Below are 56,417 nucleotides of genomic sequence, written 5' to 3' on the forward strand. Positions count from 1 at the left end.
GCAGCGCGATGAGCGGCAGGACGATCGCGATGGGGAAGGACGTGCCGACGGGCAGTGTCTGCTCCAGTTCGGAGACGCCGGGGACGTCGGCGGTGCGGGACTCGACCCAGCGCAGCAGGCGCGGCCCGAGGCCGAGGCTGACGCTGACCAGCATGAAGTACTGGAACACCATCATGACCTGGGAGAGGTCGACCGAATGCGGCTTGTCGTAGAGCGGTGCGGGGCCTGAAGAGTAGGAGTGGTGCACGGGCGGCTCCAAACACTGGGCTGCCTCCAGGGTACGTCCGCGAAGCCGCTGGTGGGGAACTAGTTTCCCCGGTCGCGGGCCCGCGGCCCGGCCCAGCGCCACACGGGGGGCGAGACGAGCGCACCGAGGCAGGCGAGGTCGAGGACGCCCGCGAGTTTTTCGAGCGGCGGCGCCGAGAGCCACGCCTCGGCGTCGGCCAGGAGGACCATCGCGGGGACGCCGGTGGTGACGACCGCGAGGAACCAGGCCCACGCGCGCCGGTGCCAGATCCCGAAGGCGTACAGCAGGAGCAGCGACGCGGCGACGACGAGCACGGTCAGGAACGCCGGGCTCGTGTACCCCATGCGCCCGCATTGCGCGTCGTGCGGGCCGCACGCGAAGTACTCGGGGACGAGCACGGCCATGAAGTCGATCCAGGAGAGCACGAGCAGCCCCATGAGCAGCCGCACGGTCAGCGGCCGCGGCTCGGTCGGAGTGCCCATGGGCTCATTGTGCGGCACGGGGCGCCGCCGCGCGCAGGGGGCGGAAGCATTCGCGCAGGTCCTGCACGAGGAGGTCGGGGGCCTCCATTGCCGCGAAGTGGCCGCCGCGGTCGAACTCGGACCAGTGGACGATGTGGTGCGCACGTTCGAGGAGGACGCGCACGGCCGGGTCGGTGGGGAAGACAGCGACGCCGGTGGGCACGCGAGAGTAGGGGGCCGGGGGCTCGTCGCGCACGGCCCGGTACTGGTGGGCGGAGCTCGCGCCGGTCCCGGTGAGCCAGTAGAGGGTCACGTTGGTGAGGAGCTGGTCCACGTCGACGGCGTGTTCGGGCAGGCGCGCGGCCGGGTCGGTCCAGTCGTGGAACTTGTCGGCGATCCACGCGAGTTGCCCGACCGGGGAGTCGTTGAGCGCGTATGCGATCGTCTGCGGCTTGGTGGACTGGAGGTCGGCGTAGCCGGTGCCGTGGCGCACCAGTTCCCGCACCGCGTCGAGGCGGGCGAGGTCGGCGGCGCCGAGGGACGTGAGGGCGGGGTCGCCGGGCGGCGGGAGTTCGAGGCCGCCGTTGATGTGGACGCCCGCGACGCGGTCGGGCGCGAGGCGCCCCAGCGCCGGGGCGACCTTCGAGCCGGTGTCCCCGCCGTGCGCGCCGAACCGGTCGTAGCCGAGCCGGTCCATCAGTTCGAGCCAGGCGGCGGCGATCCGGGCGTGGTCCCAGTCGGGGGCCGACAGCGGCGTGGAGAACCCGAATCCGGGCAGGGACGGGGCGACGACGTGGAACGCGTCGGCGGGGTCGCCGCCGTGAGCGCGCGGATCGGCGAGGGGCCCGAGGACCTTCATGAACTCGACTACCGAGCCGGGCCAGCCGTGCGTGACCACGAGCGGGAGCGCGTCGGGTTCGGGCGAGCGCACGTGCAGGAAGTGGATCCGCTGGCCGTGGATCTCGGTGAGGCCCTGCGGGAAGGCGTTCAGCACCGCTTCGTGGACGCGCCAGTCGTAGTCGTGGAGCCAGTGGTCGGTGAGGCGGCGAAGGTACAGCACCGGGACGCCGCTGGCCCAGCCCCGTTCAGGGCTCGCGGCGGGCCAGCGCGTCAGGCGCAGGCGTTCGTGCAGGTCGTCGAGCGCGGCCTGCGGGACGTCGATGCGGAACTCGGCGATCGGTGCTCCCATCGGGCCCATGGAATCACAGCGCGGGGCGGCCGTCCAGCCGGGCGGTCCCGGGACCGGGTCCGAGGACTTGACGCGTCCGCGGGGGTGAGGACACTGAGGTGGTGATGGATCGGGAGGTCGCGATGGGGTTCTCAGGGCTGGGAGCGGGGCTGCGGGTGGTCGTCACCGGCGGCGGGCGCGGGTTCGGGCGGGCGCTGGCGGTGTCGCTGGGGCGCGAGGGCGCGGAGGTGTTCGTGTCGGCGCGGCGGTTCGCGGCGGCGGAGGAGACGGCGCAGGCGGTGCGGCGCGTCGGCGGGCGGGCGCACGCGTTCGAGTGCGACCTCGCGGACCCGGTGTCGGTGCGGGAGTTCGCCGAAGCGCTCGGCGAGGCCGCGGACGCGGTGGACGTGCTCGTCAACAACGGCGCGCCGTACCTGGACGCGGGCGGGTTCCTGGAGGCGACGGACGAGCAGGTCACGGAGGTGATCGCGGCGGGCGCGGCCGGGACGGTGCTGGTGACGAAGGCGGTGCTGCCGCTGCTGCTGCGCAGCGCGAGGCCCGACATCGTGACGATGGTGTCGGGGTGCGGCGAGTACGGGAACCACCGGTCGGACGCGCACGAGGCGTTCTACGCGGCGAAGTCGGCGCAGGCCGGGTTCGCGGAGGTCCTGTCGAAGCGCCTGCGGCCCAGCGGGGTCCGGGTGATCTCGCTGTACCCGCCGGACTTCGAGGACGCGGACCCGCTGGGTCCGGGCTGGGACGAGGCGCGCGGGACGGGCGAGGCGCTGGGCGCCCGGTCGGTCGTGGACTGCGTCCGCTTCGCGATCGGGCAGCCCCGCGACTGCTTCATCAAGAGCTTCTACTTCGAGCAGGCTTAGCCCGACCCGCGAGGGGTCGGGCTCTCCTTCGGGCTCTCCTTCGCACAGGCCCGGTCCGCGAGGGGTCGGATTCGACTTCGAGAAGGCCCGGTCCGCAGGAGGTCAAGCCGGGGCGGGCGCGGGTTCGGGGACGATGTCGGTGATGAGGTCGGCGCACCACTGGAGGAGCGCCAAGCCCTCGACGGGCTTGCCGCCGACACGGGAGGTGGTGGGCCGCGGGACGCTGATGAGGCCCGCGGGGGCCTTGTAGTGGGCGTCCGGGTAGTGGCGGCCGAGGCGCAGCTGCTTCGAGTCCGGGAGGTCCACTGTGGAGAACCGGAGGTTCTTGCCCTGCAAGGCGATGTCGGTGAGCCCGTGGCGGCGGGCGAGGAGGCGGAAGCGCGCCAGGTGGAACAGGGTGAGCACCTGCTCCGGGGAGGGCCCGTACCGGTCCTCCATCTCCTCGCGGACCTCGTCGAGCTCGGCCTCGTCGCGGACCTCGGAGACCTTGCGGTACATCTCCAGGCGCAGCCGCTCGACCTCGATGTAGTCGAACGGGATGTTCGCGTCGAGCGGCAGCTCCACCTTCACCGGCGGCGGGGGCTCCTCGGTGCCGCCCTTGAAGGACGTCACGGCCTCGCCGACCATCCGCAGGTACAGGTCGAAGCCGACGTCGGCGATGTGCCCGGACTGCTCGGCGCCCAGGAGGTTCCCGGCCCCGCGGATCTCCAGGTCCTTCATGGCGACGTACATGCCCGCGCCGAGCTCGGAGTGCTGCGCGATCGTGGCGAGCCGCTCGTGCGCGGTCTCCGACAGCGGCTGCTCCGGCGGGTACAGGAAGTACGCGTACGCGCGCTCGCGCGAGCGCCCGACGCGGCCGCGGATCTGGTGGAGCTGCGAGAGGCCGAGGAGGTCGGCGCGCTCGACGATGAGGGTGTTCGCGTTCGGGATGTCGATGCCGGACTCGATGATCGTGGTCGAGACGAGCACGTCGTACTCGCCCTCCCAGAAGCCCTGCATGATCTGCTCAAGCTGCGTCTCGCTCATCTTCCCGTGGGCGACCGCCACGCGGGCCTCGGGGATGAGCTCGCGCAGGCGCGTCGCGGCCCGGTCGATCGACTCGACCCGGTTGTGCAGGTAGAACGCCTGCCCGTCGCGCAGCAGCTCGCGGCGGATCGCGGCGGCGACCTGCTTGCCCTCCCACGCGCCCACGTACGTGAGGACCGGGTGGCGCTCCTCGGGTGGCGTGGAGATCTGCGACATCTCGCGGATGCCGGTCACGGCCATCTCCAGGGTCCGCGGGATCGGCGTGGCGGACATGGTGAGCACGTCGACGGCGGTGCGCAGCGCCTTCAGCTTCTCCTTGTGCTCCACGCCGAACCGCTGCTCCTCGTCGACGATGATGAGCCCGAGGTCCTTGAAGCGGGTCTCGGCCTGGAGGAGCCGGTGCGTGCCGACGAGGATGTCCACCTCGCCCGCGGCGATGCCCCGCTGGATCTCGGCGGCCTCGCGCGCGGACTGGAACCGCGAGAGCTGCTTGATCCTCACCGGGAACTGACCCATGCGCTCCACGAACGTGCCGTAGTGCTGGCTCGCGAGGAGCGTGGTCGGGACGAGGACGGCGACCTGCTTGCCGTCCTGCACGGCCTTGAACGCGGCGCGCACGGCGACCTCGGTCTTGCCGTAGCCGACGTCGCCCATGACGAGGCGGTCCATGGGGACGCGGGCCTCCATGTCGGCCTTGGTGTCGATGATCGCCGAGAGCTGGTCGGGGGTCTCGATGTACGGGAACGCGTCTTCGAGCTCGCGCTGCCACGGCGTGTCGGGGCTGAACGCGTGGCCCGCCGCGGCCTGGCGGGCTGCGTAGAGCTGGATGAGCTCGGCCGCGATCTCGCGGACGGCCTTGCGGGCGCGGCGCTTGGTCTTCTGCCAGTCGGCGCCGCCGAGCTTGTGGACGGTGGGCTGCTCGCCGCCGACGTAGCGGGTGAGCTGGTCGAGCGCGTCGGTCGGCATGAACAGCACGTCGGCGCCCTGGCCGCGCTTGGACGGCGCGTACTCGATGACGAGGTACTCGCGCTCGGCCCCGGCGATGGTGCGGCGCACCATCTCCACGTACTTGCCGACGCCGTGCGCGTCGTGGACCACGAAGTCGCCGGGCGAGAGTTCGAGCGGGTTGACCACGCCTTTGCGCTTGGCGGCCTTGCCTTTGCGGGGCCGCTGGGCCGCGAGGGCCTTGCCGCCCGCGATGTCCGCGGCCGTGACGGCGACGACCTGGTCGCTGGCGAACCCGAGCGCGAGCGTGCCGACGCACGCGACGACCTCGCCGCGCGCGAAGCCCTCCGGCGCGGACTCCAGGTGCGCGCCGATCCCTTCGGCGCGAAGCTGCTCGGCGGCGCGCTCGGCGCCGCCGAGGGCCGGGTAGACGACCGCGACGGCGCGGCCCGCGCGCGTCCAGGTCCGCATGTCCTCCACGAGCTGGGCCGTGTTCCCGTGGTAGCGCGGGGATTCGGCGAAGCCGAGGTCCACGGTGAGGCCGTCGTCCGAGACGCCGGTCCCGTAGGTGAGGGGCTCGCCGGTGATCGCGGCGAGCTCCGCGGCGGACGCGGCGTCGGGAGCGTCGCCGAGGGCGTCCTCTTCGGGGGCGACGGCGAACGGCGAGATCGTCCACCACCGCTGGCCCTTCGCGAGCGCGGCGGTGCGGGCCTCGGCGAGGTCGTGAAACGTGCCGGACCCTACTAGATCTACGGCTCCCCAGGGGTCGCCGTGGCTGAGGTCCACGGGCGCTTCGGCTCCGGCCGCGGCGGCGGCCCAGGACGCTTCGAGGAACTCGTTCGAGGTGGCGACGAGGTCGAGCGCGCGGGTGCGGATGCGCTCGGGCTCGATGGCGACGACGAGCGCGTCGCGCGGGAGGACCTCCTGGAACAGCTCCAGGTTCCCGGGCCCGGCGAGGGAGGGCAGGAGGGACTCCATGCCTTCGACGGGGATGCCCTGGGCGAGCTTGGCGCACATCTCGCCGAGCCCCGGGTACGCCTCACCGAGCTGGGCGGCGCGTTCGCGGACCTCCTCGGTGAGGAGCAGTTCGCGGCAGGCGACGGCGCGCAGCTCGGCGGGCTCCTCGCCGGAGGCGGCGTCGAGGGAGCGCTGGTCGGCGACGGAGAACTCGCGGATGGTGTCGACCTCGTCGCCGAAGAACTCCAGGCGGAGCGGATGCTGGGCGGTCGGCGGGAACACGTCGAGGATGCCGCCGCGCACGGCGAACTCGCCGCGCTTCTCCACGAGGTCGACGCGCTCGTACGCGAGGTCCACGAGGTGCGCGGCGAGGTCGGTGAGGTCGGTCTCGTCGCCGCGGCGCAGGTGCACGGGTTCGCGGGTGCCGAGGCCCTTGAGCTGCGGCTGGAGGGCGCCGCGGACGGGCGTGACGATGACGCGCGGCACGTCCCCGGCGTGGATGCGGTGCAGCAGGTCGAGGCGGGCGCCGACGGTGTCGGAGCGGGGGGAGAGCCGCTCGTGCGGGAGGGTCTCCCAGGCCGGGTAGTAGGCGATGTCGGCTTCGGCGATGAACGAGGCGAGGGACTCGGCGAGCTCTTCGGCCTCGCGGGAGGTCGCGGTGATCGCGAGCACGGGCCCGGCGGCGTGGCGTGCGGCCTGGGCGAGCGCCAGGGGCCGAGCGCCGGGGACGGCGACGACGTCGACCGGGCGGTCGGACCCGGAGGCCAGTTCGGCGAGGCGCGCGAGCTTCGGATCACCCGCGGCCGCATCGAGCAGGCTCGCGAGCTTCGGCTGGCCTTCGGACATTCGCGGGCTCCCTGTGCGAGACGGCTGCCGCCCGGCGGATCGCGGGCACGACTGATGGCCGGAGACAGCCCTGACGGGGGGCTGTTCCGGCGACCGGTCGAGTCTACCTCGCGGGGTCCCGAGGGGCGCCCGCGATTGTCGGTGCGGGTCGGGGCGCTAGTTGGAGGCGCCGCGGCCGCCCTGGTCGAACAGGAGCGACTGGATCTCCGGCAGGTTGTAGAGCATGCCGATGACGACGAGGACGGTGAGGATCGGCAGGAGGATGCGGTTCTCCTCCTTGCCGCCGGCGCGCAGCGCGATGTTCTTGGGCAGGCCGATGTCCTTCCAGCGCCGCCCCTGGATCGGGAGCGGGAAGAACAGGGGCGAGCCCATCTTGGTGATCATGTCGCCGAGGATGTGGATGAAGCAGCCGATGCCCATGGCGAGGCCGAGGATCCAGTAGTCGCGGCCCTCGGGGAGGAGCCGGAACATGCCGTAGGCGGCGACGAGGGAGACGCCGGTGACGACGATCCACCCCTTCTTCTCGACGGTCTCGGCGAGCAGTCCCCGTACGGCGAGACCGGTGAGGACGAACAGGATCGCGACCACCGCGGGCTTGCCGAACCAGTACGCGAGGTAGCCGGTGCCGGTGCCGACGAGCGCGGCGTGGACGAAGGTGTGCGTGAACGTGCGGTGGCCGTTCTTGCGGGGCTTGTCCTTCTTGGACTTGGTGAGCAGGTAGAACCAGTAGCAGAGCCGCTCGACGACCTCGGCGACCATCAGGGAGGCGACGCCGAACGAGCGGGCCACAGTGGACCCGCCCTTGTTCTCGGTGACCTTGCCGGCGCAGTCGATGTCGGGGTAGAGGGCGGCGCCGGAGGCGACGATCGTGCCGACGACCAGTTCGGCGGAGGACTGGTCGATGCCGAACGCGAGGTCGGCGATCGCCGAGCCCGCGAGCCACAGGGCGGCGCCGGACATGGCGTGGGTCGGACCCATGACCATAGGGGGACTCCTTCAGGGCAAAAGGCTTTTGAAGCGGTTCGGTAGGGCGGTTCGGTGAAGCGGTTCGGTAGGGCGGTGTTCTCAGGGCGGCGGTGAGCAGTCGAGAAGCTGGCGACACTATCCCACACCGGCACCAAACCCGGTGTCCCAGGAGTATCCGGACGCCGCAACAGGATTCGCATACCGGTCCGATCACGACCGGCCCGGCCGGGGGCGGTTCGCGCTATGGTCGAGAGGTGTTCGACTCACGGATGCTGGCCGCGTACCTGGAGCGCGTGGGCATCACGGCCCCGCGGCGCCCGACCCTGCACGCGCTCAGGCGGGTCCACCGCGCGCACGTCGCCGCGATGCCCTATGAGAACCTCGACATCCAGTTGGGGCGGTCCATCAGCCTCGATCCGGACGCGCTCTTCGCGAAGCTCGTGGAGGGCGGCCGCGGCGGCTACTGCTACGAGCACAACGGGGTCCTGGCGCTGGCGCTGGAGGCCATGGGCTTCGACGTGCGCCGCGTCCTCGGCGGGGTCCGCCGCGAGATCGACGGCGAGAGCGCTTGGTGGAACCACATGCCGCTGGTGGTGCGGTTCGCGGACGGGCGGCAGTACCTTGCGGACGCGGGGATCGGGACGGGGTTCCGCGACCCGCTGCCGGTCCGCGACGGCAGCTACCGGGTCGGCGCGTTCAACTTCGGCGTGTGGAACCTCAGCGGCGACACCTGGCGCTGCTCGATCGACCCGCGCGTCGCGAACCTGACGTTCGACTTCCAGCTCGCCGCACGGCGTCCCGAGGAGTTCGCCGAGCGGTGCCTGGAGCTGTCCACCTCGCCCGAGTCGCCGTTCGTGAAGACCCTCGCGGTGCAGAACCCGCGCGAGAACGACATGTGGGTCCTGCGGGCCCGCACGCTGACCGTGTACGACCCGCGGCTGCCGGGCTTCAAGTCCGTGCGGGTCGTGGAGGACGCCGAAGCGTTCGCCTCGCTCCTGAGGGGACGGTTCAACCTGACGCTCACCGACGGCGAGACCGCCGAGCTGTGGGCGAAGGCGGCCGACCAGCACGAGCGCAAGCTCGCGGAGGACGCGCAAGCCGAGGCGCTTGAAGGCGCGGTTTAAAAGGCGCGGTCTGAGAGGCGCGGTCCAAAAGGCTCGGACTGAGAGTCCCGGTCGCAGGCTTGCCGTCTACTCCGCTTCGGCGCGCTGCCGGGCGGTCTCGTAGAGGGCGACCGTGCCCGCGTTGGCGGCGTTCAGCGACGAGGCGGCCTTGGCGGACATGGGGATGCGGGCGACCGCGTCGGCGAGTTCGTGCCAGGCCTTGGACATGCCCTCGGCCTCGTTGCCGACGACCAGGAGCACCGCTCCGGTGAGGTCGTGGGCGGACAGGGCCCGCTCGCCGCGCTCGTCGGTGCCGACGATCGACGGCTTGTGGTCCTGGCGCGAGGCCCATTCGACGACCTCGTGCGCGGACGCGGCGTTGACGACCGGGAGGGCGAACAGCGACCCGGTGGAGGCGCGGACGGCCTTGGGGTCGTAGGGGTCGGCGGCGTTGCGGCCGGTCACGATGACCGCGTCGGCGCCGAACGCGTCGGCGGAGCGGATGAGCGAGCCGACGTTCCCGGGCCCGGAGGGCCGGTCGATGACGAGCCCGAGCCAGCCGGGACGGGAGGAGAGCTGCGAGAGGCGGCGCTTGGGGATCGCGACCTGCGCGAGCAGCTCGGGCGCCTCGCCGTCCTTGTCCCCCAGTTCGGCCATGAGGTCCGCGGCGACGGCGGCGCGCTCGGTGTGCGGGGCGTCGAGGAGCCCTTCGGCCCACGCGGACAGGCGCGGCCGGTCGGCGTCGTAGAGCAGCTCCTGCACGGTCCAGCCGTGCTCGACGGCCATCGTGATGGGCCGGACGCCCTGGACCAGGAACGACCCGGCCCGGTGCCGCTTGGTCCGGTTGCGCAGCAGGGTCTCCCACTGCTGGAACTTCGCATTCCGGACGCTCACTCGCAAGCTTCTCGCCATGGTCTCCGCGCTTCGATCGGGTGGAAGCGCGAAACTAGCACGGCTCCGGGGCGGCGCCCCGGAGCCATGGTCGAAATGCGACGGATCAGCCGGTGTTGCGCAGGCCCGCGGCGATGCCGTTGACGGTGATGAGGAGCGCGCGCTTGAGCTGCGGGTCCACGTCGCCGTCGGCGCCGCCCTCGGAGCGGTAGCGCTTGAGGAGCGACACCTGGAGGTGGTGCAGCGGCGCCAGGTAGCGGTCGCGGACCTCCAGGGTGCGGGCGAGCTGCGGGCTGGAGGCGAGGAGGCGCTCCCCGCCGGTGAGCGCGAGGACCTCGCGCACGGTCGCGGCGTGCTCGTCCTTGATGGCGTCGAAGATCGGGCGCAGGCGCTCGGGCACGAGCGTCGAGACGTACTGGCCCGCGATCGACAGGTCGGTCTTGGCGAGCGTCATCTCCACGTTCGACACGAAGTTGCGGAAGAAGTGCCACTTCTCGTACATCTCGGCGATGTCGCCGCCGAGGCCCGCCTCGCGGGCGGCCGCGAGGCCCGAGCCCACGCCGTACCAGCCGGGGACGATCTGGCGCGACTGCGTCCAGCCGAACACCCACGGGATCGCGCGCAGGCCCGAGAGGCCCGCGTCGGTGTTCGGGCGCTTCGACGGGCGCGAGCCGATGTTCAACGCGCCCAGGAGTTCCGTGGGGCTCACGGCCCAGAAGTACTCGGCGAGCCCGTCGCGGCCGGTGAGGGCCCGGTAGGCGCCCTTGGAGGCCTCGGAGGTCTGGTCCATGACGTCGAACCAGCGGGCCAGGACCTCGGGCTGGTGGCGCGGCTCGGTGTGCAGCAGCGTCGCCTTCAGGGACGCGGCCACGGTCAGTTCGAGGTTCTCGCGGGCCAGCGCCGGGAGCGTGTACTTGTCGGAGAGGACCTCGCCCTGCTCGGTGATCTTGATGGCCCCGTCGAGGGTGCCCGAGGGCTGGGCGAGGATCGCCTCGTGGGTGGGGCCGCCGCCGCGGCCGATGGTGCCGCCGCGGCCGTGGAACAGGCGCAGGCGCACGCCGTGCTTGTGGGCGACGTCGCGGAGCTGGCGCTGGGCGGCCTGGATGTTCCACTGGGAGGCGGTGATCCCGGCGTCCTTGTTGGAGTCGGAGTAGCCGAGCATGACCTCCTGGACGTTGCCGCGGGCGGCGACGATCGCGCGGTAGGCGGGGAGGCTGAGGAGCCGGTCGAGGAGGACGTCGGCGCCGGCGAGCTCCTCGACCTCTTCGAGGAGGGGCACGAAGCCGACGTCGGCGCGGCCGCGGGCGACGTCGACGAGCCCGGCGTCGCGGGCGAGGACCACGGGGGCGAGGACGTCGCCGGCGTCGTGGGTCATCGAGATGATGTAGGACTCGACGATGGCCTTGCCGAACTGCTCCTGGGCGTCCCGTACGGCGTGGAAGACGTCGAAGGTCTTGCGGTTGAGGTCGGTGAGCTCGACGTTCGCGGGCGCGAGGGGGCGCTGGCCGGAGAGCTCGCGGGCGAGGAGGTCGCTGCGCTCCTCGGGGGTGAGCTCGGCGTAGGGCCGGTCGAGTTCGCCGGTGGCGTCGTAGAGCTCGGCGAGGACGGCGTGGTGGGCCTCGGAGTGCTCGCGGACGTCCATGGTGGCGAGCTGGAGGCCGAACGCGGCGACGGTGCGGATGACGCGGTCGAGGACGCCCTTGGCGGGGAGCTGGCCCCGCTGGCGGGCGAGGGAGTCGCGCATGACCTGGAGGTCGGCGAGGAGTTCGCGGCCGTCGGCGTAGTCGAACCCGGCGCGGTGGGGCAGGCCCTCGGCGTGGCGGGTGCGGGTGTTGGCGAGCTTCGCCTCGATGGCGCGGGCCTTGAGCCGGTAGGGCTCCTCTGCGTGGATGCGCTTGTAGCGGGCGGGGATCGCGGTGCCGAGGCGGTCGAGGTCGGCGCCCACGGAGTCGAGGAGCTCCTGGGACGCGGGCCGCACCGACTGGGAGACGGAGAGCTCGTTGATGAGCGCGGCGACGGCGCCTTCGGCGGCGGCGATGCCGTGCTCGTGCTGCATGAGCAGGACCTGCTTGGTGACCTCGGGGGTGACGAACGGGTTGCCGTCGCGGTCGCCGCCGATCCAGGTGCCGAAGCGCAGGGGCGCGGTGCCGGGGCGGGGGGAGCCGCCGAGGTCGGTGAGGGTGGCGTTGAGGTCGGTGAGGACGCGGGCGGCGGCGTCGCGGTAGAGGTCGGTGAGGTAGTAGATCGCGTTGCGGGCCTCGTCGGTGGGCTCGGGCTTCTCGACGCGCAGTTCGTCGGTCTGCCAGAGGAGGTCGATGATCTCGGCGAGGCGGGAGTTGACGGCGTCGACGTCGGCGGAGCCGAGGACGGCGCGCTCGGCGGCCTCGGCGTCGAGGAGGTCGGCGATGTTGCGGAGCTTGATGAGGATGGACCGGCGGGCGGCCTCGGTGGGGTGGGCGGTGAAGACGGGGCGGACTTCGAGGCGCTCGGCGGCGGCCGCGATCTGGTCGGCGGGGACGTCTTCGAGGGTGATCTCGGCGCGGGCCTGGGAGAGCCAGCCGCCGTTCTCGGCGCGGGAGCGGCGCATGTCGCGGGCGCGGTGGACCTGCTCGGTGATGTTCGCGAGGTGGAAGTAGGTGGCGAACGCGCGGGCGAGGTCCACTTCCTCGGTGACGTCGAGCTTCGCGAGGCGGGAGGCCACGTTCTCGGGCTGGTGGCGGACGAGGCCGCGCACCTCTTCGACGAGTTCGAGCAGCTGGGGCCCCTCCTGGCGGACGAGCGCCTGGCCGAGGAGGTTGCCGAGGCGCCGGATGTCGCGGCGGAGCTGCTTGTCGTCGGTTCCGCTGGAGGAGTCGTAGTAGTCCATGGAGGTCTCCACTGCTGGTCTGGGCAAACCCTGAGGGGCCGCTCGCGCCGACGTCCTTGTCCGCGGTGAACTGCTGTGCACTAGTGCTATAGAGCGATGTCAGCGTAACTTACCGGTAATGCCCGCGCCACTTTCTCAGTCCGGCATGCGGGACGGTCCGGTGCGTTCCCGGCCGCAGCGGGTGAGGGCTGTGACGGACCCGTGGCATACCCTGGTTCGACCGATACCGAAGCCGCCCCGATCGATCCGCTGCGAAGGGACCCCGACCGCCGATGTCTGACTGGGTACTGCCCGACGAGATCCTCGCCGAGGCGCCGAGCCACACCCCGCTCCCGCACGAGCTGGCCGACCTGGAGCTGCTGCTGTACGGCGCGTACGCGCCGCTGCGGGGGTTCATGGGCGAGGCCGAGGCGCGGTCGGTGACCAGGACGGGGACGCTCCCCGACGGGACGGCGTGGCCGGTGCCGGTGACCTTGGACGTGCCGGTCGCGATCGCGCGGCTCCTGGACAACCCCGACCCGAAGCGGCGTGTGCTTCGCATCACCGACCCGGAGGGGGCGCCGGTCGCGGCCGTGGAGTGCCACAGCCTGGACGCGCTCGGGCCGGACATGGTGCGGGTCGGCGGCCCGGTGCGGCGGATAGCGGACGCGGCGCACGGGGTGTTCACGGGCCTGCGGGCGACCCCGGAGCAGGCGCGCACGACGTACACGAAGCCGCGGGTGCTGGCGCTGGTCGCGGAGCGGCCGCTGCACCGGCCGCAGCTCGCGCAGCTGGCGCGCGCGGCCCACAACCTCGCGGCGCACGTGCTGGTCATGATCCCGACCGGGGACGAGACGAACGGCGGCCGGGAGCTGCGGCTGCCGACGGCGGCGCTGGTGCGGTCGGTGCTCGCGGCGAAGGACCGGCTGCCGACGGCCACGGTGCTGACGGTGCCGCTGTCCAAGCGCGGCGACCGCCTCCGCGACGGCCTGCTGACGGCGAAGGTGGCGGCGGCGTACGGGGCGACGCACCTGATGACCGGGCCCGACGGGCTCGGCGGGGGCGACGGCGTGCGGTCGATGGTGCCGCGCGAGCTGGCGTACGACACGCGCGACGGCCAGTGGCGGCCGATCGAGGACATCGAGCCGCCGTTCCGGCGCACCGCCTTGAGCGAGGCCGAGGTCGCGGACATGCTCGACCGGGGCTTCGGGCTCCCGGAGTGGCACACGCCGCCGAGCGTGGCCGCGGAGCTGCGCAAGGCCCGCCCGCCGCGGCGCCAGCGGGGACTGGTGCTGTTCTTCACGGGCCTGTCGGGCTCGGGGAAGTCCACGATCTCGCGGGGCGTCCACGAGGCGCTCCTGGAGGACGGGACGCGCACGGTGTCGCTGTTCGACGGCGACGTGGTGCGCCGGCTCCTGTCGTCGGGGCTGGGGTTCACGCGCGCGGACCGGTCGGTGAACGTGCGCCGGATCGGGTTCGTCGCGGCCGAGGTGGCGCGGCACGGCGGCATCGGCATGGCCGCCCCGATCGCGCCGTACGAGGCGGACCGGGCCGAGGCCCGGCGCATGGCCGAGGCCGCGGGCGCGGACTTCGTGCTCGTGCACGTCTCGACGCCGATCGAGGTGTGCGAGGCGCGCGACCGCAAGGGGCTGTACGCGAAGGCGCGCGCGGGCCAGATCCCGGAGTTCACGGGGGTCTCGGACCCGTACGAGGCGCCGCCGAACGCGGAGCTGGAGATCGACACGAGCGAGATCACCGTCGGCGAGGGCGTGGAGCAGGTGCTCGAATTCCTGTCCGAGGGCGGCTGGCTGGAGCCAATCGGGCTCAGGATCGCCTAGAGAGCTGAAGGGAAGGCCCGGACGGGAGCGTCCGGGCCTTTCGTCTCAGAGCAGCGTGGACCAGTAGTCCCAGAAGCCCGTGCCGACGACGGCGACGACCGCGGCGTACAGCAGGGCCAAGCCGATCCAGTGGAAGCGCAGGACGTCGTCCACGGCGTCGCGCCAGTCGGCCGCGACCGGGATAGCGCCGGTGCGGAGGTTGCGGATCGTGGTGAACCAGAAGATCGGCAGGACCACCGTCCACACGGCCATGCACCACGGGCACAGGACCCCGATCTTGTACACCGACTGGAAGATCAGCCAGGACACGAACGCGAGCCCGCCGAGCGTCCCGAGGTTGAACGCCAGCGCGATCCAGCGCGGCAGCACGGTCCCCGAGAGCCACAGGACGCCCGTGAAGACCACGAGCGGGAACGCCGCGAGCCCGATGATCGGGTTCGGGAACCCGAAGACCGACGCCTGCCACGTGTTCATGACGGTGCCGCACGAGAGCACCGGGTTGAAGTCGCAGGAGATCGCGTGGTTCGGGTCGATGAGCGAGGCGATCCGCTCGTAGGTGAGGTCGAACGCGGCCGCGAGGCCGACGAGTCCGCCGAGGAGCAGGACCAGGCCGGTGACAGTGCGCCCCCGGGCCTCTCTTCCGGTCTCGCCGAACGCCTCGTCCATGAGCGCCCCCTCGGTGCGGGTCGTGGTTGCCGTCGATGTGATCACGCAAGGCTAACGAGCGCGGCGCGATCGGAGTTGCGCGCAAAGCGGCGAATGTGGCGATCCGGACGCCGGGGAACCGGGCGGGGCCCGGCGGCGTCGAAGCGTCCGGCGGCCCGTCGGCGTCGGCTCAGACCCGCAGGGAGCGGCCCCCGTCGACCACGAGCGTCTGGCCGGTGACGTAGGAGGCCGAAGGTGCGCAGAAGAACACGGCGGCGGCCGCGACCTCCTCGGGGGTCCCGGGGCGGCCCATCGGGCCGTCGAGTCCCTGCTGGAGCTCGGGCACGGTGGAGGAGCCGGTGCGGATGAGGCCCGGGGCGATGGCGTTGACGGTGACGCCGTCGGCGACGACCTCCGTGGCGAGCGCCCGCGTCAGGCCCGTGACCCCGGCTTTGGCGGCGGCGTACGCGGCCTCGGCGGGGACGGCGTTGACGACGCCCGCGGTGGCGGCGACGTTGACGATGCGGCCCCAGCCGCGCTCGGCCATGGGCTGCACGAAGGCCCGCGACACCAGGAACGCCGTGTCGAGGTTCCGCGACAGCTCCGAGCGCCAGTCCTCATAGGACAGCTGGGCGACGGGCTTGACGACCGCCGGGTTCGACTTCGACGTCAGGCCCGCGTTGTTGATCACGATGTCCACCTCGCCGACCGCGTCCACCACGGCGTCGGCCAGGCCGCCCACCTCGGCCTCGTCGGTCAGGTCCGCGACGAAGCCGACCGCGTCGATCTCCCCCGCCCGCTCGTGGATGCGCTTGGTCGTCGACACGATCGCGACCGTCGCGCCCGCCAGCCGCAGCCGCGTCGCGATCGCCATCCCGATCCCGTCGGGCGCACCGGCACCGGTGACCAGCGCGATCTTCCCTGCGAGCGAATCGAGCTGCTGGAGCCGCCCGAGCTCGGTCAACGGGCCCTGACCTGCGGACGGCAGGTCGATCACCTCGGCGAGGCCGTCTACGAAAGCGTCGGGGCTCGGTCGCGGTTCATTCATGCGGGCAGTCTCTCACGGTGCCCCGACCAAACGCACCACCGCCGGGCCGAACAGCGCGAAACCGCCACCATCAGGGCACCACCGGACCCGAACGCCACGGCCGCAACAGGGCCCGCCGCCCGGACCGCGGGGGACGGCCCGCGGCCTCCCACGGCGTGGGACCATCGGGGGATGGAGCCGAACCTCGGCCCGGTCCTGACCGCGCTGGCGCGCAGCGCGGTCGCGACCTCCTTCGGCCCGCACCCGCCCGGCGCCGCCGCCCTCCTCGGCGACGCTCGCTTCACCCGTGCCCACGACGCCGCTGGCTCCGTCGCCGACTCCCCCGTCACTGCTGGCCTCAACACAGACGCCGTCTCCACCGCCGCCCCGCCCGATCTCGCCGAACGCGCCGCGACCTTCGTGACCCTGGAGCGCGACGGGAGGCTGCGCGGCTGCATCGGGACGCTCGTAGCACTGCGGCCCTTGGGGATCGACGTCGTCCGCAACGCCCGGCTCGCCGCGAGGGACCCGCGCATGGCGCCCGTGCGGCCCGAGGAGGTCCCCGGACTCGCCGTCACCGTCGCGGTCCTCGGCCCCTCCGAACCGGTAGAGGCGAGGGACTTCCCGGCGCTCCTGGCCGCGCTGCGGCCCGGCGAGGACGGGCTCACCCTCGAAGACGCCGAAGGCCGCCGCGCCACGTTCCTGCCCGCCGTGTGGAGGCACGCGGGCGGGCCGCACCGGTTCGTCGCCGCGCTGCTGCGCAAGGGCGGCTGGCCGAAGGAGCTGTGGTCGGGCGACCTCCGCCCGGCCCCGTGGCCCGACGGGCTCAGGGCCGAGCGGTACACGGCGACGGAGTACCGGGCTAGTCCGGCAGCGCCACCAGCGTCCCCTCCGCGGTCTTGACCGCCGAGCCGGACACCGAGACCGACACCGCCGCGCCGCCCTCCACGACCACCTCGCCGTACAGCGACGACGGTCGGCCGATCTCCGCGCCCTGCGCGATCTCGTACGCGTGCACGCCGTCCCCTGAGATCAGGCCCGCGTCCACCAGGTGCACGCCCAGCGCCACCGCGGCCGAACCGGTCGCCGGGTCCTCCCCCACGCCCGTGTGGAACAGCCGCGCGTGGACCGCGGCGTGGTCGGCGTCGAAGCTGAACACGTACACCTTGTCGAGGTGGCCCGGGACGTCCACCGCCGCGGCCACGTCCTCCTCGGCGACCCGCACGAAGTTGTGGTCGAGGCCCGCGCTGGCGTTCTTCGGCGTGCCGATGATGCGCGCGGGGTCCAGGCCGAGGGCCGCCGCGGCGGTCCCGCGGTCGAGCTCGGGGCCGACGCCGATCGCCGTGGACGTGAGCTTCGCCGCGTCCCCTTCGACGGCGACGGACATGAGGCCCGCGCCGCACTCCTGGACGACCCGGCCGTCCTTCGGGGTGATGCGCCCGGCGGCCGCGGCGGCCACCGCGGCCCCGATCGTGGGGTGCCCGGCGAACGGCAGCTCCTCCGCAGGGGTGAAGATCCGGGCGAGGTAGTCGGCCCCGGGATCGGTTGCGGGGAGCACGAACACGGTCTCGGAGAAACCGAACTCCTTGGCCACGGCCTGCATCTGGGCGGTGGAGAGGTCCTGGCCGTCGTAGACGACGGCGAGCTGGTTGCCCGCGTACGGGCGGTCGGAGAAGACGTCGTAGATCGCGAACGGAAGCATATGGCACTTATAGCTCGCACCGGGTGACGAGCGGTCGGTAAGGCTACGCTCACATTGGCGCCGACGGGCACGTGGTTACGATTGGGTCATGTCTGACAACGCCGCCGTCGTCGAGGCCGTACACGAAGCGCTCTCGCACGTCAACGACCCCGAGATCCGCCGTCCGATCACCGAGCTGGGGATGGTCGACACCGTCGCGGTCGAAGGCGGGCGCCTGTCCCTGACCATCCTCCTCACCGTCGCGGGCTGCCCCATGCGCGACACGCTCCAGCGCGACATCGCCGCCGCCGTCGACGGCGTGGAGGGCGTCACCGAGCTCGAACTCGAATTCGGGGTCATGAGCGAGCAGCAGCGCGCCGACCTCCAGGTGAAGCTCCGCGGCAAGGCCGGGGCCGAGCCGGTCATCCCGTTCAACCTGCCCGAGTCGCGCACGCGCGTGTTCGCCATCGCCTCCGGCAAGGGCGGCGTCGGCAAGTCGTCGATGACCGTGAACCTCGCGGCCGCGCTCGCGGCCAAGGGCCTGTCGGTCGGCGTCGCCGACGCGGACATCTACGGGCACTCGATCCCGCGGATGCTCGGCGTCGAGGGCGCGCCCACGCAGGTCGAGGACATGATCATGCCCCCGCAGGCGCACGGCATGAAGGTCATCTCGATCGGCATGTTCACGCCCGGGAACACCGCGGTCGTGTGGCGCGGCCCGATGCTGCACCGCGCGCTCCAGCAGTTCCTCGCCGACGTCTACTGGGGCGACCTCGACGTGCTCCTGCTCGACCTGCCGCCCGGGACCGGCGACATCGCGATCTCGGTGGCGCAGCTCCTGCCGACCGCCGAACTCGTGGTCGTGACCACCCCGCAGCAGGCAGCCGCGGAGGTCGCCGAGCGCGCGGGCGCGATCGTGACGCAGACGCACCAGAAGCTCGCGGGCGTGGTCGAGAACATGTCGTGGATGGAGCTGCCCGACGGCTCCCACATCGAGCCGTTCGGCTCCGGCGGCGGCAAGACCGTCGCCGAGGCGCTCACCCGCGACGTCGGCACCGACGTGCCGCTGCTCGGCCAGATCCCGCTGGACCCGAAGCTCCGCGAGGGCGGCGACGCGGGAATCCCGCTCGTGCTCTCCGACCCCGACTGCGAGGCGTCCCGCGCCATCCGCGCGATCGCCGACCAGCTCGCGGTCCGCAAGGTCTCGCTCGCGGGCAAGCCGCTGGGCCTGAGCCCGGTCTAGACCTCAAGGTCCCCGGAGACGGGGCGGCGGCGCCGGTCCTCGCGGATCGGCGCCGCCGCTTTTCTTCTCCCGGTTTCCTTAATAAAGTCCAGTCCTAGGAAAGTCTCGGTGTCAGGAGCGCTTGCGGACGGTGACGGCCGTGCCGTAGGCGCAGACCTCGGTGCCCATGTCGCGGGCGTCCGAGACGTCGAAGCGCATCATCACGACGCCGTTGGCGCCCAGGGTCTTCGCCTGGTCGACCATGCGGGTGAGGGCCTCCTCGCGGGAGGCGGCGAGGGCCTTGGAGAGGCCCTTGAGCTCGCCGCCGAGGATCGACTTGAAGCCCGAGCCGATGTCGGAGAACATGTTGCGCGAGCGGACGGTGAGCCCGAAGACCTCGCCGTGGGTCTCCAGGACCTCGTAGCCCGGGACGTTCTCCGTGGTGGTGACGACGAAACCTGAGGCGGTGGGATTCGCGCCGCCGAATTCTCCGACATAGTCCATGCGGATAAAGCTATGCGAAATAGCAGGCCCGCGCGTCGGTCCGAAGAACGAAAACGCCCCTCATGCTCTGGCATGAGGGGCGGTACCCAGGTACTACGCGCCGAGGCGCGGACGCTACTGCGCGCTGTGCAGGGCGGCGTTGAGCTCGCCCCACGTGCCCGTGCGCGGGCGCACTTCGAGGACGCCGGTCTGCGTGTTCGTCCAGAACTGGAGGTTGTCCTTGCCCGAGAGGGTCGCGGCCTTGACCACGGTCCCGTCCGGGAGGGTGACCTTGGAGCCGGCGGTCACGTAGCAGCCCGCGGCCACGACGCAGTTGTCGCCCAGCGAGATCCCGATGCCGGCGTTCGCGCCGAGGAGGCAGCGCTCGCCGATCGAGATGACCTCCTTGCCGCCGCCCGAGAGCGTCCCCATGATCGAGGAGCCGCCGCCGATGTCGGAGCCGTCGCCGACGACCACGCCCGCGGAGATGCGGCCCTCGACCATCGAGTTGCCGAGCGTCCCGGCGTTGAAGTTCACGAAGCCCTCGTGCATGACCGTGGTGCCCTCGGCGAGGTGCGCGCCCAGGCGCACCCGCGAGGCGTCGGCGATGCGCACGCCGACCGGGGTCACGTAGTCGGCCATCGGCGGGAACTTGTCGAGGGACTTCACTTCGAGCGTCCCTCCCTCGCCGCGCAGTTTCAGGCGCGCGGCGTTCACCGAGTCGGCGGGGACGGGCCCGTGGTTCGTCCACGCGTTGTTCGGCAGGAGCCCGAAGATCCCGTCGAGGCTGACCGTGTGCGGGGTGACGAAGCGGTGCGAGAGGAGGTGGAGGCGCAGGTACACGTCGGCGGTGTCGACCGGCTCCTCGGCGAGGGACTTGACGAGTACCGACACGCCCTTCGAGCGCGTCCCCGTCGGGTTCTCCCGGTCCAGCTCCGGCGCCGCCACACCGGTCGGCGCCTCCCCGAGGCCGAGGCGGGTGAACCACACGTCGAGGACCGTGCCGTCGGCGGCGACCGTGGCCACGCCGACACCCCAGGCTGCGTCAGTCAGGAATTCACTCATCCTCAGAGCCTATCCACGCGCCGGGTATCGTCTGCGGATGTGACAGTTTTGAGTGAGGCAGTCCTCGCCGACCCCGTCGAGCTGACCCGGGCGCTGTGCGACATCCCGTCGGTCTCGCGGGACGAGGCCGCGATCTGCGATGCGGTGGAGGCGGCGCTCAAGCGCTTGGAGCACTTGACGGTCGAGCGGGTCGGGAACACGCTGGTGGCCCGCACCGAGCTGGGCCGGGGGCGGCGCGTCATGCTCGCCGGGCACCTCGACACGGTGCCGGTGAACGACAACTTCCCCACGCGCACCGAAGGGGACGTCATGTGGGGGCTGGGGACCTCGGACATGAAGTCGGGGACCGCGCTCGCGCTGTGGATCGCGGCGACGGTGAAGGAGCCGAGGTTCGACCTGAGCTTCGCGTTCTACGACTGCGAGGAGATCGAGGCGGTGCACAACGGCCTCAACAAGCTCTCGAAGTCCAGGCCCGAGCTGCTGGCCGCCGACTTCGCGATCCTCCTGGAGCCCACGTACGGCCTCGTCGAGGCCGGGTGCCAGGGGACCATGCGGGTGCGCGTGACGACCCGCGGGAAGCGGGCGCACTCGGCGCGGTCGTGGAAGGGCGAGAACGCGATCCACCGGCTGGGGCCGGTCCTGGAGCGGCTCGACGCCTATGAGGCGCGCGAGGTCGAGGTGGACGGGTGCGTGTACCGCGAGGGCCTGAACGCGGTGTTCATCGGCGGCGGGGTCGCCGGGAACGTCATCCCCGACGAGGGCTGGGTGGACGTGAACTTCCGCTTCGCGCCCGACCGGGACGAGGCCGCCGCCGAAGCCCATGTGCGCGAAGTGTTCTCGGGGTTCGACGTGGAGGTCTCGGACACGGCCCCGTCGTGCCGACCGGGCCTGGACCGGCCCGAGGCCGCCGAGTTCGTGGCCGCCGCGGGCGGCGAGTTCCGGGCCAAGCTCGGCTGGACCGACGTGGCGCGCTTCGCGACCCTCGGCATCCCCGCCGTGAACTTCGGGCCGGGCGACCCGAACCTCGCCCACAAGCAGGACGAACGCGTCGAGATCCCCCGCATCCGCTCCTGCGCGGACGCGCTGCGGGCCTATGTGGAGGCACCATGACTTCAGACTCCCGAATCACCGATGACCAGCGGCTCCTCGACCTCGAACACAGCGAGGAGTGGAAGCAGCGCGCCGCCTGGCGGGTCATGAAGTTCCAGGCCGAGTTCGTGGAGGGCTTCGACGTGCTCGAAGCGGCCGACCTCGGCGACGCCGTGTGCGTCTACGGCTCGGCGCGCACCCAGGTCGACTCCGAGGAGTACAAGCTCGGCGTGGACCTGGGCCGCAAGCTCGGCGAGGCCGGGTTCTCGGTCATCACCGGCGGCGGCCCCGGCGCGATGGAGGCCGCGAACCGCGGCGCCTACGACGCGGGCGTCAAGTCCGTGGGCCTGGGCATCGAGCTGCCGTTCGAGCAGGGCATCAACGAGTTCGTGGACATCGAGCTGGACTTCAAGTACTTCTTCGTCCGCAAGGTCATGTTCCTGAAGTACTCGTGCGGGTTCTGCGCCCTGCCGGGCGGCTTCGGGACCATGGACGAGCTGTTCGAGGCGCTCACCCTGGAGCAGACCGGCAAGGTCGGCAAGTTCCCGATCGCGCTCATCGGCACCGAGTACTGGGGCGGCCTGGTCGAGTGGCTGCGCGCCTCGATGCTCGGCGACGGCAAGATCAGCCCGAAGGACCTGGACCTGCTGCTGGTCACCGACGACCTCGACGAGGCCGTGGCCCACATGCAGCAGGCCCGCTCGGCGCAGGCGTAGGCCCGCCCGCGGGTCAGTCCCCGGCGCGCTCGTAGATGAAGAAGTCGGCGATCGAGCCGTCGGCGCCGAACTCGCTCCAGGGGCGCGGGTTGGCGATGCGCTCGCGCAGGCGCCACTCGGGGAAGCGCTCCTCGACGTCCTTGAGGACGGGGCGGATGCGCACGTGGGGGGCGAACTCGCCCGCCAGCGAGGGGTCGCTCGCGTCGCCGGTGAACAGGACGACGTTGCGGCGGGCGGCCCCGAAGACGTGCTTGAGGTGCAGGTCGTAGACCTTGTCCTCGATGAGGTGGTAGATCACGTCGAGCGACATCGCCATGTCGGCGGTGATGAACCCGGCCGGGTCGGCGAAGCTGTCGCCGTCGTAGAGCGCAAAGCTCTTCGTGGGGTCGTCGGCGTACCGCTCCATGGTGCGGCGCAGCTGCGTCGGCGACACGTCGAACCCGAGGTAGCGGGGGTACTCGGCGAGGGAGAGCTGCTCGCCGTCGCCGCAGCCGAACTCGATGACCGACTCGATGCCGTGCTCGGCGGTGAACTTGTTGAGGACCTCGGCCTTGAACTCGGCGTTGGTGCCGCGCGAGCCGCCGCCGGAGTTCCCGCCGTCGGCGTAGCGCTTCTCCCAGTAGGCGGCGGAACCGGGGAACTCCTTCTTGGCCTGCTTCGGTTCCGGCGCAGGGGCGCTGTCCGGGGCGGGCTCGGCCGCGGCCGCAGGGGCCTCGGCCCGGGCCTCGACCGGGGCTTCGGCCGGGGCCGTCTCCGCCGGGGTGCGCCGTCTGCGGGTGAACTTCATCGGTGGCCTCCGAGATCTCTGACTGGTGACCCCGGGCCCGCGGCGGGCCGCTCGGGGACGGGGTGAGCCGTCTCGAATGTAGACCCCCGCAGGGTGTTCACGGTCACCGGCATGCCGGTGACCGCGCGCCGCGAGGCCGGGTCACAGGCTCCGGAGCGGGGCCTTCGGGGGCCGGTCGCCCTTGATCGAGGCGACCATGTCGAGGACCTCCCGGGTCGCGGCCACGTCGTGGGCCCGGAAGACCCGCGCGCCGTTCCACGCGGAGATCGCGGTCGCCGCGAGCGTCCCGTTCAGGCGCCGGTCCACCGGCAGGTCCAGAGTCTCCCCGACGAAGTCCTTGCGGGACAAGGCGACCAGGACCGGCCAGCCGGTGTCGGCGAGCTCGTCGAGGCGGCGGGTCAGGTCGAGCGAGTGGTAGGTGGTCTTCCCGAAGTCGTGGGTCGGGTCGATGAGGATGCCGTCGGCCCGCACGCCCGCGGCCACGGCGGCCTCGGCGCGCTCGACCAGCTCGGCGCGGACCTCCTTGACGACGTCACCGTAGACGGCCTTCTCGGCGATCGTGCGCGGCGCGAGCCCCCCGGTGTGGGAGACGACGAACCCCGCGCCGGTGTCGGAGGCGACCTCGATCACCGTCGGGTCCCACCCGGCCCACGTGTCGTTGATGAGCTCGGCCCCGGCGGCGACCGCCTCGCGGGCGACCTCGCCGCGCCACGTGTCGACGGAGATGACGAGTTCGGGGTGGCGGTCGTGGACCGCGGCGATGAGCGGCACGACCCGCTCGATCTCCTCGGCGGCCGTGACCTCCGGCCCGATGTCCCCGGCCTTGACGCCGCCGATGTCGACGATGTCGGCCCCGCTCGCGACCGCGTTGTCCACGGCCGCGACGGCCGCGTCGAACGCGAAGGTCCGCCCGGCGTCGTAGAACGAGTCGGGCGTGCGGTTGACGATCGCCATCACCGCGTAATCGCCGCCATCGAACACCCGTCTGCCAAGTCTCAGAGCACGCATGGCTCTATGCTGACAGCCGCACCAGCCACCCGCCAGTGAAGGAGCATCATGCCCCGCTTCGACCGGTCGCACACCGACGACCTCGCCGCGTTCATCACCGCGAGCCCCACGGCGTACCACGCGTGCGCCGAGGCGGGCCGGAGGCTTGAGGCGGCCGGGTTCCAGCGGCTCCCCGAGACCCACGGGTGGCCGCTCGCCGAGAAGGGCGGCTATTACACGGTGCGCGACGGCTCGATCATCGCGTGGCGGATCGACGAGCCCGGGGTGGACTCGTTCCGGATCTTCGGCGCCCACACCGACACCCCGGCGTTCAAGGTCAAGCCGCGGCCCGACACCGGCGCGGCGGGCTGGAAGCAGGTCGCCGTGGAGGTCTACGGCGGTGTGCCGCACCAGACCTGGCTCGACCGGGACCTGGGCGTCGCGGGGCGCCTGGTCCTGCGCGACGGCGCCGAGGTGCTCGTGGACGTGGACCGGCCGCTGCTGCGCGTCCCGCGCCTGGCGATCCACCTCGACCGCGGCGCCAACGAGGGCCGCGCCCTCGACCCGCAGGGCCACCTCACCCCGATCTGGGGCCTGGGCGAGCCGCGCGAGGGCGAGTTCCTGGAGTTCATCGCGGCCGAGGCCGGGGTGGACGCCGACGACGTGCTGGGCCACGACCTGTTCACCGTCGCCCTCGACCGGCCCGCCTACCTGGGCAAGGACGAGGAGCTGTTCGCGGCTTGGCGGCTCGACAACCTCACCTCCGTCCACGCCGGGGTCGCCGCGCTCATCGCGGCCGAGCGGACCGGGACGAAGGTGCCGGTGCTCGCCGCGTTCAACTACGAGGAGATCGGGTCGATGACCTACTCCGGCGCGCAGAGCCCGTTCCTGGAGACCGTGCTCCGCCGCATCCTCGGCGCCGACGACCCCGAGCACTACGCGCAGACCATGGCCGCCTCCGGGATGATGTCCTCCGACACCGGCAACTCGATCCACCCGAACTACCCCGAGAAGCACGACCCCACGCATCGGCCCATCGCGGGCGGCGGCCCGATGATCAAGGTGAGCGCCAACCAGCGATACGCCAGCGGCGCAGAAGAAGAGGCGCTGTTCCGCCGCGCCGCCGAGCACGCCGGCATCCCGTGGCAGTACAACGTCAACCGCAACTCGATCCTCGGCGGCACCACGATCGGCCCGATCTCGGGCACGCAGCTCGGCATCCTCACTGTGGACGTCGGCCTGCCGATCCTCTCGATGCACTCGGCCCGCGAGCTGTGCGGGGCCGAGGACCCGGGGCGCCTGGCGGATCTGGCGCTCGGACTCTTCGAGCACTAGCGCCGCAGCTCAGAGGGCTTATTTTCAGACAAATGACCGAGAAGCTCCTGATGGGGGGATCGGCGCGAGGAACCGTTTGCTCCTCGTCACGCCCCGCGCTCCCCCGGTAAGGTGGTGTCGTTCACGGCACCCCCTTGGAGGCGGCATTGACTTGGCGGACCGAACTGGAGCGGGCCGCGGCGCGGCTGCGCGAAGCCGCCGGGGCCGCCGACCGGGCCGAGCGGCTGCTCGTCGAGGCGGCCTCGCAGCTCGCCGCCGACGACACCGAGCGCCGCAGAAGTGAACTGGCCCAAAGGCTCAACGCCGCCGCCGCGACGGCCGCGACCGGCTGGCTCGGCGACGACCTCGCGAAGACCGACCCCGATGCGCCCCTGTGGACCGAGCCGTCGCGCACCGAGGCCATGCGGATCGGCACGGCCGTGCTGGACGACGCCTCCGGGGCCGCCGAGGCCGCGTTCCCCGCGCTGACCGGCCTGCTCGGCAAGGGGCACCTCGTATGCGACGGGGACGCGGCCGACCCGCGCGTCGCCGGGATGCTCCAGTCGCTGCTCGTGCGGGTCACCGCCGCCCACCCCGACCTCGAACTGTCCCTCGTGGACGGCGTGACCCTCGGGCAGGTGTTCGCGCCCGCGACCGCGCTCGTGGACGCCGGGATCGCCGCCACCGTCGCCACCGACCACCTCGCGCTCGGGCGGGTCCTCACCGCCGCCGAGAAGCGGCTCACCGAGCTGCGCGACATCGCCGCGCGCGGCCAGTCGATCGCCGACCGGCCCTACCACCTCATCGTCATCGCCGGGCTCCCGCCGGAGGTCGGCAAGACCATGCGCGAGCGCCTCGCCGCACTCGCCCACGCCGGGCCCTCCGCCCGCTGCCACCTCGTGCTGTGCGGCTGGCGCGACCACCCGCACCGCGAGCGGCTCCCCGCGATCGAGCACGCGACCTACCTCGAATGCGGCGACGAGGTCCGGCTCGGGAGCCTCCCGCTGCCCGTCGTCCTCGACGCCGCGCCCCCGCCCCGCCTGGCGCGCAACGTGTTCGGGTCCCGGGCCCGCCAGCGCCGCGAAGCGGGCGAGCTGTCGGTGGCCGACCTGGTGCCCGCCGAGCTGTGGACCGAGTCGAGCCGGAACGGGCTGACGACGGTGATCGGGCGGGACCAGGCCGGGAGCAGCACCGGGGGCGACGTGGAGGTGTCGTTCGACGACGCGACGCCGCACTGGCTCATCGGCGGGCGCACCGGCGGCGGCAAGACGGTGTTCCTCCTCGACGTGCTGTACGGGCTCGCGACCCGGTACTCCCCCGAGGAGCTGGAGCTGTACCTCCTGGACTTCAAGGAGGGCGTGTCGTTCACGGAGTTCACGCCCTCGCCGCTGGACCCGTCGTGGATCCCGCACGTGCGGGCCGTGGGCGTGGAGTCCGACCGCGAGTACGGGGTGGCGGTGCTGGCGGCGCTGCGCGCGGAGCTGACGCGCCGCGCCGGGCTGATGAAGCGGGCGGGGGCGACGCGGCTGGCGCGGCTGCGGGAGCTGCGGCCGGAGGTGCGGCTGCCGCGGATCGTGGCGGTCGTGGACGAGTTCCACGTGCTCTTCGCGGGGAACGACCGGCTCGCGGGCGAGGCGGTGGCGCACCTGGAGGAGCTGGCGCGCAAGGGCCGCTCGTACGGGGTGCACCTGGTGCTGGCGTCGCAGACGATCTCGGGGATCGAGGCGCTGTACTCCAAGAAGGACTCGATCTTCGGGCAGTTCCCGCTGCGGGTGGCGCTGCCGGGGGCGAAGCACCTGCTGGACGAGGGGAACGACGCGGCGGTCGAGTCGATCGGGCAGGCGATCCTGAACGACGCGGGGGGTCTGAAGGGCCGCAACCGGACGTGCCGGTTCCCGGACGCGTCGAGCGCGGACGACCTGCTGGCGCAGTTGCGGCGGGACCTGTGGGAGCGGCGGGACTCGGACGAGGAGCCTGTGGTGTTCCGCGGGTTCGACGAGCAGCATCTGGAGGCCGATCCGCGGTTCGCGGCGCTGGCGCCGACGCACGCGCCGCGGGCGCTGGTGGGGCGGGCGGTGGACGTGCACATGTCGACGGTGGGCTACCAGTTCGACCGGAGTCCGGGGCGGCACCTGGCGGTGCTGGGGACCTCGGCGGTGGCGGCGGACGTGCTGACGTCGGCGGCGCTGTCGGTGGCGCGGCAGCACGAGCCGGGGAGCGTGGAGTTCCAGGTCGCGGCGACGGCCGCGGGCGCGGAGGACATCGCGCGGGACCTGGTGGAGGCGTTGAAGGACGCCGGGCACGAGTGCCGGGAGCTGGAGCCGGGGACGATCCTGACGGCGCCCCGCGGGAAGCCGGTGTACCTGGTGTGGTTCGGGGCCGACGGCGCGGACGGGAAGCCGGGGACGCTGCGGGATCTGCTGCTGCACGGTCCGGCGACGGGCGCGCACGTCATCGGCTGGTGGCGGGGGGCGCGGCGGTTCCTCGACGACATCGGGGGGACGGCCGGGCGCGAGCACGTGGCGGGGGTCGTGGCGCTGAACATCGCGGCGAACGACCTGGCGGCGATCACCGGCGGGTACGAGCGGACCTGGGACGCGCGCGCGAACCGGTGCCTGGTGATCGACCGGCACGCGGGCACGGAGACGCTGGCGGTCCCGTTCGTGCGGCCGGGACGCCTGGACGAGGCGGTGGCCTGATGGGCAGCGGTCTGGTGAGCGGTGACGTAGTGGACGGTGTCGTGGTGGGCGGCGGCCTGATGGAGGGCGGCCCGGTGCGCGGTGTCGCGACCGGAGGCCCGATGAGCGTGCGGGGGGACCGATGAGTTTGAGCGCCTATGAGGACCTGGTGCACGAGCTGGCGCGGCTCGACGCCGATTCGGCGGCGAGCAGCGCGCAGGCGACGCGGCGGCTGGAGCGGCGGCGGCTGGCGCTCGCGGCGGTGCGCACGGAGCTGGACGAGCGGACCTCGGAGGTGGTGGACCTGAGCGTGCGGCTGCGCCAGTCCACGCCGGACCTGATGCCCTCGAACGCGGTCCAGGAGGCCGAGACGGCGGTGGACGACCCGGACGCGGCGCTGGCGCACGCGGAGACCGCGCTGCGGGAGGCCGGGCTGTCGCTGCGGGCGACCGTGCGCGCGGCGCAGCGGCCGACGCTGCTGCCGGACGTGCACCACGTGCTGCGGGAGCTCCTCGTGTACGGCGCGTGCATGGTCGCGTGCCTGCTCGGGCAGTTGGTGTACCTGGCGGCGAGCGGCGGGGGCGGCGAGGCGGCGTGGTGGGTGATGTTCCTGCCTCCGGTGATGGCCGCGCTGGTGGGGTATCTGCTGGTGGGGGCCGCGAACCGGCCGCGGCTGCCGCTGACGGACCGGAGCGGGAAGCCGGTGAAGGCGGTCGTCCCCCACAACCCGCGTCTGGGAGTGACCCTCGCGGTCTGCACAATGGCGCTGTTCGCCTATTTCGCGTTCTTCGCTTAGCGCCCTTGGAGGCTCTCGTGGGTTTCGTGCTCCCGGTCATCGTCGCCGTCGTCGGCGTGTGGATCGCGTTCTCGATCGTCGTGTGGGCCACCGGCCGCGACACGATGCTGGACCTCGCGCCCGCGGGCGCGCCGCCGGGGCTCGGGGACGAGGAGCCGGTGAGCGAGGCGTCGGTGGGGGCCCTGCGGTTCGACACGGGGGCGCGCGGCTACCGGACCGACCAGGTCGACGCGGCGCTGTACCGCCTGGCGTGGGAGATCGGCCGCCGCGACGAGCAGCTGGCCGAGCTGCGGGCCGAGCTCGACGGGGACGCCGGGACGGAGCCGCTCGCGACCGGGTCCGCCGCGACCGGGTCCGTCGAGGACGGGCCCGCCGAGCCGGAGACGCAGGCGGAGGCGTTCGACGCCGAGCCGTTCGGGGAGCCGCTCGAAGAGGACACGTTCCGGCTCGCGAAGGAGTCCGGCGCGGACGGCGAGGAGTCCGAACGTGAGGCAGGGCGCGGGGATGAAGGGGACGCGGCGGCGCGCGGCGAGTCGTGATGGGATGAGCCCATGCGTTATTGGCTGCTGGTGTTGCACGAGGACGAGTACGCGGAGCAACAGGCGTACGAGGTCGAGTCGGTCGAGCCGGAGGGCGCCCGCCCCGAGGGGGCCGCGGACGGCGACGAGGTCGCCCTGGCCGGTCCCGAGGGCGTGTTCGCGCTCGGCGAGCTGGTCGGGCCCGCGGTCGTCTACCGGCGGCGCCTGGAGGACCCGGAGAAGACCGAGGAGAGCACCGCGGCCGCCGAGGGCTGGACCCGGCTCATGCCGGACGCGTGGGAGGACCTGGTCCGCAGCCTGCCGACGCCGGAGCGGCGCAGCGACTGGCTCGTGACGCTGTCGATGCCGATCGAGGCGGTCGACAAGGCCGAGGCGGTGCGGCTGTTCTGGTCGTACATCCGGTCGCTGGGGCCGAAGGAGCTGCCGACGTTCGTGTCGCCGTACGGGCGCGAGATCGAGGGGACCGCGTTCCTCCTGGGGGCCGAGCACGAGCAGGATCCGGAGGAGTAGCCCGCGACGGGGACGGAACGTCACGATCCGGCAGTATTCCAGGGCTCTGCGCACGGGAAACGAAAAACCGCAAATCGGGTGTCCGATTTAAACGGTTTTAGGCACTTTCTCCGCAACTTTGTCACATACTCGGAGGGGCGAGTTGGCTCTCGGCCTGCGGATCGGGGAAACTTGATCTAGCAACGTCGAGTCGCAACCTGCGGCCTTGGATCGAGGGGAGACGAATATGGCGGCCATGAAGCCGCGGACCGGCGATGGTCCGTTGGAGGTTACCCAGGAGGGCCGCGGCATCATCATGCGGGTGCCGCTGGAAGGCGGCGGTCGTCTTGTGGTCGAGATGACGCCGGAAGAGGCCGAGACCTTGAACAAGGAGCTCCAGGGCGCCCTCGAATAACGGCCCGAAGCCACCCCACTCGGCGGTCACCCCGCCGCCGGTCCGGACTGAGGACCCGCTGCACGGCCTCGTGAAGCGGGTCCTTCTTCGCGCCCCCGGACCGGCCGGAGCGGACGCGCCGCCGAGCGGGGTGGACGCGCTCCGGCGCGCCGCGCGGACGCCGCGTCACCGGGCGGGCCGGAATCGCAGCGCGGGTGAAGGGGCGGCAAATGCGGCATAGACTCTCCTCATGACTTCCGGCACCCAGCCGCCCCAGGCAGATCCGGGCGACCAGTGGCGACCCCAGCAGCCGTGGCCGCAGTCGGCCCCCGAGCGGCAGGCCCCGCAGACGGCGGCGCAGCCGGTTCCACCGGAGCCCGCGGCGCCGGCGCACTCCGCCGCACCGCAGCCGGCCCCGCCGGAACCCGCGGCGCCGGCGCACCCCGCAGCGCCGCAGCCGGTCCCGTCCGGGGCCGCGGCCTACTCTGCCGGGCCCGCCGCTGGCGGCGGCATCGCACCTGCGCCCGCCGCCCGGCAGCAGCCCGTCGACCGGGCCGCTTGGTGGCATCCCGCGGCCGCGAGCGACCCGTGGCGCGACCCCGGCAGCCGGGCCGTCATCGAGACGCGTCCGGCCCCTCCGGTCCCGCCCGTCGAGCCGCTCCCCGAGCGGGCGCGGCCGAATACGCGGATCGGGCTCGGGCTCGTCGTCGCCGTCTCGGCGGTCACCGCGCTCATCGCCGGGACGCTCGGTGCGGCCGTGGGCGTCTGGGCCACGCGCGGCGACGTCGGCGGCGCGATCACCGGCGCCGATCCTGAGACGCAGCGGGACCTCACGTCCGTGGCGGGCGTGGTCGAGCAGATCATGCCGTCGGTCGTCACGGTCCTCACCGCGGACGGCGGCAACGGCTCGGGCTTCATCGTCTCCGACGACGGGTACCTGCTCACCAACCACCACGTGGTCGTCGGCGGCGGCACCGAGCCCGCCGAGCAGCTCCAGGTCCTGTTCAGCGATGGGTCCGTGACCACCGCGGCCGTCATCGGCTCCGACCCCGACTCCGACGTGGCGGTCCTCCAGATCGAGGGCGGCGACCACGCGCCGATGGTCCTGGCCGACTCCGACAAGGTCGCGGTCGGCGACCCGGTGCTCGCCGTGGGCGCGCCGCTCGGGCTGTCGTCCACGGTCACCGAGGGCATCGTGTCCGCGATCGACCGGCCCGTGCTCACCGAGAACAACAACGGCGAGGTCGAGTCGGTGATGGCCGCGATCCAGACCGACGCGGCGATCAACCCCGGCAACTCCGGCGGGCCGCTCACCGACATCGCCGGGCAGGTCATCGGCATCAACACCGCGATCGCCTCGACCGCGGCCGAGGGCGAGGCCGGGAACATCGGCATCGGCTTCGCGATCCCCATCAACCAGGCCAAGCGCATCGCCGACGAGATCGTCGCGACCGGCAGCGCGGCCCACACGGTCCTCGGCGCGGAGCTCGGGGAGTCCGAGCTGGGGACGGGGGTGACGCTGAGCAAGGTCGTGGACGGCTCCCCCGCCGACGACGCGGGCCTGGAGGACGGCGACCTCCTCACCAGCTTCAACGGCACCAGGGTCACCGACAACACCCAGCTGATCGCGCTCATCCGCAAGCTCGCGCCCGGCACGGTGGTCACCGTGGTGTACGAGCGCGATGGCGAGGAGCACAGCGCCCAGGTCACTCTAGAAGCGGCCGCGGACTGACGTGGGGGTACGCTAGGCGGAGGTTTTTCAGGTACCAGCAGTCACAGTCGGTCATCGGAGGGTCAGCGTGTTCGGAGGCTTGGGCGGAACCGAGTTCCTGGTCATCATCCTCATCGCGATCTTCCTGTGGGGCCCCGACAAGCTGCCCAAGGCGCTCGCGAACCTCCGCCGGTTCATCTCCAAGGCCCGGAACATGGCGTCGAACGCCGCGGCCGACCTGAGCCGCGAGATCGGCACCGACATCAAGCCCGAGGACCTCAACCCCAAGACGTTCGTCCGCAAGCACATCCTGACCGAAGAGGACCAGGAGATGCTGACGAACCCCCTCAAGTCCACGATGCGCGACCTCCAGGACGGCACGAAGCCGCTCCAGGAGGGCCTGACGGACGCGACCCGCGACATCGAGAGCACCCGCCGCAGCGTCAACCGCGGCGCGATCACGCGCGGCACGAACGGGTCCTCCAACGGCGCGAGCGGTGCTGCGGACGGCGCCGAGGCCGACGGCCCGGCCGCCGAGCGGACCCGCGGGCGCTCCGCGAGCTTCGACGACGTCACCTGAGCCGGTTCACCCGTTCGGTACCTCCTGAGACGGTCCGCCGGGCCGGTTCCGGCCCGCCTCGTCGGCCGGATCGCGACATGGACGTCGGACCCCGCTGCCACACTGGCCGCATGATCGGAACTTGGCACGGCCTCATCATCGACTGCCCCGACCCGGCGGCGCTCGCGTCCTTCTACCAGGAGCTGCTCGGCATGGTCCGGGTCCAGGACGACGGCGACTGGGTCGTCATCGGCGACGCCCCCGACCGGCCCGGCGTGGCCTTCCAGCAGATCCCCGACTTCACGGCGCCGACCTGGCCGGGCGGCGCTCACCCGCAGCAGATGCACTTCGACGTGCGCGTGGGCGACCTCGACGCGGGCGAGGCGGCGGCGCTGGAGCTCGGGGCGAGCCGCCTCGACGGCGGCGGAGAGTCGTACCGGGTCTTCGCGGACCCGGTCGGGCACCCGTTCTGCCTGGTCACGATGTAATAGGCGACGGAGAAGACGACGTGCGAAAGGCGGGCCGGGCGCGATGCCCGGGCCGCCTTCGACGTGAGTGCTAGAGCGTGCTCCCGGCGGTGCCGAGCATGGCCATGCCCGCGGCGAACGCGATGATCGCGAAGATGCCGACGGCGCAGACGATGATGCCGAGCACGAGGCCGGTGATGGCCTGGCCCTTGCCTCCGGCGGTGCCCTCGTTGACCTTCTTCAGGGCGATGCCGCCGAGGATCGCGGCGATGATGCCGCAGACCAGGGCGATGAAGCCGCCCGCGTAGGGGATGCACAGGAACGCGGCCGCGACGATGCCGAGGACCATCGAGGCGATGGCCTGGCCCTTGGGCAGCTGCGGGCCGTAGCCGCCCGGGCCGTAGGGCGGCGGGTATCCGGGGGCGGCGGGCGGGAGCTGCGGCGCGGCCGGGTAGCCGGGCTGCTGGGGCTGGCTGTAGCCCGGCTGCTGCGGCTGCGGGCTGTAGCCGGGCTGCTGGGGCTGGGAACCGGGCTGGCTGCCGTACGGGTCGTACTGGAAGCCGCCCTGGCCGGACTGGTCCGGAGTCGGAGGATAGGTCATCGCTGCACTCTCTGCTCGGGCGGAAACGGCGCGGGGACGTTCACGATAACCGACCCGCGCCACAGTGTTGTGACGAGGCCGCTTCGCGAATCAGGCGTGGGACGGCGGGTCAGTGCCGGACGACGCGGCCGCGGAGGACGATCAGGGCCGGTTCGCGGGCCGCGGACAGGTCGGTGCGCGGGTCGCGGTCGTAGACGACGACGTCGCCGAGGTCGGGGGCCAGGCCGAGCCACTCGCGGGCCTTCCAGGAGGCGGCGGCGACCACCTCGGCGGCGGGGATGCCCGCGGACTCGTGGAGCAGGCGCATCTCCTCGGCGGCGAGGCCGTGGTCGATGCCGCCGCCCGCGTCGGTGCCGAGCCTGACCTGCACGCCCGCTTCGTGGGCGGCGCGCACGACCTCGGGGAAGCCGCGCTTGAGGCGGCGCATGTGGTCGGCGTAGCGGGGGAACTTGGCGTCGGCCCCGGCCGCGATGTCGTCGAACGTCTCGATGTTGATCATGGTGGGCACCAGGGAGATCCCCTTGGCGGCCATGGTGTCGAGGAGGTCCGCGGACAGGCCCGTGCCGTGCTCGATCGAGTCGGCCCCGGCGGCGACGACGCACTCGACGGCCTCTTCGGAGAACGTGTGGACGGCGACGCGGGCGCCCTCGGCCTGCGCGGCGCGGATCGCGGCGGTGAGGACCTCGGGCTCGAAGGAGGGGGCGAGGTCGCCGCGGCCGCGGTCGATCCAGTCCCCCACGAGCTTCACCCAGCCGTCGCCGAGCTTGGCCTGGCGGGCGAGCGCGGCGGCGGCCTCGTGCGGCTCGCATTCGAGGCCGATGCCGCGCAGGTAGCGCTTGGAGGCGGCGATGTGGTGCCCGGCGCGGACGAGGCGCGGGAGGCCGTCCTCGCCGACGAGCTCGGGGTACGGGTACGGCGATCCGGCGTCGCGGATGGCGAGCACCCCGGCGTCGCGGTCGGTGCGGGCGAGCGCGCGGGCCTCGTCGAGGCTCTCGATCGGCGCGGCGCCGCGGCGGATGCCGATGTGGCAGTGGGCGTCCACGAGGCCGGGCAGGGCGTAGCCGGAGGTGGCGACGGTGCGGGCGCCGGGGACGGGGTCGAACGTGATGCGGTCGCCGTCGACGTAGAGGTCGCAGACCGTGTCGTACGGGAGCCAGACGACCCTCAGGTGCAGCGGCGCGAGCGGTTCGAGTGCAGTCATCGCCTCGCAGTATCGCCCGCGCGGGCCCCGATGTCCAGCACCGGGGCCCGCGGCGGGGACGCTACTTGTCCTTGTCCTTGGGGCCCTGCTGCTTCAAAAACTGCTCCAGGTCGATGTCGGGCAGGTCGGCCGCGTTGAACTGGCTCAGGTCCGGCATCTGGCCGCCCAGGCCCGCGGGGAGCTGCGGGGCCTGCTGCTGCTGGGCGGCGGCGGGGCCGCCGCGGCGGACGACCTTCTTCTTGGCGCCCTTCTTGCCCTTGCGCTTGGTGTACGGCGACTTGGTGGCCTTGCCGGTGGGCACGCCCATGGCGCCGCTCATCTGGCGCATCATCTTCTGCGCCTCCTTGAACCGGGCGAGGAGCTGGTTTACCTCGGAGACGGTGACGCCCGAGCCGTTGGCGATGCGCAGGCGGCGGGAGCCGTTGATGAGGGCGGAGTCGCGGCGCTCGGCGGGGGTCATGGAGCGGATGATCGCGGTCGTGCGGTCGATCTGCTTGTCGTCGATCGAGTCGATCTGCTGCTTCATCTGGCCCATGCCGGGCATCATCTTGAGCAGGTTGCCGATGGGGCCCATCTTGCGGATGGCCTGCATCTGGTCGAGGAAGTCCTCCAGCGTGAAGTCCTCGCCCTTGAGGAGCTTCTCGGTGTACTCCTCCTTCTGCTTCTCCTCGAAGACGGCCTCGGCCTGCTCGATGAGGGTGAGCATGTCGCCCATGCCGAGGATGCGCGAGGACATCCGGTCGGGGTGGAAGACGTCGAAGTCCTCCAGCTTCTCGCCGGTGGACGCGAAGAGGATGGGGCGGCCGGTGACGTGGCGGACCGACAGGGCCGCGCCGCCGCGGGCGTCGCCGTCGAGCTTGGAGAGGACCACGCCGGTGACGCCGACGCCGTCGCGGAAGGCCTCGGCGGTGTTGACGGCGTCCTGGCCGACCATGGCGTCGATGACGAAGAGGACCTCGTCGGGGCTGACGGCGTCGCGGATGTCGCGGGCCTGCTGCATCATCTCCTCGTCGATGCCGAGGCGTCCGGCGGTGTCGACGATGACGACGTCGTGGCCGCGCTGCCTGGCCTCGGCGATCGAGTCGGTGGCGACCTTGACGGGGTCGCCGACGCCGGAGCCGGGCTCGGGCGCGTAGGCGGCGACGCCGGCGCGCTCGGCGAGGACCTGGAGCTGGCCGACGGCGTTGGGCCGCTGGAGGTCGGCGGCGACCAGGAGCGGGGAGTGCCCGTCGCCCTTGAGCCACTTGGCGAGCTTCCCGGCGAGGGTGGTCTTGCCCGCGCCCTGGAGGCCCGCGAGCATGATGACCGTGGGGGGCTGCTTCGCGTAGTTGATGCGCCGGGTCTCGCCGCCGAGGATCGCGACGAGCTCCTCGTTGACGACCTTGACGATCTGCTGGGCGGGGTTGAGGGCCTTGGAGACCTCCGCGCCCTTGCAGCGCTCCTTGATCTGGGCGATGAAGGTCTTGACCACCGGGAGGGCGACGTCGGCCTCAAGGAGCGCGAGGCGGATCTCGCGGGCGGTGGCGTCGATGTCGGCATCGGTCAGGCGGCCCTTGCCGCGGATCGACTCGAAGATTCCCGACAGTCGATCTGACAATGCGTCGAACACGGGCTGACGACCTCTCGGTGGGTTGGCTGGACTCCTACGAGCTTAACGGGGCGCGCGCCGGGGCGCGAAAAAGGGGACGGCCGCCCCGTGGCGGGGGCGGCCGTCCTCAGCGGTGGGTTGAAGCGGGTGCTAGGCGCTGACCTTCTCGGGCTCTCCTGCGGCGACGGGGGCGTCGACGCTGGTGTTGCCGTTGACGGGGAGGTCGTATCCGGCCTCGCCGTGCTCGGAGGCGTCGATGCCGGCCAGCTCCTCCTCCTCGCTGATGCGGATGCCGATCGTGTACTTGAGGATCAGGCCGATGACGAAGGCCACGAGCGCCGAGTACACGAGGACCACGCCGGTGGCGGCGGTCTGCTTGCCGAGGAGGCTGGCGTCGCCGCCGTAGAACAGGCCGTTGACGCCCGCGGCCTCTTCGACCGCGAACAGGCCGAGGGAGATCGAGCCCCAGTAGCCGGCGACCATGTGGAGGCCGACCACGTCGAGCGCGTCGTCGAAGCCGAGCTTGTGCTTCAGGCCGATCGCGAAGGGGCAGATGACGCCGGCGACGGCGCCGATGGCGACCGCGCCGAGGGGGCTCACGAGGCCCGCGGCCGGGGTGATGGCGACCAGGCCCGCGACGACGCCGGAGCAGCCGCCGATGATCGAGGGCTTGATGCCGCGGATGCGGTCCACCAGGAGCCAGGCGAGGACGGCGGCGGCGGTCGCGACCTGGGTGTTCAGGAAGGCCAGGCCCGCGAAGCCGTCGGCGGCGAAGGCCGAGCCGGCGTTGAAGCCGAACCAGCCGAACCACAGCAGGCCCGCGCCGAGGAGGACGAGCGGCAGGTTGTGCGGCGCGAAGTTGCCGTCCTTCCAGCCGATGCGGCGGCCGACCACGATCGCGAGGCCGAGCGCGGCGGCGCCGGCGTTGACGTGGACCGCGGTCCCGCCGGCGAAGTCGAGGACGCCCCACTCCTTGATCCAGCCGCCCGAGTTCCACACCCAGTACGCGACCGGGCAGTACACGAGGACGACCCACGCGGTCGCGAAGATGACCCACGCGGAGAACTTCATGCGGTCGGCGACGGCGCCCGCGATGAGTGCGACGGTGATGATCGCGAACATCATGCCGAACGCGGTCCAGACGGCGCTGGGCACGCCGTTGAGGCCGACGACCTGGTCGATGGCGTCGGGGGTGCCGAACAGGGAGGTGAACGAGCCGAAGAACGGGGTGGTGCCCTCGCCCACGGCGATGGACTCGCCGACGAGGATCCAGACGACCGAGACGATGCCGATCGCGACGAGGCACTTCATCATCATGTTGATGACGCTCTTGGCGCGGGTGAGACCGCCGTAGAACAGCGCCAGGGCGGGGGTCATGAGCAGGACCAGGGCGGCTGAGGCGAGAATCCAGGCAGTGTTGCCGGTGTTGAGCTCCTCCATGGGCGTGCCGCCTCCTCTCCAATAGGTAGTTGCATCGGGCTGAGTAGGTTCCGGCGTTGAGGGGGAGCGACGGTGCTCGGGAGCGGTTGTCACGCGCCGGCCTTGCGACCGGCGCGTGACGCTCCTACCTACCGGAGTGAAGCCAGCTTCACCGTGACGTGTTACGCGACCCCGGCCTGCGTGTTAAGAAGCTGTCGCCAAAGATTTCGAGTGTGTGAACTCACCCTCACAGGCCGCGATTTCGGCGGGGCCAGGGGCACTGACGGGGCTGATGCGGCTTTTGAGGGCATTGATGGGCTCGAATGAACCGTGACTTCGGCATGACCGCTCCGTTACGGAACTGTGCTCTAATGTCTGTGGACCGACAGATAGGTGAACGTTCACACCGGGCGGCGTATCGTCGTAGGGGACCGGGGCGCCCGCGGCGCCCCGGAAGGCGTGCGCGCGAACGAAACATGGAAAGCGACGGCAGCGATGGCGCAACCGAAGAAGGCAGCCAGTATCTGGGACGTGGCGCGGCTGGCCGGCGTCTCGCACCAGACCGTCTCCCGGGTCGTCAACGGCTCCCCCAGGGTCGCGGCCGCCACCCGCGACAAGGTCCTGGAGGCCATCGCGGAGCTCGGCTACCGGCCCAACCGGCTCGCGCGCTCCCTCGCGGGCGGGGCCGCCGAGTCGGTCACGGTCCTCACCGCCGACACCTCCCTCTACGGGCCCGAGGCCGCGCTGCGCGGGATCGAGAAGGCCGCGCGGGCCCTCGACTGGAGCGTGCAGATCTCGGTCCTCGACCCCGCCGACACCCACTCCGACGCCGACATCATCGCGCGCCTGCCGCGCGCGGGCGAGCCGACCATCATCATGGCGCACGACGAACCCGGCATGCGCGCCAAGCAGGTCCTGCTCGACCAGCAGCCCCACGCGATGGTCGCGATCGGCCCCTACACGGCCGAGGAGCTCGCGGCCTCGCCGTGGCTGGTCGGCATGGACGACGGCAAGGCCGCGGCCGAGGCGACCAGGTACCTCCTGGACCTGGGCCACGCCACGGTCCACCACCTGGCGATCCCCACGTCCACCGGCACGTTCGGCGGCGGGAAGGCCCACCGGGCCGAGGGCTGGGCGCGGGTCCTGCGCGAGGCCGGGCGCACCGTGCCCGAGCCGGTGCCCTCGGGGTGGACGATCGCCGAGGCGTTCAAGGCCGTGCAGCCGCTCGTGGCCGACCCGGAGGTCACCGCGATCCTGTGCGGCAACGACCACCTGGCGCTGGCGACGATGCGCGCGGCGCACCTCGCGGGCCGCTCGATCCCCGGCGACCTGTCGGTGGTGGGCTTCGACAACACCCCGTTCTCGGGCTTCACGACCCCCGCGCTGACCACCGTCAACCAGGACTTCGAGAGCGTCGGGCGCGGCGCGTTCGAGCTGCTGCGCCACCGCGTGGACGGCTCGATCCCGCGGCCCGTGCCGGGCTGGCCCGAGCCCGAGCTCATCGTCCGCGAGACCTCGGGGCCGCCGTCTTCCTGACCCCGTGGAGGCGCGACCCGCAGAACCCCGAAAGGCCCAGCTCATGAACCCCGTCCCCTCCGTTCCGCCGGCGGGGCCGCCCGGTCCTGTACCACCGGCGGCCGTGCTCGCGGCCGACTTCTCCTCCCCCACGGGCCCGGTCCTGCACGGGGCCACCGGCTCCCTGTACGGCGTCGCCGAGGACGGCGTGCCCGGCGACGAGCTGCTGGACGCGCTCGACCTGACCACGCTCGCGGTGAAGCCGGACGGGGGCGCGCAGCACCCCGGCGGGGACGCGTCCGGCGCGGTCGCGGTGCTGCGGCGCAACGGGAGGCCGCGGGGGCGGGCGGGCGTCGCGTTCGTGTACCTCCAGGACCTGTTCGCCAAGTGGCCGTACGAGGACGTCGGGATCGACGTGTACCACGAGCGGCTGTGCGCGGTCGTGCCGCCGATGCTCACGGAGGCGAACGAGGGCCGCCTGGTGTTCGTGCCGTTCAATGAGCCCGACTGGATCTGGTACGCGCTCAAGGAGAACGACCCGGCCCGGTTCGACAGGTTCATGGCCGACTGGACGACCACGGTGCGGCTGCTGCGGCGACTGGCCCCGGGCGTGCCGCTCGCGGGCCCGAACGAGGCGTACTACCACGGCGAGTTCCTGCGGCACTTCCTGCGCCGCGCCCGCGACACCGGGACGCTCCCGGAGTGGACGGCCTGGCACGAGCTGTCGCCGAAGTCCCTCGCGGACTTCCGCGGGCACCACGCCGCGTACCGGGAGCTGGAGCGCGAGCTGGGGATCGACGCGCGGCCGGTGAACATCGACGAGTACGCGAACAACCGGGACCTGTCGGTGCCCGGGCAGCTCGTGCAGTGGGCGGCGCTGTTCGAGGACGCGAAGGTCCACGCGGACATGGCGTTCTGGACCGCCTCGGGCGGCTACTCGGGGGCCGCGCCGCAGACGAACGTCCCCAGCGGCGCGTGGTGGCTGCTCAAGGCGTACTCGGGGATGACCGGGACCACGGTGAAGGTGACGCCGCCGCGGCCGGACACCCCGGACACGTTGCAGGGCATCGCGAGCATCGACGCCGAGCGCGGGACCGCGCAGGTCCTGGCGGGCGGGTGCGACGGGGACTTCACCGTGGCGGTGCGGGGCCTGGACCCGGCGGCGTGGGGGCCGGTCGTGACGGCCACGGTGCATCGCATCGACTGGACCGGGTACGAGGGGGCCGCGGGCCCGCCCGTGGCGCTGAGCCGGGTCACCGGACCGCCGGGCCGCCTCGACGTGCCGGTGCCGCGGGCCGACCGGATGGCCGCGTACTGGATCACGCTGGCCCCGGGGGCCAGCGGGCCGGTGCCGGCCGCGCCGTGGCGCGGCACGTGGGAGGCCGAGCACGCGCGGATCACCTCCGGCGAGGTCGCCCGGCAGGGCCACCCCGGGGAGGGCGACGGGTTCGCCGCGTCGGGCGAGTACGACGTGAGCGGCCTGAACATGAACGACTCGGCCGTGACGTTCACGGTGGAGGCGCCCGCGGAGGGCGAGTACGACCTCGCGGTGTTCTACTCCCACATGTACGGGCGCGGGGCCGAGGCGACCGAGCCGCAGCCCGCGCAGCAGGTCCTGGCCGTCAACGGCGCGGAGCGGTTCGTGGACTACCCCTCGACGATGAACTGGCAGCACCGGTCGGTCGTGCACGTGCCGGTGCGGCTGCGCGAGGGCGAGAACACGGTGGAGCTGTCGAAGTCCGGGGCGATCGGGACCGCCCGCGGCGAGGTCGCGCTCGACAAGATCGACCTGGTCGAGCGCCGGCCCGTCCGCTGCTCCTACGACGGGGCCTTCGCCCGGCACGAGGCCCCGGGCGAGGACCCGGTGTTCGACGTGTACGCCGCCGAGGACCGGTACCACCGGTTCGCCGGGGCGGAGCAGGGCGTGCTGCTGGGGCCGCAGAACCAGTGCGTGCCGGTGGACCTGACGCGGCCGGTGTTCCTGCACGCGGGCGTCAACCGGCTCCGGGCCGCGGCCGAGCGGCTCGACGTCGAGCCCGCGGAGGGGCCTGCGCTCGTGGACGTGGACGCCGCGGAGGCGGTCCGCTCGGGCGGGTCGTGCCTGATCGTCAACGACTTCGCGCACCGCGGGCACGTGATCGGGTGGAACGGGCGCGGCGCGGGCGCGGCCATCGCGTTCGAGGCGGCCGCCGGGCCGCACGCGCTGCTGGTGTCCTACGCGAACGGCGAGCGCGCCGAGGGCCGCCAGGCCGGGGCCGACATCGTCACGCGCCACTGCGACCTGGTCGTCAACGGCAAGCCCGCGGGGCGGTACCCGATGCGCGGCACGTGGACGTGGAACGACTTCTGGACGTACCCGGTGATCGTGGACCTCGTGCAGGGGCGCAACACGATCGCGTTCGGGAACGAGGACGGGCCGACCGCCGAGTTCGAGCGGTTCCGCATCGCCCCGCTCAACCCGTAGGACGCGGAAGGGCCCGCGCCCGGAGGCGCGGACCCGTTCGGGCGCTTGCGGTCTAGGCCGAGGCGAGGCCGTCGAGCACCGCGTACTGGGCGTCGGTGAGGACCACCTCGCGGGCGGCGACGTTCTCTTCCAGGTGCGCGATCGAGCTGGTGCCGGGGATCGGCACGATGTTGTCGGAGCGGCGCAGGAGCCACGCGAGCGCGGTCTGCGCGGGGGTCGCGCCGACCTCGGCGGCGACCTTGCCGACGGGCCCGTCGGGGCCCGCGTGCTCGCCCGCGGCGATCGGGAACCACGGGATGAACGCGATGCCCTGCTCGGCGGTGTACTCCAGGACCGCCTCGCTCTGGCGGTTGATGAGGTTGTAGAGGTTCTGGACGCTGGCGATCGGGGCGACCGCCTGGGCCTCCTTGAGCTGCTCCACGGTGACCTCGGAGAGGCCGATGTGCCGGATCTTGCCCTCGCGCTGGAGGTCGGCGACCGTGGCGATCTGGTCGGCGATCGGCAGGGCCGGGTCGAGGCGGTGGATCTGGTACAGGTCGATGGTCTCGGCGTTCAAGCGCCGCAGGGAGAGTTCGGCCTGCTGGCGGATGTAGGCGGGCTGCCCGAAGGGGACCCACTCGTCGGCCGAGGGGCGGGTGTTGCCGCCCTTGGTGGCGATGACGACGCCGTCGGCGTACGGGTGGAGGGCCTCGGCGATGAGCGACTCGTTGTCGCCGAGGGCGTAGGAGTCGGCGGTGTCGATGAAGTTCACGCCGAGTTCGACGGCGCGGCGCAGGACCGCGACGGCCGCGGCCCGGTCCTTCGGCGGCGTGAAGATCCCGGGGTCGCCGGACAGGCGCATCGCGCCGTAGCCGAGCCGGTCGACGGTCAGGTCGCCGCCGATGGTGATGTCGCCCATGGCTGTTCTGCCTCTCTCGATGCGCCGCGGGCCGGTCGCGCCGCGGCACGGTCGCATGCCGGGTCCAACCAACGCGGGCGCCCGCGTGTTCCCGCACGGGTGATATCGCGTCGGTCACAGCGACACCGCGGACCACGACCGCGGCCGGGACCGGCCCGGATGCGAGGATCAGGGCATGATCAAAGGTTTCAAAGAGTTCCTGATGCGCGGCAATGTGATCGAACTGGCCGTCGCGGTCGTCATGGGCGCGGCCCTGACGGCACTCGTCGGCTCGTTCGGCGACGCCTTCCTCAACCCGCTCATCAAGCTCGTCACCGGCGGCGGCGAGGTCGGCGGCAGCTTCACCGTCAACGGCGTCGAGTTCCCGTACGGCGTGTTCCTCAACGGCATCCTCGTGTTCTTCCTGACCGCGGTGGCCGTGTACTTCGTGGTCGTGTACCCGATGAACAGGCTCATGGAGCGGTTCGGCCCCAAGAACGAGCTCACCGAGGAGCTGGAGGCGGCCGAGGTCGTGCTGCTCCAGGAGATCCGCGACCTGCTGCGCGAGCAGCGCCAGCGCTGACTTGTTTCGGGGGCGGCGGCACCGGGCAACCCCCGGGGCCGCCGCCTCTTGCCAGTCCCGCACCGGTTTGGGAGGCTGGAGGCCACCGACCCCGCGACGGGAGGGCACGCCATGCCGACCTCGATTCCTCTGGGCGCCCCGATCTGGGCCGACGCCGTGACGCCGGACCTGGCCGGGGACGTCGACTTCTACATGCGGCTGTTCAACTGGGCCGCGTTCGACTCGGGCGAGCAGTTCGGGCACTACACGGAGCTGTGCCTGGGGACGACGGTCTCGGAGGCGCGGGCGGTGGCCGGGATCGCCGAGGCGGCCTCGGGCGACCGGGGCTCGGCGTGGGGCGTGGCGTTCCACGTCGGGGACTGCGTGCGGGCGGCGGCGGATGCGGAGAAGCTGGGCGCGCAGATCACGTCGAATCCGATCCGGGTCGGGGACGACCTGGTGTACGCGGCGCTGAAGGACCCGGACGGGGGCGCGTTCGGGCTGTTCGAGCCGTTGAGCGAGAAGGTCGGGTTCACGGCGCGGGACGAGCCGGGCGCGATCGTGTGGCTGGAGTACGTGTACGACGGCGCTCCGGTGGCGGCCATGCAGTTCTACTCGGAGCTGCTGAACTGGTCGCTGCACGCGCCGGACGGGGTCGAGCCGGGGCACGACGCGCCGTACGTGGGCCTGCGGACCCGCGAGGGGCGGGTGCTGTCGAAGAAGGCGGAGTTCGGCGGGGCGCGCATGGCGCTGGGGCCTGAGCTGAAGATGAAGCCGCACTGGACGGTGTGCTTCGGGACGGACTCGGTGGACCTGACGGCGGCGAAGGCCGTGGACCTGGGCGGGGCGGTGGTGGTGGCGCCGGTGGACGACCCGGGCGGGCGGATGGCGGTGCTGGCGTCGCCGACGGGCGCGTACTTCACGGTCATGTCCTCGCGGGAGTAGCCGAATCGCGCTCGCGTGTCGGTCCTTCGTGCGACGGTGGGACGGTCACGTCCTCTCTGCGAAGGAGCAGCCCGCCATGCCATCGATCCCGCTCGGAGCACCGATCTGGTCGGACTCCCTGACCGCCGACCTGGCGGGCGACACCGCGTTCTACGAGGGCCTGTTCGGCTGGACGTCCGAGAACGCGGGCCCGGACTTCGGCGACTACACCACCTTCTCCCTGCCGGGCGCGGCGCCGGACGCGCCGCCGCGGCCGGTCATGGGGATCATGCCGTGCCCGCCCGGGGCGGTGCCGTCCCGGATCTGGAACCTGCACTACCGGGTCGCGGACTGCGACGAGGCGGTCGGCAGGGCCCGCAGCTTGGGGGCGGCGGTCGACGCCGGGCCAGAGAGCGTCGGCGGGATGCTGCGCTTCGCGATGCTACGGGACCCGAACGGGGCCTCGTTCGGGCTGGTGGAGCCCTTGGACCCTTCGACGGGATTCGGCGTGTGGGGCGAGACGGGCTCGATCGCGTGGGCGGAGTACCACGTCGACGGCGCGCCCGCCGACGCGATGCGGTTCTACGTGGACCTGCTGGGGTGGGAGGCGGTGACGCCGCCGTGGGAGGACCCGGCGAACCCGACGCCGTACGCGGCGCTGTCGCCGCGCGGGGGCGACGTGGAGTTCGGCGGCTGCCATGCGGCCGAGGGCTTCGAGAAGTCGATGCCTCCGCAGTGGAGCGTCATGGTCATGGTGGCCGACGCTGATGCCTTGTGCGCCAAGGCGGTCGAGCTGGGAGGGACGGTGGCGGCCGAGCCGATGGACGTCCCGGGGCTGCGCGTGGCGGGCGTGGCGACGCCTGGAGGCACGGTGGTCGGCGTCCATTCCCCGCGCGCCTGGGTCTAGTCGGGCGGTACCGGAACGCCCCGTCGCGGTGCGGCGGGGCGTTTCGCCGTCCGGGGTCGGCGGCGGCGCGGGAGCGAGACGGCGGCCATGACGGCGAGGGTCATGGCGATCATCGCGGCGGCGGGGGCGAGGGCCGCGAGCGGGGCGCGTTCGAGGTAGGGCAGGGAGCGGGCGAGGCTGGCGCCCCATTCGGGCGAGTCGGGGCCCGCGCCGAGGCCGAGGAAGCCGAGGGACGCGATGCCGAGGGCCATGCCGGGCAGGCGCAGTCCCGCGTGGGAGGCGAGGGGCCCGGCGACGAGCGGGAGCGTGTGGCGCCGGAGCATCCACGCGCGGGAGGGGCCGAGGGCGAGTCGGGCCTCGCGGTGCCCGGCGGCGCGGGCCTGGGCGGTGAGGGAGGCGGCGTGGGCGGCGAGCGGGGGCCAGGAGACGGCGGTGACGGCGAGGACGGCGCCGGTCTGGCCGCGGCCGAGGAGGACGACGACGAGGATGCCCGCGATGGCGACGGGGAAGGAGTTGCAGGCTTCGGCGAGCGGGTGGGCGAGGCGCGGCGCGAGGCCGAGGGCCAGCGCGATCGCGTAGGAGAGGGCGCACGCGGCGGCCGCCGCGCCGACGGTCCACAGTGTCCCTTGGCCGAGGCGGGCGAGGACGTCGCGGCCGAGTTCGTCGGTGCCGAGCCAGTGCGCGGCGGCGGGGGCGGCGAGGCGGTCGCCGGGGGCGATGGCGCCGGTGCGGGCGAGGCCGTAGGCGAGGGCGAGGAGCAGTGGCGTTGCGGTGCAGGCGATCCAGACGAGGGCGGTGCGGCGGGTGCCGGTCTGGGGCGGGGCGGCGGGGGCGTCGGTGTCGGTGACGGCGAGGCGGTTCGCGGCGAGGCGGGCGAGGAGGCCCGCGGTGAAGCCGAGGCCGACGAGGAGCAGCAGGCAGGCTTGGAGGACGGGGAGGTCCTGGGCGTCGGCGGCGGCGAGGGCGGCGCGGCCGAGGCCGGGGACGGCGAAGACGGTCTCGACGGCGACGGCCGCGCCGGTGATGGAGACGGCGATGATCGCGAGCTGCGGGAGGAGCGGGGGGAGGGCGCGGCGGACGAGGCCGCGGACGATGCGGCTGCGGCGGTATCCGGCGGTGCGCCACTGGCGGACCCAGTCTTCGCGGCCGACGGCGCCGATCGCGTCGCGGGCGAGGCGGGCGAGGACGCCGCCGCCGGACAGGCCCATGGCGAGCGCGGGGAGCACGAGGTGCTCGGGTCCGGTGAAGCCGTAGGCGGGGAGGAGGCCGAGCCAGGCGGCGAAGAGGGCGACGCCGAGGGCGGCGACGAGGAACTCGGGGAGGGCGGCGAGTCCGGCGACGGCGATGCCGCCGGTGCGCGCGGGGCGTCCTTCGGCGGCGCGGGTGAGGGCGGGGAGGCTTGCGGCGCAGGCGATGGCGAGGACGACGGCGTACGCGGCGGCCATGACGGTGAGGGAGGTCCCGAGGGCGGGGAGGACGGTGGCGGAGACGGGTTCGCCGCTGACCCAGGAGGTGCCGAGGTCGCCGCGGGCGAGGCCGGTGAACCGGTCGCGGAGGATCGCGAGGGGCCCGGCGTCGAGGCCGAGGTCGGCGCGGACGGAGGCGAGGGCGGTCTCGGTGGCCTCGCGTCCGGGGTAGCGGGCGCGCAGGACGGTGAGGGCGGGGTCGCGGGCGGCGAGCCAGGGGAGGAGGCCGACGGCGGCGAGCACGGCCGCGAGGACCGCGAGGCGGGTGAGCAGGCCGCGCAGGAGCGCCACGGTTCAGGCCCCGTCCTGCGGGTCCGGGCGGCCGCCGTTCGTCCCGTTCACCCGGTCGCCATGTCGTCGGCCTTGCGGGTGTGTCACCGGTGCCCGTCCTGGTCGATCGCGGTCGCGGCGGTGATGATGCGGCGTTCGCGGGGGTCGGCGGCGACGTCGGTGACGCCTTGGGCGACGCCGGTGACGAGCCGTTCGTGGGCGACGGGGACGACGGCGACGGTGGCGAGGACGGCGGCTTCGGCGTCGAGGACGGCGCTTTGGCGCAGTGCGGCGGCTTCGGCGGGGTCGGTCGTGCCGTCGGGGGCGGCGGCGACGGCGGCGACGGCCGCGTCCACGTCCGGGTCGGTCAGCTGGGAGACGTTGAAGCCGCCGGTGGAGGCGAAGTCGGAGGCGAGGTAGGTGTAGGCGTCGCCGGAGTCCTGGACGACGGAGCGGGACATGAGGAACGCGTCGTAGGCCCCGGCGAGCATGTCGGGTTCGATGTCGTTGTACTCGCGGACCTCGGTGGTGACGGTGAACCCGGCGGCTTCGAGCTGGGCGGCGATGACGGTGAGGGCCTCGGGGAGTTCGGCGCGGTTGGAGTAGGTGGCGAGCGCGAGGGCCTGGCCGCCGGGGGCGGCGGGTTCGGGGAGGGTGTGGGGGCGGTGGTCGGCGGCCCAGGCGAGGGCGGGGCCGAAGAGCCCTTCGGGGGCGTCGGCGCGGCCTTCGTAGATGTCGTCGGTGATCGGGGCGGGGTCGACCGCGGCGGCGACGGCGGCGCGCAGGGCCGGGTCGGCGAGGGGGCCGGCGGCGGTGTTGAGGTAGAGGCTGACGGTGCGGCCGGTGGGGGCGTCCTGGAGGCGGGTGTCGTCGAGAGTGGCGATCTGCGCGTAGGGGACGGCCTCGATGACGTGGGCTTCGCCGGAGCGGAGGGCGGCGACGCGGGTGGCGGCGTCGGGGACGTAGTCGGCGCGGTAGCCGTCCATGGCGGCGGGCTCGCCCCAGTAGTCGTCGTGGCGCGCGAGTTCGACGCCGGTGGCGGTGGACTCGGTGATCGCGTAGGGGCCGGTCGCGAAGCCGGCGGGGTCGACGGCGCCGCCGGTGTAGGCGGCGGGGGCGAGGATCGCGAGCTGGGGGCTGGAGAGGCGCTGCGGGAGCACGGGGTCGGGGGCGGCGGTGGCGACGCGCAGGGTGAGGTCGCCGGTGGGCTCGGCGGTGAGGCCGAGGCCGTCCACGACGCGGGGCGGGGCCGGTGCGGTGGCGGCGGCGTTGAGCGCGGCGGCCGCGGCGGCGGCGTCGAGGGCGGTCCCGTCGTGGAAGCGCACGCCCTCGCGGAGGGTGAGGTCCCAGGCGCCGTCGGGGTGCTGGGCCCAGGCGGTGGCGAGGAATGCGACGGGCAGGCCGTCGTCGCCGAGGGCGAGGAGGGTCTCGGCGACGGACCAGCGGGCGAGGAGGAACGCGTCCTCGGAGTGCGGGGAGAGCCCGGCGGCGGGGGTGAGGGCGTTGGCGAGGACGAGCCGGGCGGGGCCGGACCCGTCGTCGGCGAAGCACCCGGCGGCGGCCAGCGCCAGGGGTGCGGAGGCGGCGAGCAGGGTGCGCCTGGTCAGCGGCATCGGAGTGGGCCTCGTCTCTTCTCGCGAATGTCTTCTTATTGCAAATCGGGTGCAATAATGGCACACATGTCGAGTACCGCAACCGCGAGCGAAGCCCTGGATGTCTCTGGTTACGTTCTGCGCCAAGCAGACCGCTCGGACCTCGCGCAGGCCCGGTCGGTGATGCTCGACACGGTGTACCGGGACTTCGGGCACGGCTACCTGCCGCGATGGCACTCCGACATCATCGACCTGGAGGCGTACTACCTCGCGCCGGAGGACAACGCGCTGTTCGTCGCCGAGCGGGAGGGGCGGGTCGTGGCGACCGCGGGGGTGCGGGGCCAGACGCCGGTGTCGCCGCCGCACCCGGCGGAGGTCGCGTCACGGTTCGAGGAGGGCCGCACGGCGAGCCTGTACCGGGTGTACGTGCGCCCCGAGCACCGCCGCCGCGGGCTGGCGGGCGCGATGGTCGGCGCGTGCCTGGCGTTCGTGGCCTCGCGGGACCGGTACACGGGCGTGTACCTGCACACCGACGCGCGCACGCCGGGCGCGGTCGAGTTCTGGTCGCGGCGCGGCACGGTCCTGTTCGACGAGCGCCTGGCGGTCAACGAGGCCCGGGACGCCCGCGAGGAGCCGTTCGAGACCGTCCACTTCGCACTGGACATCCCTCGGTAAGTCGGCATACGGCAGGCCGGTGTAGTTCTCCGCGAGGGCCGTCGCCTGCGCGCGGGAGCGCGCCACGTACGCGAGGTGCGAGCGCTGGAGCCGCCGGTCGTACGGGTCGGCCTCGAAGCGGTGCAGCAGGGTCGTCATCCACCACGAGAAGTGCTGGGCGCGCCAGACCCGGTCGAGGCAGGTCGCCGAGTACGCGTCGAGGAGGTCCTCGCGGCCGGTGCGGTAGTACTCCCCCAGGGCGCGGGCGAGGACCCGCACGTCGGCGACGGCGAGGTTGAGGCCCTTCGCTCCCGTGGGCGGCACGATGTGCGCGGCGTCCCCGGCGAGGAGGAGCCGCCCGAACCGCATGGGCTCGGCGACGAACGACCGCATCGCGGCCACGTCGACCTGCGTGATCGGCCCGGTCGCGAGCGTGAACCCGGGGACGGTCTCGTGGCGGGCCTTGAGCTCGGCCCAGATCGCCTCGTGCGTCCAGTCCTCGGGGCGGGTCTCGGGCGGGACCTGGAGGTAGAAGCGGCTCACCGCCTCGGACCGCATGGAGTGCAGGGAGAAGCCGCGCTCGGAGGCGGAGTAGACGAGTTCGGGCGCGGAGGGGGCGACGTCGGCGAGGACGCCGAGCCACGCGAACGGGTAGGTCTTCTCGAAGACCGCGATGTCGTTCGCGGGCACGGAGGCGCGGGAGACGCCGTGGAAGCCGTCGCACCCGGCGATGAAGTCGCAGTCGAGGCGCTTGCCGCCGAAGGTCAGGTAGGGGTCGGCGAGGCTCCCGACCGCGACGTCCTCGACTTCGAAGCGGAGGTCGACGCCGCGGGCGAGGTTCGCGCGGATGAGGTCCTTGACGACCTCCTGCTGCCCGTACACGGTGATCGCCCGGCCGGGCACGAGGTCGGCGAAGTCGATCCGGTGGCCCTCGCCGCCGAAGCGCAGCTCGATCCCGTGGTGGACCTGCCCCTCGGCGAGCATCCGGTCCCCCAGTCCCGCCGCGACCAGCGTGTCGACGGTGCCCTGTTCGAGGACGCCCGCGCGCACCCGCGACTCGCAGTGGGCGCGGCTGCGCCGCTCCAGGACGACCGTGTCGATCCCTCTGGCGGACAGGAGGTACGCGAGGAGGAGCCCGGCGGGCCCGGCCCCGATGACCGCGACGGAGGTTCGCGACGGCGCGGTCCTCATGCGTCCCGCTTCGCGGCCTGGATCTCGCCCCACACCTGGCCGCGGAGCTTCGCGAACGCGGGGCCGGAGCGGGTCTCCAGCTGGTCGCGGTCGGGGCCGAGGTCGATGTGGATCTCGGCACGCATCGTCGTGGGCGGCGAGGAGAGGACGAGGACGCGCTGGCCGAGGTAGACGGACTCGTCGATGTCGTGGGTGATGAACACGACGGTGATGCCCAGGCGCGACCACAGGTCGCGGATGAGGTCTTCGAGGTCGGCGCGGGTCTGGGCGTCGACGGCGGCGAACGGCTCGTCCATGAGCAGGAGGCGGGGCCGGAACGCGACGGCGCGGGCGATGGCGGTGCGCTGCTGCATCCCGCCCGAGAGCTGCCAGGGCCAGGCCCGCTCCTTCCCTTCTAGGTCGACCAGGCGCAGGGCCTCGGCCACGCGGTCGCGGCGCTCGGCGCGGGTGAGGCCGAGGCGCTTGAGGGGCAGTTCCACGTTGGCGCCCACGCGCATCCACGGGAAGAGGCTGCGGCCGTACTCCTGGAAGACGACGGCGGTCCCCTCGGGCGGGCCGTCCACTTCGCGCCCGTCCACGGCGGCGGTGCCGCGGGTGGGGGCGAGGAGCCCGGCGCACATGCGCAGCAGCGTGGTCTTGCCGCAGCCCGAGGGCCCGACGATGCAGACCAGCTCCCCTTCGGCCACATGGAAGCTGAGGGCGTCGATGGCGGTGTGGACCGCGCCGTCCACGCGGTAGTCCTTGCCGATCCCGGCGACTTCGAGCACTCAGGCCTCCTCGGTCCGTTGGCGGTGGTACCAGTGCAGGACCGCGCGGTCTGCACATGAGAACAGCGCGGCGAGCGCCGCGCCGAGGCAGCCGAGGAGCAGGATGCCGCTCCACATCGCGGGGATCGCGTAGCTGCGCTGGAACTGGACGATCGCGAACCCGAGCCCGGACTGCGCGGCGAACATCTCGGAGACGACCATGAGGATCACCCCGATCGCGAGGGCCTGGCGCATGCCGGTGACGATCCGCGGGCTCGCGCCCGGCAGGACCACGGCCGTGAGGGTCCTGGCGCGGCCCAGGCGGTACGCGGCGGCGGTGTCGAGCTGCACCGGCTCGACGGAGCGGACCCCGGCGACGGTGTTGAGCAGGACCGGCCACAGGCACCCCGAGACGATCACGGCGATCTTCATGCCGTCGCCGATCCCCGCGAACAGCATGATGACGGGCACGAGCACCGGCGGCGGCACGGCCCGCGCGAACTCCAGGACCGGTTCGGTCGCGTGGAACAGCCACCTGACGCGTCCGATGAGGAGCCCGAGCGCGACCCCCGCGGCGCACGACGCGGCGTACCCGGCGGCCAGGCGCGCGACGCTGGGCAGCACGTCGTCGCGCCACCGCTCCGCGGTCCACGTCTCGCCGAACTCGGCGACGATCTCGGACAGCGGCGGGAAGTAGAAGCTCGTCGAGCCGGCGGAGGCGAGCCACCACGCCGCGAACAGCACGGCGGGCAGGCCGACCGCCAAGAGCGCCTTGCGGACCAGGCTCCTCACCGGGCCTCACCCCGCACGGACGGGTGCCAGGCGAGCACCTCGCGTTCGAGGGCGCGCACGCCGAGGTTGACGGCGACCCCGAGGGCACCGGCGACGAGGATGAGCGCGTACATGCGCTCGGCCGCCCCGGAGGTCTGGGCGACGGCGATCTCGTGGCCGAGGCCGGGCGAGCCGATGACGAGCTCGGCGGTCACGGCGAGGACGAGCGCGACGGTGGCGGCCAGGCGCACCCCGGTCATGAGGTAGGGCAGGGCGGTGGGCCAGGCGAGGTGCGCGAGCCGCTGCCATGGAGTGAGCCGCAGGCTCTTCGCGGTGTCGGCGGCGACGGGGTCCACGTCCCGGACCCCCGCGAGGACCTGCACGAGGACCTGCCAGAACGCGGCGTACACGACGAGCAGCAGCGTCGAGGGCAGGCGGGTGCCGAACAGCAGGACCGCCAAGGGCACCAGAGCGACCGAGGGGATCGGGCGCAGGAACTCGATCGTGGACGCGGTCGCGGCCCGCACCGGCGGGAGCGACCCGATGAGGATGCCGAGCGCGGCCCCGGCGGCGACGGCGATCGCCAGCCCCGCGGCCCAGGCGACGAGCGTGTCCCCGAGCGCGCGCCAGAACTCGGCGCGCGCGAGGTCGTCGGCGAGCGCGGCGAGGACCGCGCCCGTGGTCGGGAAGTACCTGGGGTCCACCAGGGGCGTGAGCGGGAGGAGCTGCCCGGCGAGCAGCGCGGCGGCGACCCCGGCCGCGCCGAGGAACAGCGGTGGGACTGGACGCGGCCGGGGCCCTTTCGAGCGTGGTCTGGGTGAGTGGAATCGCTCGGAGCTCATGGAACCCTGGGGACTCATGGCAGGAGCGCGTCCACGTCGGGGGGATTCTCGAAGATGCCGTCGGCTTCGCCGAGTTCGGCGAGGCGCTCCACCGATGCGCGGTTGACCTCTGCGGGGAACGCCGGCAGGGTCAGGGCTGCGCGGATGTCGGGGCTGATATCGGTGTAGGTCCCCAGGATATCGCGCACGGCCTCGGGGTTGTCGGTCGCATACTGCAGCGATTCGGCGATGGCCTCGGAGAACCGCCGCACCAGGTCCGGGTCTTCTTGGGACAGTTGGGAGGTGGTGAAGTACGCGGCGACGGTGAGGTCCGGCGCGGCGTCCACGTAGTTCCACGCCACGGGACGGCCGCCCTCGGCCTCGATCATGGACTTGAAGGGCTCCACGGCCCACGCCGCGTCCACGTTCCCGGCGCTGAGCTGCGCGGGCATGTCGGGGAAGGCGACCTCGGTGAACCCGATGCCGGACGGGTCGCCGTCGTCGAGGCGCACCGACTCGCGGATCGTCGTGTCCCCGATGTTGTTGAGCGTGTTGACCGCGACGGTGGCGGCGGCGAGGTCGGCGGGGGTCTGGATCGGGCTGTCGGCGGGGACCATGACGGCCCCGAAGTCCTCCCCGGCGACCCCGGTGGAGGCCACGCCGTTCGCGACGATCTCGACCGGCAGGCCCGCGGACTGCGCGAGCAGCAGCGAGGTGATGTTCGAGAACCCGAAGTCGAACTCCTGCGCGGCCACGCCGGGCACGATCGCGGCCCCGCCCTGCGCCTCGGTCAGCTCCACTTCGATGTCGCGGGACGCGAAGAACCCCTGCTCGATCCCGAGGTAGATGGGCGCGACGTCGACGATCGGGATCACGCCCACCGACACGGCGTCCGTCCCCCCGTCCCCGGCCTCCCCGCCCCCGCCGCACGCGGCGGTGGTCGCGGCGAGGGCGATTGCTATGGCGGACATGGAGGCGTGGGCGAGCTGGCGTCTCATGAGCGTGCCTTCCGGGAGGAGTGAGGTGACGGCACCGAGTGTTCGCCATGCGAATACTCGTTCATATATCGAAACTAGTAGATAGCCCTCCCCCGGTCAAGCCCGCGGACGCGAGGAGGGGCCGCCCCGGCGGCAGGGCGGCCCCTCTTTCTCGGTGTTGCGATTCCCGGGTCTAGGCCCGGCAGGCCTCGCGCGCCTCGACGGCGAGGTCCGGGTAGTCGGAGAACACGGCGTCCACGCCGAGGTCGTAGAACAGCTCGAACTCGGCGAGGTAGTCCCCGCGCGCGGCCGGGTCGTCGCTCGACCGGAAGTCCGCGGGCAGGAACGTGTTCTCGGCGCGGAACGTCCACACGTGCACGTCCAGCCCGCGCCGGTGCGCCCGCTCCACGATGTCCGTCGGCTCCTGGAGGTAGCCGTCGGCGTCGCGCGGGAAGATGCGGTTCTTGTTGAGGCTGATGGTGTCGAGCGTCCGCGCGTACTCGTTGAGCGCGGCGTTCGGGATCGCGCCCTGCCCGTCGATGTTCAGCCCGATCCGGTTGTCCACGAGCTTGTCGATGTTGAGCAGGCTCTGGTACTCGAACGACTGGATCCACACCGGCGAGCGCCGCTTGTCGAGCCCGCGCTCGTCCAGGAGGTCGGCGAGCGACTCCTCGATGCTCATCCCCTTGTCCGCGTAGTAGGACGGGTGCTTCATCTCCGGGTAGGTGACGACCGGCTCGTCCAGGGTCGCGACCCAGTCGAGGATCTCGTCGTACGTGACGAGCTGGAACTCGCCGTCGTGCGCGGCGCTCTGCGGCCGGAGGTCGGGGAGGCGCTCCTCGGCCCGGAGGGTCTTGATCTCCGCGAGGGTGAAGTCGTCGGCGAAGAAGCCGGTGACGGGGCTGCCGTCGACCAGCTTCGTGGTCTCGCGGTCGGCGAACTCGGGGTGGTCCTCGACGTCGGTGGTCTCGTCCAGCACCGGCTCGTGGCGGGCGATCAGCTCGCCGTCCTTGGTGAGCACCAGGTCCGGCTCGACCACGTCGGCGCCGAGCTCGACGGCCAGCTGATAGGCCTCCAGCGTGTGCTCGGGCAGGTACCCGCTCGCGCCGCGGTGGGCGATGACCACCGGGCCCGGGTCGTGGTGGGGGCGGTGCGGCTTGGCGGCGGCCGGGGCGGCGATCGTGCCGATCAGCGCGGCCGCGGCGGCGAGTGCGGCCGCGCCGCGAAGGAGGGCGCCCTTGCGGGACATGTGCGTCCACCTTTCTCTGACGGGACGTCGGCCCGTCGGGGGTCTGGGTCACCCTCAGCCAACCGCGCGCGGCCGTACTCGCGCGGGACCGCGGTTGAACACGGCCTGAATCCTGGTTGAAATCGGGCGATTCACCCTAGCCCGCGGGGCCGTCCACAGGGGCCGCATCGCCGGAGGCGCTGCGGAGGCCCGCCGCTCCGGCGGTGGCGGCCACCCCGGCATGCACCACCGCGACCATCGGTCCGGTCACCGGAGCGGCGGGCCCCGGGCCGAGCACACGGTCCGCCGCACCGTTCCGGTGATCCGGGAACCGGTTTCTGTCATCGGATAAAAATAACGACCCGATGACAGCGTGGACCGCTCTGTTCAGCCTGCCAAAGCGATAGAAATCGCTTTCTACAACATCTTGATACAACCGCGCCCGAACGTCAAGCATCGAAGCCCGCGAATATCGGATTCCCCGCTCCCGCCCGCACGGCGCAGTCGGGTCCCCAGGGCACTGTCGGACCCCTCGGGCACCATCGAAGCTGGGGGGACCTCGCGACGCCCGATTTGCGAAGACCCTCCGAGACCCGCCCGAATCCCCCGCTCAACCCGCCTGCACGGCACTGTCGGCGGACAGCACGGGGCGGGCCGCGGCCCGCCCCGTGCTGTCGCCCCCGTGCTCCGTTCGCTAAGCGGCCGTGAGCAACTGCGAGGCCGCCAGGTCGCGGTACAGCTCGTCGGACGCCACCAGCTCGGCGTGCGTGCCGACCGCGCGCACGAGCCCGGCGTCGAACACGACGATCTGGTCGGCGCTGGTCACCGTCGAGAGCCGGTGCGCCACGACGATGACGTTCGTGTGCTCGGCCGCGTCGAGCATGACCTGCTTGAGCGACGCCTCGTTCGCGGCGTCGAGCTGCGAGGTCGCCTCGTCCAGGAGCAGCAGCCGCGGCTTGCGCAGCAGCGCCCGCGCGATGGCGACGCGCTGGCGCTCGCCGCCCGAGAGCGTGGTGCCGCGGTAGCCGATCCGCGAGTCGAGGCCCTCGGGGAGCTTCTCGACCAGCTCGGTGAGGCGCGCGGTCTTGACGACGTCCTCGATCTCGGAGTCCGTGGCGTCCTGCGCGGCCATCACGAGGTTCTCGCGCAGCGACCCGTCGAGGACCGGCGCGTCCTGCTCGACGTAGCCGATGAGCCCCCGCAGGTCCTCCAGCGGCCACTCGCGCACGTCGACGCCGTCGACCGTGACCCGCCCGCTCGTCGCCGGGTAGAACCGCTCGATCAGCGAGAACACGGTGGTCTTGCCCGCGCCCGAGGGCCCCACGAGCGCGGTGAGGCCGCGCCCGCCCGACGCGAACGTCACGCCGTGGTGCACGTACGGCAGGTCCTCGGCGTACCGGAACGTCACGTCCTCGAACCCGACCTGCGCCGGGCCCTCGGCCACCGCGACATGCGACTCGCGCTGCGCCGCTTCGGGACGCTCGGCCTCGGAGTCGAGGTTCGCGACCTCCTCGACGCGGTGGATCGCGGCCAGGCCCGTCTGGAGCTGCGAGAGCGACGCGACGAGGCCGCTGATCGGGCCCATCAGGTAGAACAGCAGCAGCAGGAAGCCGATGAGGGTGCCGACCTCCATGGCCCCGGAGGCGACGCGCGCGCCGCCGACGCCGAGGACCAGCAGGAACGCGATGTTCACGGGCATGAACGCGGCGACGCCCGCGAGCGCCTCCCAGAACGAGGCCTTGACGCCCTTGTCGCGGGCGGTGGTGGCCGCCGCCTCCAGGCGGGCGGTCTCGTGGTCCTCGGCGCCGGAGGCCTTGACGGTG

At 72.7% G+C, this 56,417-nt stretch carries 49 protein-coding genes and 1 pseudogene (2 of these 50 only partly in view); 22 read left to right on the forward strand and 28 right to left on the reverse strand.

The window, feature by feature from the left end; genetic code table 11:
• The 3 genes in view from ACFFXY_RS21030 to ACFFXY_RS21040 are tightly spaced (at most 59 nt apart) and all read right to left on the reverse strand, a layout consistent with a single transcriptional unit that may run on beyond the window.
• Positions 1–247: the 5' portion of a hypothetical protein gene (locus ACFFXY_RS21030; RefSeq protein WP_382355107.1), read on the reverse strand. It extends 332 nt beyond the left edge of the window; only the first 247 of its 579 coding nucleotides appear in the window; it begins with the start codon at positions 245–247; the stop codon falls past the left edge of the window.
• Positions 248–306: 59 nt separating this feature from the next.
• A complete protein-coding gene (locus ACFFXY_RS21035; RefSeq protein WP_382355110.1) occupies positions 307–729 on the reverse strand; it encodes a hypothetical protein in 423 nt (140 codons plus the stop codon).
• 4 nt (positions 730–733) lie between these two features.
• Positions 734–1,897 carry an epoxide hydrolase family protein gene (locus ACFFXY_RS21040; protein ID WP_382355112.1) on the reverse strand — a complete coding sequence of 388 codons (1,164 nt, stop codon included), beginning with the start codon at positions 1,895–1,897 and terminating at the stop codon, positions 734–736.
• Positions 1,898–2,001: 104 nt separating this feature from the next.
• On the opposite strand from ACFFXY_RS21040, the gene ACFFXY_RS21045 reads away from it, so the two are divergent.
• Complete coding sequence (locus ACFFXY_RS21045) at positions 2,002–2,754, forward strand: SDR family oxidoreductase (protein WP_382355570.1); 753 nt, start codon at positions 2,002–2,004, stop codon at positions 2,752–2,754.
• A gap of 102 nt (positions 2,755–2,856) precedes the next feature.
• On the opposite strand, the gene mfd is transcribed toward ACFFXY_RS21045, so the two are convergent.
• Both mfd and ACFFXY_RS21055 read right to left on the reverse strand, forming a co-directional pair.
• The gene (gene mfd / locus ACFFXY_RS21050; RefSeq protein ID WP_382355114.1) at positions 2,857–6,528 is read right to left on the reverse strand and encodes a transcription-repair coupling factor; all 3,672 of its coding nucleotides are present in this window, start codon (positions 6,526–6,528) and stop codon (positions 2,857–2,859) included.
• Positions 6,529–6,684: 156 nt separating this feature from the next.
• Complete coding sequence (locus ACFFXY_RS21055; RefSeq protein ID WP_382355117.1) at positions 6,685–7,512, reverse strand: metal-dependent hydrolase; 828 nt, start codon at positions 7,510–7,512, stop codon at positions 6,685–6,687.
• Positions 7,513–7,748: 236 nt separating this feature from the next.
• Here ACFFXY_RS21055 and ACFFXY_RS21060 point away from each other — a divergent pair, with 236 nt between their 5' ends.
• The gene (locus ACFFXY_RS21060) at positions 7,749–8,618 is read left to right on the forward strand and encodes an arylamine N-acetyltransferase family protein (protein ID WP_382355120.1); all 870 of its coding nucleotides are present in this window, start codon (positions 7,749–7,751) and stop codon (positions 8,616–8,618) included.
• 66 nt (positions 8,619–8,684) lie between these two features.
• Here ACFFXY_RS21060 and ACFFXY_RS21065 read toward each other — a convergent pair whose 3' ends face one another.
• Positions 8,685–9,509, reverse strand: a complete 825-nt coding sequence (locus ACFFXY_RS21065) for a TrmH family RNA methyltransferase (RefSeq protein WP_382355122.1) — start codon at positions 9,507–9,509, stop codon at positions 8,685–8,687.
• An 85-nt stretch (positions 9,510–9,594) separates the two neighbouring features.
• Positions 9,595–12,354, reverse strand: a complete 2,760-nt coding sequence (ppc, locus tag ACFFXY_RS21070; RefSeq protein ID WP_382355125.1) for a phosphoenolpyruvate carboxylase — start codon at positions 12,352–12,354, stop codon at positions 9,595–9,597.
• Between the two features lie 272 nt (positions 12,355–12,626).
• On the opposite strand from ppc, the gene cysC reads away from it, so the two are divergent.
• Positions 12,627–14,171: an adenylyl-sulfate kinase gene (cysC, locus tag ACFFXY_RS21075; protein ID WP_382355128.1), complete on the forward strand. Its 1,545-nt coding sequence runs from the start codon at positions 12,627–12,629 to the stop codon at positions 14,169–14,171.
• Between the two features lie 45 nt (positions 14,172–14,216).
• On the opposite strand, the gene ACFFXY_RS21080 is transcribed toward cysC, so the two are convergent.
• Positions 14,217–14,882 (reverse strand): vitamin K epoxide reductase family protein, encoded by a 666-nt coding sequence (locus ACFFXY_RS21080; RefSeq protein ID WP_382355130.1) that lies wholly within the window; start codon positions 14,880–14,882, stop codon positions 14,217–14,219.
• A gap of 124 nt (positions 14,883–15,006) precedes the next feature.
• On the reverse strand, positions 15,007–15,864 hold the full coding sequence (locus tag ACFFXY_RS21085) for an SDR family NAD(P)-dependent oxidoreductase (RefSeq protein ID WP_382355133.1): 858 nt from the start codon (positions 15,862–15,864) through the stop codon (positions 15,007–15,009).
• Between the two features lie 171 nt (positions 15,865–16,035).
• Between ACFFXY_RS21085 and amrA the strand changes: the two genes are divergently transcribed.
• Positions 16,036–16,746: an AmmeMemoRadiSam system protein A gene (gene amrA / locus ACFFXY_RS21090; protein ID WP_382355136.1), complete on the forward strand. Its 711-nt coding sequence runs from the start codon at positions 16,036–16,038 to the stop codon at positions 16,744–16,746.
• Here amrA and ACFFXY_RS21095 read toward each other — a convergent pair.
• Positions 16,706–17,545, reverse strand: coding sequence for a PhzF family protein (locus tag ACFFXY_RS21095; protein ID WP_382355138.1), 840 nt, complete (start codon positions 17,543–17,545; stop codon positions 16,706–16,708). The two genes, amrA and ACFFXY_RS21095, sit on opposite strands and share 41 nt — an antisense overlap.
• Positions 17,546–17,633: 88 nt before the next feature.
• Here ACFFXY_RS21095 and ACFFXY_RS21100 point away from each other — a divergent pair, with 88 nt between their 5' ends.
• Positions 17,634–18,767: an Mrp/NBP35 family ATP-binding protein gene (locus ACFFXY_RS21100; RefSeq protein ID WP_382355140.1), complete on the forward strand. Its 1,134-nt coding sequence runs from the start codon at positions 17,634–17,636 to the stop codon at positions 18,765–18,767.
• A 111-nt stretch (positions 18,768–18,878) separates the two neighbouring features.
• Here the strand turns inward: ACFFXY_RS21100 and ACFFXY_RS21105 are convergent, their stop codons facing one another.
• Entirely contained in the window at positions 18,879–19,250 is a 372-nt protein-coding gene (locus ACFFXY_RS21105; RefSeq protein ID WP_382355143.1) for a YbjQ family protein, read from the reverse strand.
• 114 nt (positions 19,251–19,364) lie between these two features.
• Positions 19,365–20,294 (reverse strand): DapH/DapD/GlmU-related protein, encoded by a 930-nt coding sequence (locus ACFFXY_RS21110; RefSeq protein ID WP_382355146.1) that lies wholly within the window; start codon positions 20,292–20,294, stop codon positions 19,365–19,367.
• Between the two features lie 39 nt (positions 20,295–20,333).
• Here ACFFXY_RS21110 and dapE point away from each other — a divergent pair, with 39 nt between their 5' ends.
• Together dapE and ACFFXY_RS21120 are read left to right on the forward strand one after the other, a co-directional pair.
• Positions 20,334–21,404, forward strand: coding sequence for a succinyl-diaminopimelate desuccinylase (gene dapE, locus ACFFXY_RS21115; RefSeq protein ID WP_382355149.1), 1,071 nt, complete (start codon positions 20,334–20,336; stop codon positions 21,402–21,404).
• On the forward strand, positions 21,401–22,099 hold the full coding sequence (locus ACFFXY_RS21120) for an LOG family protein (protein WP_382355152.1): 699 nt from the start codon (positions 21,401–21,403) through the stop codon (positions 22,097–22,099). The genes dapE and ACFFXY_RS21120 overlap by 4 nt, the downstream gene beginning before the upstream one ends.
• Positions 22,100–22,112: 13 nt before the next feature.
• On the opposite strand, the gene ACFFXY_RS21125 is transcribed toward ACFFXY_RS21120, so the two are convergent.
• Entirely contained in the window at positions 22,113–22,886 is a 774-nt protein-coding gene (locus ACFFXY_RS21125) for a class I SAM-dependent methyltransferase (RefSeq protein WP_382355155.1), read from the reverse strand.
• A 141-nt stretch (positions 22,887–23,027) separates the two neighbouring features.
• On the reverse strand, positions 23,028–23,894 hold the full coding sequence (folP, locus tag ACFFXY_RS21130; RefSeq protein ID WP_382355158.1) for a dihydropteroate synthase: 867 nt from the start codon (positions 23,892–23,894) through the stop codon (positions 23,028–23,030).
• A gap of 48 nt (positions 23,895–23,942) precedes the next feature.
• Between folP and ACFFXY_RS21135 the strand changes: the two genes are divergently transcribed.
• The 9 genes from ACFFXY_RS21135 (at position 23,943) to ACFFXY_RS21175 (ending at position 32,841) form a co-directional block, all read left to right on the forward strand.
• Positions 23,943–25,208, forward strand: a complete 1,266-nt coding sequence (locus ACFFXY_RS21135; RefSeq protein ID WP_382355161.1) for a M18 family aminopeptidase — start codon at positions 23,943–23,945, stop codon at positions 25,206–25,208.
• A gap of 146 nt (positions 25,209–25,354) precedes the next feature.
• Positions 25,355–27,886, forward strand: coding sequence for an FtsK/SpoIIIE domain-containing protein (locus ACFFXY_RS21140; protein ID WP_382355164.1), 2,532 nt, complete (start codon positions 25,355–25,357; stop codon positions 27,884–27,886).
• A 127-nt stretch (positions 27,887–28,013) separates the two neighbouring features.
• Entirely contained in the window at positions 28,014–28,661 is a 648-nt protein-coding gene (locus ACFFXY_RS21145) for a hypothetical protein (protein ID WP_382355167.1), read from the forward strand.
• A gap of 17 nt (positions 28,662–28,678) precedes the next feature.
• The gene (locus ACFFXY_RS21150; RefSeq protein ID WP_382355170.1) at positions 28,679–29,200 is read left to right on the forward strand and encodes a DivIVA domain-containing protein; all 522 of its coding nucleotides are present in this window, start codon (positions 28,679–28,681) and stop codon (positions 29,198–29,200) included.
• A 12-nt stretch (positions 29,201–29,212) separates the two neighbouring features.
• Positions 29,213–29,710: a hypothetical protein gene (locus tag ACFFXY_RS21155; protein WP_382355173.1), complete on the forward strand. Its 498-nt coding sequence runs from the start codon at positions 29,213–29,215 to the stop codon at positions 29,708–29,710.
• 226 nt (positions 29,711–29,936) lie between these two features.
• Positions 29,937–30,104: a DUF3117 domain-containing protein gene (locus tag ACFFXY_RS21160; protein ID WP_081913440.1), complete on the forward strand. Its 168-nt coding sequence runs from the start codon at positions 29,937–29,939 to the stop codon at positions 30,102–30,104.
• Positions 30,105–30,333: 229 nt separating this feature from the next.
• On the forward strand, positions 30,334–31,815 hold the full coding sequence (locus ACFFXY_RS21165; protein WP_382355178.1) for a S1C family serine protease: 1,482 nt from the start codon (positions 30,334–30,336) through the stop codon (positions 31,813–31,815).
• Between the two features lie 79 nt (positions 31,816–31,894).
• Positions 31,895–32,374, forward strand: a complete 480-nt coding sequence (locus ACFFXY_RS21170) for a twin-arginine translocase TatA/TatE family subunit (protein ID WP_382355181.1) — start codon at positions 31,895–31,897, stop codon at positions 32,372–32,374.
• A gap of 110 nt (positions 32,375–32,484) precedes the next feature.
• Positions 32,485–32,841, forward strand: a complete 357-nt coding sequence (locus ACFFXY_RS21175) for a VOC family protein (protein ID WP_382355184.1) — start codon at positions 32,485–32,487, stop codon at positions 32,839–32,841.
• Positions 32,842–32,911: 70 nt separating this feature from the next.
• Here ACFFXY_RS21175 and ACFFXY_RS21180 read toward each other — a convergent pair whose 3' ends face one another.
• The 4 genes from ACFFXY_RS21180 to ACFFXY_RS21195 form a co-directional block, all read right to left on the reverse strand.
• Positions 32,912–33,421, reverse strand: a complete 510-nt coding sequence (locus tag ACFFXY_RS21180; RefSeq protein ID WP_382355187.1) for a DUF4190 domain-containing protein — start codon at positions 33,419–33,421, stop codon at positions 32,912–32,914.
• A gap of 109 nt (positions 33,422–33,530) precedes the next feature.
• Positions 33,531–34,622, reverse strand: a complete 1,092-nt coding sequence (locus ACFFXY_RS21185) for an amidohydrolase family protein (protein WP_382355190.1) — start codon at positions 34,620–34,622, stop codon at positions 33,531–33,533.
• Positions 34,623–34,683: 61 nt separating this feature from the next.
• Positions 34,684–36,231, reverse strand: a complete 1,548-nt coding sequence (gene ffh / locus ACFFXY_RS21190) for a signal recognition particle protein (RefSeq protein WP_382355193.1) — start codon at positions 36,229–36,231, stop codon at positions 34,684–34,686.
• Between the two features lie 129 nt (positions 36,232–36,360).
• Complete coding sequence (locus tag ACFFXY_RS21195) at positions 36,361–37,650, reverse strand: ammonium transporter (protein ID WP_382355196.1); 1,290 nt, start codon at positions 37,648–37,650, stop codon at positions 36,361–36,363.
• 510 nt (positions 37,651–38,160) lie between these two features.
• On the opposite strand from ACFFXY_RS21195, the gene ACFFXY_RS21200 reads away from it, so the two are divergent.
• Both ACFFXY_RS21200 and ACFFXY_RS21205 read left to right on the forward strand, forming a co-directional pair.
• Positions 38,161–39,165 carry a LacI family DNA-binding transcriptional regulator gene (locus ACFFXY_RS21200; RefSeq protein WP_382355199.1) on the forward strand — a complete coding sequence of 335 codons (1,005 nt, stop codon included), beginning with the start codon at positions 38,161–38,163 and terminating at the stop codon, positions 39,163–39,165.
• Between the two features lie 103 nt (positions 39,166–39,268).
• The gene (locus ACFFXY_RS21205; RefSeq protein WP_382355201.1) at positions 39,269–41,608 is read left to right on the forward strand and encodes a carbohydrate-binding protein; all 2,340 of its coding nucleotides are present in this window, start codon (positions 39,269–39,271) and stop codon (positions 41,606–41,608) included.
• Between the two features lie 52 nt (positions 41,609–41,660).
• On the opposite strand, the gene ACFFXY_RS21210 is transcribed toward ACFFXY_RS21205, so the two are convergent.
• Positions 41,661–42,506 carry an aldo/keto reductase gene (locus ACFFXY_RS21210; RefSeq protein WP_382355204.1) on the reverse strand — a complete coding sequence of 282 codons (846 nt, stop codon included), beginning with the start codon at positions 42,504–42,506 and terminating at the stop codon, positions 41,661–41,663.
• Between the two features lie 175 nt (positions 42,507–42,681).
• On the opposite strand from ACFFXY_RS21210, the gene mscL reads away from it, so the two are divergent.
• From mscL to ACFFXY_RS21225, 3 genes are all read left to right on the forward strand, one after another.
• On the forward strand, positions 42,682–43,068 hold the full coding sequence (mscL, locus tag ACFFXY_RS21215; RefSeq protein ID WP_382355207.1) for a large conductance mechanosensitive channel protein MscL: 387 nt from the start codon (positions 42,682–42,684) through the stop codon (positions 43,066–43,068).
• 111 nt (positions 43,069–43,179) lie between these two features.
• On the forward strand, positions 43,180–43,992 hold the full coding sequence (locus ACFFXY_RS21220) for a VOC family protein (RefSeq protein WP_382355210.1): 813 nt from the start codon (positions 43,180–43,182) through the stop codon (positions 43,990–43,992).
• Positions 43,993–44,068: 76 nt separating this feature from the next.
• Positions 44,069–44,878 carry a VOC family protein gene (locus ACFFXY_RS21225; protein ID WP_382355213.1) on the forward strand — a complete coding sequence of 270 codons (810 nt, stop codon included), beginning with the start codon at positions 44,069–44,071 and terminating at the stop codon, positions 44,876–44,878.
• Here ACFFXY_RS21225 and ACFFXY_RS21230 read toward each other — a convergent pair.
• Together ACFFXY_RS21230 and ACFFXY_RS21235 are read right to left on the reverse strand one after the other, a co-directional pair.
• Positions 44,875–46,635 carry an ABC transporter permease subunit gene (locus ACFFXY_RS21230; RefSeq protein WP_382355216.1) on the reverse strand — a complete coding sequence of 587 codons (1,761 nt, stop codon included), beginning with the start codon at positions 46,633–46,635 and terminating at the stop codon, positions 44,875–44,877. The two genes, ACFFXY_RS21225 and ACFFXY_RS21230, sit on opposite strands and share 4 nt — an antisense overlap.
• Before the next feature lie 83 nt (positions 46,636–46,718).
• On the reverse strand, positions 46,719–48,227 hold the full coding sequence (locus tag ACFFXY_RS21235) for an ABC transporter substrate-binding protein (RefSeq protein WP_382355219.1): 1,509 nt from the start codon (positions 48,225–48,227) through the stop codon (positions 46,719–46,721).
• A 162-nt stretch (positions 48,228–48,389) separates the two neighbouring features.
• On the opposite strand from ACFFXY_RS21235, the gene ACFFXY_RS21240 reads away from it, so the two are divergent.
• A complete protein-coding gene (locus ACFFXY_RS21240; protein WP_382355573.1) occupies positions 48,390–48,881 on the forward strand; it encodes a GNAT family N-acetyltransferase in 492 nt (163 codons plus the stop codon).
• On the opposite strand, the pseudogene ACFFXY_RS21245 reads toward ACFFXY_RS21240, so the two are convergent.
• The 7 genes and pseudogenes from ACFFXY_RS21245 to ACFFXY_RS21275 all read right to left on the reverse strand — a co-directional run.
• Positions 48,882–50,051, reverse strand: a pseudogene (locus ACFFXY_RS21245) (4-hydroxybenzoate 3-monooxygenase); the annotation flags it as partial. It abuts the gene before it with no gap.
• Positions 50,048–50,818 (reverse strand): ABC transporter ATP-binding protein, encoded by a 771-nt coding sequence (locus tag ACFFXY_RS21250; protein ID WP_382355222.1) that lies wholly within the window; start codon positions 50,816–50,818, stop codon positions 50,048–50,050. The gene ACFFXY_RS21250 and the pseudogene ACFFXY_RS21245, both read right to left, overlap by 4 nt.
• The gene (locus ACFFXY_RS21255) at positions 50,819–51,589 is read right to left on the reverse strand and encodes an ABC transporter permease (protein ID WP_382355225.1); all 771 of its coding nucleotides are present in this window, start codon (positions 51,587–51,589) and stop codon (positions 50,819–50,821) included. It abuts the gene before it with no gap.
• Positions 51,586–52,410 (reverse strand): ABC transporter permease, encoded by an 825-nt coding sequence (locus ACFFXY_RS21260; RefSeq protein WP_382355228.1) that lies wholly within the window; start codon positions 52,408–52,410, stop codon positions 51,586–51,588. The genes ACFFXY_RS21255 and ACFFXY_RS21260 overlap by 4 nt, the downstream gene beginning before the upstream one ends.
• Before the next feature lie 14 nt (positions 52,411–52,424).
• Positions 52,425–53,387, reverse strand: coding sequence for an ABC transporter substrate-binding protein (locus ACFFXY_RS21265; RefSeq protein WP_382355231.1), 963 nt, complete (start codon positions 53,385–53,387; stop codon positions 52,425–52,427).
• 172 nt (positions 53,388–53,559) lie between these two features.
• A complete protein-coding gene (locus tag ACFFXY_RS21270; RefSeq protein ID WP_382355234.1) occupies positions 53,560–54,615 on the reverse strand; it encodes a glycerophosphodiester phosphodiesterase family protein in 1,056 nt (351 codons plus the stop codon).
• A gap of 673 nt (positions 54,616–55,288) precedes the next feature.
• Positions 55,289–56,417: the 3' portion of an ABC transporter ATP-binding protein gene (locus ACFFXY_RS21275; RefSeq protein ID WP_382355237.1), read on the reverse strand. Its footprint extends 656 nt past the window's final position; 1,129 of the gene's 1,785 nt are visible here — the last part of the coding sequence; the start codon falls outside the window, past its right edge; it ends in the stop codon at positions 55,289–55,291.

Source organism: Glycomyces mayteni (assembly GCF_042428885.1).
In the GTDB taxonomy this organism is placed as follows: Bacteria; Actinomycetota; Actinomycetes; order Mycobacteriales; family Micromonosporaceae; genus Glycomyces; species Glycomyces mayteni.

What these genes read in the sequence shown, in the direction of transcription:
- ACFFXY_RS21040 (WP_382355112.1), bottom strand. Translation starts at nt 1,897, where the DNA reads ATGGGAGCACCGATCGCCGAGTTCCGCATCGACGTCCCGCAGGCCGCG.
- ACFFXY_RS21125 (WP_382355155.1), bottom strand. Translation starts at nt 22,886, where the DNA reads ATGAAGTTCACCCGCAGACGGCGCACCCCGGCGGAGACGGCCCCGGCC.
- ACFFXY_RS21035 (WP_382355110.1), bottom strand. Translation starts at nt 729, where the DNA reads ATGGGCACTCCGACCGAGCCGCGGCCGCTGACCGTGCGGCTGCTCATG.
- folP (WP_382355158.1), bottom strand. Translation starts at nt 23,894, where the DNA reads ATGCGTGCTCTGAGACTTGGCAGACGGGTGTTCGATGGCGGCGATTAC.
- ACFFXY_RS21225 (WP_382355213.1), top strand. Translation starts at nt 44,069, where the DNA reads ATGCCATCGATCCCGCTCGGAGCACCGATCTGGTCGGACTCCCTGACC.
- ACFFXY_RS21175 (WP_382355184.1), top strand. Translation starts at nt 32,485, where the DNA reads ATGATCGGAACTTGGCACGGCCTCATCATCGACTGCCCCGACCCGGCG.
- ACFFXY_RS21195 (WP_382355196.1), bottom strand. Translation starts at nt 37,650, where the DNA reads ATGGAGGAGCTCAACACCGGCAACACTGCCTGGATTCTCGCCTCAGCC.
- ACFFXY_RS21135 (WP_382355161.1), top strand. Translation starts at nt 23,943, where the DNA reads ATGCCCCGCTTCGACCGGTCGCACACCGACGACCTCGCCGCGTTCATC.
- ACFFXY_RS21265 (WP_382355231.1), bottom strand. Translation starts at nt 53,387, where the DNA reads ATGAGACGCCAGCTCGCCCACGCCTCCATGTCCGCCATAGCAATCGCC.
- ppc (WP_382355125.1), bottom strand. Translation starts at nt 12,354, where the DNA reads ATGGACTACTACGACTCCTCCAGCGGAACCGACGACAAGCAGCTCCGC.
- ACFFXY_RS21240 (WP_382355573.1), top strand. Translation starts at nt 48,390, where the DNA reads ATGCTCGACACGGTGTACCGGGACTTCGGGCACGGCTACCTGCCGCGA.
- mscL (WP_382355207.1), top strand. Translation starts at nt 42,682, where the DNA reads ATGATCAAAGGTTTCAAAGAGTTCCTGATGCGCGGCAATGTGATCGAA.
- ACFFXY_RS21235 (WP_382355219.1), bottom strand. Translation starts at nt 48,227, where the DNA reads ATGCCGCTGACCAGGCGCACCCTGCTCGCCGCCTCCGCACCCCTGGCG.
- mfd (WP_382355114.1), bottom strand. Translation starts at nt 6,528, where the DNA reads ATGTCCGAAGGCCAGCCGAAGCTCGCGAGCCTGCTCGATGCGGCCGCG.
- ACFFXY_RS21095 (WP_382355138.1), bottom strand. Translation starts at nt 17,545, where the DNA reads ATGCTTCCGTTCGCGATCTACGACGTCTTCTCCGACCGCCCGTACGCG.
- ACFFXY_RS21180 (WP_382355187.1), bottom strand. Translation starts at nt 33,421, where the DNA reads ATGACCTATCCTCCGACTCCGGACCAGTCCGGCCAGGGCGGCTTCCAG.
- cysC (WP_382355128.1), top strand. Translation starts at nt 12,627, where the DNA reads ATGTCTGACTGGGTACTGCCCGACGAGATCCTCGCCGAGGCGCCGAGC.
- amrA (WP_382355136.1), top strand. Translation starts at nt 16,036, where the DNA reads ATGGAGCCGAACCTCGGCCCGGTCCTGACCGCGCTGGCGCGCAGCGCG.
- ACFFXY_RS21055 (WP_382355117.1), bottom strand. Translation starts at nt 7,512, where the DNA reads ATGGTCATGGGTCCGACCCACGCCATGTCCGGCGCCGCCCTGTGGCTC.
- ACFFXY_RS21065 (WP_382355122.1), bottom strand. Translation starts at nt 9,509, where the DNA reads ATGGCGAGAAGCTTGCGAGTGAGCGTCCGGAATGCGAAGTTCCAGCAG.
- ACFFXY_RS21210 (WP_382355204.1), bottom strand. Translation starts at nt 42,506, where the DNA reads ATGGGCGACATCACCATCGGCGGCGACCTGACCGTCGACCGGCTCGGC.
- ACFFXY_RS21165 (WP_382355178.1), top strand. Translation starts at nt 30,334, where the DNA reads ATGACTTCCGGCACCCAGCCGCCCCAGGCAGATCCGGGCGACCAGTGG.
- ACFFXY_RS21220 (WP_382355210.1), top strand. Translation starts at nt 43,180, where the DNA reads ATGCCGACCTCGATTCCTCTGGGCGCCCCGATCTGGGCCGACGCCGTG.
- ACFFXY_RS21085 (WP_382355133.1), bottom strand. Translation starts at nt 15,864, where the DNA reads ATGAATGAACCGCGACCGAGCCCCGACGCTTTCGTAGACGGCCTCGCC.
- ACFFXY_RS21045 (WP_382355570.1), top strand. Translation starts at nt 2,002, where the DNA reads ATGGATCGGGAGGTCGCGATGGGGTTCTCAGGGCTGGGAGCGGGGCTG.
- ACFFXY_RS21110 (WP_382355146.1), bottom strand. Translation starts at nt 20,294, where the DNA reads ATGAGTGAATTCCTGACTGACGCAGCCTGGGGTGTCGGCGTGGCCACG.
- ACFFXY_RS21105 (WP_382355143.1), bottom strand. Translation starts at nt 19,250, where the DNA reads ATGGACTATGTCGGAGAATTCGGCGGCGCGAATCCCACCGCCTCAGGT.
- ACFFXY_RS21270 (WP_382355234.1), bottom strand. Translation starts at nt 54,615, where the DNA reads ATGTCCCGCAAGGGCGCCCTCCTTCGCGGCGCGGCCGCACTCGCCGCC.
- ACFFXY_RS21185 (WP_382355190.1), bottom strand. Translation starts at nt 34,622, where the DNA reads ATGACTGCACTCGAACCGCTCGCGCCGCTGCACCTGAGGGTCGTCTGG.
- ACFFXY_RS21160 (WP_081913440.1), top strand. Translation starts at nt 29,937, where the DNA reads ATGGCGGCCATGAAGCCGCGGACCGGCGATGGTCCGTTGGAGGTTACC.
- ACFFXY_RS21155 (WP_382355173.1), top strand. Translation starts at nt 29,213, where the DNA reads ATGCGTTATTGGCTGCTGGTGTTGCACGAGGACGAGTACGCGGAGCAA.
- ACFFXY_RS21100 (WP_382355140.1), top strand. Translation starts at nt 17,634, where the DNA reads ATGTCTGACAACGCCGCCGTCGTCGAGGCCGTACACGAAGCGCTCTCG.
- ACFFXY_RS21120 (WP_382355152.1), top strand. Translation starts at nt 21,401, where the DNA reads ATGACTTCAGACTCCCGAATCACCGATGACCAGCGGCTCCTCGACCTC.
- ACFFXY_RS21260 (WP_382355228.1), bottom strand. Translation starts at nt 52,410, where the DNA reads ATGAGCTCCGAGCGATTCCACTCACCCAGACCACGCTCGAAAGGGCCC.